Source organism: Kitasatospora sp. NPDC059599 (assembly GCF_042735125.1).
Taxonomy (GTDB): domain Bacteria; phylum Actinomycetota; class Actinomycetes; order Streptomycetales; family Streptomycetaceae; genus Kitasatospora.
In genome coordinates, this window is sequence record NZ_JBHWCL010000070.1 from 1 (window position 1) to 45,608 (window position 45,608).

Annotated in this window: 41 protein-coding genes and 2 tRNA genes; 8 read left to right on the plus strand and 35 right to left on the minus strand. The window is 72.1% G+C overall.

The features are described from left to right. Window positions 1-122: 122 nt before the first annotated feature. Genes ruvX through ACFV04_RS23640 form a run of 4 tightly spaced genes read right to left on the minus strand, consistent with a single transcriptional unit; the run spans window position 123 to window position 4,228 of the window. A complete protein-coding gene (ruvX, locus tag ACFV04_RS23625; protein ID WP_360266355.1) occupies window positions 123-602 on the minus strand; it encodes a Holliday junction resolvase RuvX in 480 nt (159 codons plus the stop codon). Further along, complete coding sequence (alaS, locus tag ACFV04_RS23630; RefSeq protein ID WP_380531905.1) at window positions 602-3,271, minus strand: alanine--tRNA ligase; 2,670 nt, start codon at window positions 3,269-3,271, stop codon at window positions 602-604. The genes ruvX and alaS overlap by 1 nt, the downstream gene beginning before the upstream one ends. Next, window positions 3,271-3,744 carry a DUF6167 family protein gene (locus tag ACFV04_RS23635; protein WP_380338413.1) on the minus strand — a complete coding sequence of 158 codons (474 nt, stop codon included), beginning with the start codon at window positions 3,742-3,744 and terminating at the stop codon, window positions 3,271-3,273. The genes alaS and ACFV04_RS23635 overlap by 1 nt, the downstream gene beginning before the upstream one ends. Before the next feature lie 4 nt (window positions 3,745-3,748). Next, a complete protein-coding gene (locus tag ACFV04_RS23640; RefSeq protein ID WP_360266349.1) occupies window positions 3,749-4,228 on the minus strand; it encodes a DUF948 domain-containing protein in 480 nt (159 codons plus the stop codon). A 220-nt stretch (window positions 4,229-4,448) separates the two neighbouring features. Here ACFV04_RS23640 and ACFV04_RS23645 point away from each other — a divergent pair, with 220 nt between their 5' ends. Together ACFV04_RS23645 and ACFV04_RS23650 are read left to right on the plus strand one after the other, a co-directional pair. Continuing rightward, window positions 4,449-6,677, plus strand: coding sequence for an ATP-binding protein (locus tag ACFV04_RS23645; RefSeq protein WP_380531910.1), 2,229 nt, complete (start codon window positions 4,449-4,451; stop codon window positions 6,675-6,677). Window positions 6,678-6,767: 90 nt separating this feature from the next. Further along, window positions 6,768-7,094, plus strand: a complete 327-nt coding sequence (locus ACFV04_RS23650; protein ID WP_380338406.1) for a tetratricopeptide repeat protein — start codon at window positions 6,768-6,770, stop codon at window positions 7,092-7,094. Between the two features lie 95 nt (window positions 7,095-7,189). Here the strand turns inward: ACFV04_RS23650 and rpsD are convergent, their stop codons facing one another. The 7 genes from rpsD to ACFV04_RS23685 form a co-directional block, all read right to left on the minus strand. Further along, window positions 7,190-7,804 carry a 30S ribosomal protein S4 gene (gene rpsD, locus ACFV04_RS23655; protein ID WP_063346792.1) on the minus strand — a complete coding sequence of 205 codons (615 nt, stop codon included), beginning with the start codon at window positions 7,802-7,804 and terminating at the stop codon, window positions 7,190-7,192. Between the two features lie 311 nt (window positions 7,805-8,115). Further along, window positions 8,116-9,573 (minus strand): AAA family ATPase, encoded by a 1,458-nt coding sequence (locus ACFV04_RS23660; protein ID WP_380531914.1) that lies wholly within the window; start codon window positions 9,571-9,573, stop codon window positions 8,116-8,118. Window positions 9,574-9,662: 89 nt separating this feature from the next. Beyond that, complete coding sequence (gene ppk2, locus ACFV04_RS23665) at window positions 9,663-10,484, minus strand: polyphosphate kinase 2 (protein ID WP_380531917.1); 822 nt, start codon at window positions 10,482-10,484, stop codon at window positions 9,663-9,665. 113 nt (window positions 10,485-10,597) lie between these two features. Continuing rightward, complete coding sequence (locus tag ACFV04_RS23670; protein WP_360266334.1) at window positions 10,598-11,104, minus strand: N-acetyltransferase; 507 nt, start codon at window positions 11,102-11,104, stop codon at window positions 10,598-10,600. A 96-nt stretch (window positions 11,105-11,200) separates the two neighbouring features. Continuing rightward, window positions 11,201-12,991: an aspartate--tRNA ligase gene (gene aspS, locus ACFV04_RS23675; protein ID WP_380531920.1), complete on the minus strand. Its 1,791-nt coding sequence runs from the start codon at window positions 12,989-12,991 to the stop codon at window positions 11,201-11,203. Continuing rightward, a complete protein-coding gene (gene hisS / locus ACFV04_RS23680) occupies window positions 12,988-14,250 on the minus strand; it encodes a histidine--tRNA ligase (protein ID WP_380531923.1) in 1,263 nt (420 codons plus the stop codon). The genes aspS and hisS overlap by 4 nt, the downstream gene beginning before the upstream one ends. Window positions 14,251-14,261: 11 nt before the next feature. Next, complete coding sequence (locus tag ACFV04_RS23685) at window positions 14,262-14,969, minus strand: MBL fold metallo-hydrolase (RefSeq protein WP_360266327.1); 708 nt, start codon at window positions 14,967-14,969, stop codon at window positions 14,262-14,264. 250 nt (window positions 14,970-15,219) lie between these two features. Between ACFV04_RS23685 and ACFV04_RS23690 the strand changes: the two genes are divergently transcribed. Continuing rightward, complete coding sequence (locus ACFV04_RS23690) at window positions 15,220-16,059, plus strand: peptidylprolyl isomerase (protein WP_380338387.1); 840 nt, start codon at window positions 15,220-15,222, stop codon at window positions 16,057-16,059. A 264-nt stretch (window positions 16,060-16,323) separates the two neighbouring features. Further along, complete coding sequence (locus ACFV04_RS23695) at window positions 16,324-17,553, plus strand: DUF349 domain-containing protein (RefSeq protein ID WP_360266322.1); 1,230 nt, start codon at window positions 16,324-16,326, stop codon at window positions 17,551-17,553. Window positions 17,554-17,669: 116 nt separating this feature from the next. Here the strand turns inward: ACFV04_RS23695 and ACFV04_RS23700 are convergent, their stop codons facing one another. From ACFV04_RS23700 to pgsA, 16 genes are all read right to left on the minus strand, one after another. Continuing rightward, complete coding sequence (locus tag ACFV04_RS23700) at window positions 17,670-20,099, minus strand: RelA/SpoT family protein (protein ID WP_380338382.1); 2,430 nt, start codon at window positions 20,097-20,099, stop codon at window positions 17,670-17,672. 178 nt (window positions 20,100-20,277) lie between these two features. Next, entirely contained in the window at window positions 20,278-20,829 is a 552-nt protein-coding gene (locus tag ACFV04_RS23705; protein ID WP_380531927.1) for an adenine phosphoribosyltransferase, read from the minus strand. Window positions 20,830-20,861: 32 nt separating this feature from the next. Then, on the minus strand, window positions 20,862-21,950 hold the full coding sequence (gene secF, locus ACFV04_RS23710; RefSeq protein ID WP_380338376.1) for a protein translocase subunit SecF: 1,089 nt from the start codon (window positions 21,948-21,950) through the stop codon (window positions 20,862-20,864). A 4-nt stretch (window positions 21,951-21,954) separates the two neighbouring features. After that, entirely contained in the window at window positions 21,955-23,772 is a 1,818-nt protein-coding gene (gene secD / locus ACFV04_RS23715; protein WP_380531930.1) for a protein translocase subunit SecD, read from the minus strand. A 147-nt stretch (window positions 23,773-23,919) separates the two neighbouring features. Next, entirely contained in the window at window positions 23,920-24,327 is a 408-nt protein-coding gene (gene yajC, locus ACFV04_RS23720) for a preprotein translocase subunit YajC (protein ID WP_380338370.1), read from the minus strand. Between the two features lie 260 nt (window positions 24,328-24,587). Further along, window positions 24,588-25,673, minus strand: a complete 1,086-nt coding sequence (gene ruvB / locus ACFV04_RS23725; protein ID WP_380531953.1) for a Holliday junction branch migration DNA helicase RuvB — start codon at window positions 25,671-25,673, stop codon at window positions 24,588-24,590. A gap of 55 nt (window positions 25,674-25,728) precedes the next feature. Continuing rightward, window positions 25,729-26,340: a Holliday junction branch migration protein RuvA gene (gene ruvA / locus ACFV04_RS23730; RefSeq protein ID WP_380338367.1), complete on the minus strand. Its 612-nt coding sequence runs from the start codon at window positions 26,338-26,340 to the stop codon at window positions 25,729-25,731. Continuing rightward, on the minus strand, window positions 26,337-26,930 hold the full coding sequence (gene ruvC / locus ACFV04_RS23735) for a crossover junction endodeoxyribonuclease RuvC (RefSeq protein WP_380338364.1): 594 nt from the start codon (window positions 26,928-26,930) through the stop codon (window positions 26,337-26,339). The genes ruvA and ruvC overlap by 4 nt, the downstream gene beginning before the upstream one ends. Before the next feature lie 157 nt (window positions 26,931-27,087). Continuing rightward, a complete protein-coding gene (locus ACFV04_RS23740; protein ID WP_360266304.1) occupies window positions 27,088-27,846 on the minus strand; it encodes a YebC/PmpR family DNA-binding transcriptional regulator in 759 nt (252 codons plus the stop codon). Window positions 27,847-27,968: 122 nt separating this feature from the next. Beyond that, complete coding sequence (gene pdxT / locus ACFV04_RS23745) at window positions 27,969-28,592, minus strand: pyridoxal 5'-phosphate synthase glutaminase subunit PdxT (RefSeq protein WP_360266301.1); 624 nt, start codon at window positions 28,590-28,592, stop codon at window positions 27,969-27,971. Window positions 28,593-28,695: 103 nt separating this feature from the next. Further along, entirely contained in the window at window positions 28,696-29,607 is a 912-nt protein-coding gene (gene pdxS / locus ACFV04_RS23750) for a pyridoxal 5'-phosphate synthase lyase subunit PdxS (protein WP_380338359.1), read from the minus strand. A gap of 128 nt (window positions 29,608-29,735) precedes the next feature. Continuing rightward, window positions 29,736-30,236: a hypothetical protein gene (locus tag ACFV04_RS23755; protein ID WP_380338747.1), complete on the minus strand. Its 501-nt coding sequence runs from the start codon at window positions 30,234-30,236 to the stop codon at window positions 29,736-29,738. 88 nt (window positions 30,237-30,324) lie between these two features. Next, complete coding sequence (locus ACFV04_RS23760) at window positions 30,325-30,693, minus strand: 5-carboxymethyl-2-hydroxymuconate Delta-isomerase (RefSeq protein ID WP_380338356.1); 369 nt, start codon at window positions 30,691-30,693, stop codon at window positions 30,325-30,327. 90 nt (window positions 30,694-30,783) lie between these two features. After that, the gene (locus ACFV04_RS23765) at window positions 30,784-31,968 is read right to left on the minus strand and encodes a glycosyltransferase family 4 protein (protein WP_380531937.1); all 1,185 of its coding nucleotides are present in this window, start codon (window positions 31,966-31,968) and stop codon (window positions 30,784-30,786) included. A 41-nt stretch (window positions 31,969-32,009) separates the two neighbouring features. Further along, window positions 32,010-32,972, minus strand: a complete 963-nt coding sequence (locus ACFV04_RS23770) for a phosphatidylinositol mannoside acyltransferase (RefSeq protein WP_380338351.1) — start codon at window positions 32,970-32,972, stop codon at window positions 32,010-32,012. Between the two features lie 16 nt (window positions 32,973-32,988). Next, on the minus strand, window positions 32,989-33,636 hold the full coding sequence (gene pgsA, locus ACFV04_RS23775; protein ID WP_380338348.1) for a phosphatidylinositol phosphate synthase: 648 nt from the start codon (window positions 33,634-33,636) through the stop codon (window positions 32,989-32,991). Between the two features lie 276 nt (window positions 33,637-33,912). On the opposite strand from pgsA, the gene ACFV04_RS23780 reads away from it, so the two are divergent. Continuing rightward, window positions 33,913-35,961: an elongation factor G-like protein EF-G2 gene (locus ACFV04_RS23780; RefSeq protein WP_360266287.1), complete on the plus strand. Its 2,049-nt coding sequence runs from the start codon at window positions 33,913-33,915 to the stop codon at window positions 35,959-35,961. A gap of 83 nt (window positions 35,962-36,044) precedes the next feature. Here ACFV04_RS23780 and ACFV04_RS23785 read toward each other — a convergent pair whose 3' ends face one another. Next, window positions 36,045-36,470 (minus strand): thiol-disulfide oxidoreductase DCC family protein, encoded by a 426-nt coding sequence (locus ACFV04_RS23785; RefSeq protein WP_380338346.1) that lies wholly within the window; start codon window positions 36,468-36,470, stop codon window positions 36,045-36,047. A 204-nt stretch (window positions 36,471-36,674) separates the two neighbouring features. Here ACFV04_RS23785 and ACFV04_RS23790 point away from each other — a divergent pair, with 204 nt between their 5' ends. Further along, window positions 36,675-38,321: a hypothetical protein gene (locus ACFV04_RS23790; RefSeq protein ID WP_360266281.1), complete on the plus strand. Its 1,647-nt coding sequence runs from the start codon at window positions 36,675-36,677 to the stop codon at window positions 38,319-38,321. Window positions 38,322-38,406: 85 nt separating this feature from the next. On the opposite strand, the gene ACFV04_RS23795 is transcribed toward ACFV04_RS23790, so the two are convergent. The 4 genes from ACFV04_RS23795 to ACFV04_RS23810 form a co-directional block, all read right to left on the minus strand. Next, window positions 38,407-38,967, minus strand: coding sequence for an HIT domain-containing protein (locus ACFV04_RS23795; RefSeq protein WP_360266278.1), 561 nt, complete (start codon window positions 38,965-38,967; stop codon window positions 38,407-38,409). A gap of 81 nt (window positions 38,968-39,048) precedes the next feature. Beyond that, the gene (gene thrS, locus ACFV04_RS23800) at window positions 39,049-41,028 is read right to left on the minus strand and encodes a threonine--tRNA ligase (RefSeq protein ID WP_380338341.1); all 1,980 of its coding nucleotides are present in this window, start codon (window positions 41,026-41,028) and stop codon (window positions 39,049-39,051) included. A gap of 122 nt (window positions 41,029-41,150) precedes the next feature. Next, the gene (locus tag ACFV04_RS23805; RefSeq protein ID WP_380531944.1) at window positions 41,151-42,314 is read right to left on the minus strand and encodes a hypothetical protein; all 1,164 of its coding nucleotides are present in this window, start codon (window positions 42,312-42,314) and stop codon (window positions 41,151-41,153) included. A gap of 32 nt (window positions 42,315-42,346) precedes the next feature. Continuing rightward, window positions 42,347-42,901 carry a DUF4365 domain-containing protein gene (locus tag ACFV04_RS23810; RefSeq protein ID WP_380338336.1) on the minus strand — a complete coding sequence of 185 codons (555 nt, stop codon included), beginning with the start codon at window positions 42,899-42,901 and terminating at the stop codon, window positions 42,347-42,349. A gap of 167 nt (window positions 42,902-43,068) precedes the next feature. Here ACFV04_RS23810 and ACFV04_RS23815 point away from each other — a divergent pair, with 167 nt between their 5' ends. Then, window positions 43,069-43,836, plus strand: coding sequence for an exonuclease domain-containing protein (locus ACFV04_RS23815; RefSeq protein WP_380531947.1), 768 nt, complete (start codon window positions 43,069-43,071; stop codon window positions 43,834-43,836). A 79-nt stretch (window positions 43,837-43,915) separates the two neighbouring features. Here the strand turns inward: ACFV04_RS23815 and ACFV04_RS23820 are convergent. From ACFV04_RS23820 to ACFV04_RS23830, 3 genes are all read right to left on the minus strand, one after another. Beyond that, window positions 43,916-43,987 (minus strand) — tRNA-Val (locus tag ACFV04_RS23820). Window positions 43,988-44,194: 207 nt separating this feature from the next. Continuing rightward, window positions 44,195-44,266 (minus strand) — tRNA-Val (locus ACFV04_RS23825). A 78-nt stretch (window positions 44,267-44,344) separates the two neighbouring features. Further along, a complete protein-coding gene (locus ACFV04_RS23830) occupies window positions 44,345-44,800 on the minus strand; it encodes a TIGR02611 family protein (protein WP_380531950.1) in 456 nt (151 codons plus the stop codon). A 195-nt stretch (window positions 44,801-44,995) separates the two neighbouring features. On the opposite strand from ACFV04_RS23830, the gene ACFV04_RS23835 reads away from it, so the two are divergent. Next, window positions 44,996-45,409, plus strand: coding sequence for an SsgA family sporulation/cell division regulator (locus ACFV04_RS23835; RefSeq protein ID WP_030056266.1), 414 nt, complete (start codon window positions 44,996-44,998; stop codon window positions 45,407-45,409). The last annotated feature ends 199 nt before the right edge of the window (window positions 45,410-45,608 follow it).

Below are 45,608 nucleotides of genomic sequence, written 5' to 3' on the forward strand. Positions count from 1 at the left end.
GGCACCCTGCACTTTCCGAACCCAACCCCAGTCCTTCTGCAACTTCATCTATACATAACTTGGGGGGGCCGGGCCCCCCGCCCCACCCCCCACCCCTCAACCGGGACGTTAGATCAGGCTCCTCAGCCGACCGCCTCGACGCTCTCACCGGGCGGGCGTCCGCTCACCCGTTCGGACTCAAGGGCGGTCTGCAGGATCACCACGGCGGCGGCCTGGTCGACCACCGAGCGGCCCTTCTTCGCCTTGACCCCGGAGGCGCGCAGCCCGTGGGTCGCCGTGACGGTCGACATCCGCTCGTCCACCAGCCGCACCGGCACCGGGTAGAGCCGGTTGGCCAGCCGCGCCGCGTACCCGCGGACCTTCTCCGCCGCCGGGCCCTCCTTGCCGCTCAGCGAGCGGGGCAACCCGACGATCACCTCCATCGCGTCGTACTCCTCGACGATGGCGGCGATCCTGGCCTGCGACTTCACGCCGGCCGGGACGGTTTCCACGGGCGTGGCGAGCACCCCGTCGGGGTCGCAGGACGCGACCCCGATCCGGGCGTCACCGACGTCGACGGCGATCCGCCGCCCACGCCGGAAGGGCCTCTCCTCCTGCTCCATCAGCTGGCGCGCTCCGCGACCAGGCCGCGCACCGCGGCGATGGCCTCGCCGACCGCGGCCGGGTTGGAGCCGCCGCCCTGGGCGACGTCGTCCTTGCCGCCACCGCCGCCGCCGAGGGTCTTGGCGGCGGTCCGGACCAGCTCGCCGGCCTTGATGCCGCGGCCGCGGGCGTCCTCGTTGGTGGCGATCACGGTCAGCGGGCGGTCGTTGGCCACGGTGAAGGCGGCGACCACGGCCGGGCGCGCGCCGAGGCGGCCGCGCACGTCCAGGACCAGCTTGCGCAGCTCGTCCGCGCCCACGCCGTCGGCGACCTGGGCCGCGACCACGGCGATGCCGTGCACGTCCTCGGCCGAGTCGGCCAGGCCGGCGGCGGCGGCCAGCACCTTCTCGGCGCGGAAGCGCTCGATCTCCTTCTCGGCGTCCTTGAGCTTGGCGAGCATGCCCGAGATCTTCTCCGGCAGCTCCTCCGGACGGCCCTTGACCAGCTCGGTGAGCTGGGAGACCACGGTGTGCTCACGGGCCAGGAACTTGTACGCGTCGACGCCGACCAGCGCCTCCACGCGGCGCACGCCGGAGCCGATCGAGGACTCGCCGAGCAGCTTCACCAGGCCCAGCTGGGCGGTGTTGCCGACGTGGGTGCCACCGCACAGCTCCTTGGAGAAGTCGCCGATGGAGACGACCCGGACCTCGTCGCCGTACTTCTCGCCGAACATGGCGATGGCACCGGCCTTGCGGGCCTGGTCCATCGTCATGACCTCGGCGGTGACGTCCAGTTCACGACCCAGCACGTCGTTGATCTTCTGCTCGACGTCGACCAGCACGCTGCCCGGGACGGCGGCGGGCGAGCCGAAGTCGAAGCGGAAACGGCCGGGGGCGTTCTCGGAGCCGGCCTGGGCGGCCGTCGGGCCGAGCGCGTCGCGCAGCGCCTGGTGGGTCAGGTGGGTCGCCGAGTGGGCGCGGGCGATCGACCGGCGGCGCTCGGTGTCGATCGTGGCGTACGCCGAGGCGCCCAGCACGACCTCGCCGAACAGCACGCCGCCCGAGTGCACGATGACGCCCGGGACGGGCTGCTGCACGTCGCGGATCTCCACCACCGCGCCGGACTCCAGCCGGATCCGGCCGTGGTCGGCGAGCTGACCGCCGCCCTCGGCGTAGAACGGGGTGCGGTCGAGGATGATCTCGACCTCGTCGCCCTCGGAGGCGGCCGGCGAGGGGACGCCGTCCACCAGCAGGCCGACCACGGTGGCCTCGCCCTCGGTGAGGGCGTAGCCGGTGAAGACGCTCGCGCCGGCCTTGTCGGCGACGTCGCGGTACGCGGCGACGTCGGCGTGGCCCATCTTCTTCGCCTTGGCGTCGGCCTTGGCGCGGTCCCGCTGCTCCTGCATCAGGCGGCGGAAGCCGGCCTCGTCGACCTGGAGGCCCTGCTCCTCGGCCATCTCCAGGGTGAGGTCGATCGGGAAGCCGTAGGTGTCGTGCAGCTTGAACGCCTGCTCGCCGGAGAGCACCACGCCACCGGACTGCTTGGTGTCGGTGACCGCGGCGTCCAGCAGGTTGGTACCCGCCTTCAGGGTCTGCAGGAAGGCGCCCTCCTCGCCGATGACGACCGTCTCGATGCGCTTGCGGTCGGTCTCCAGCTCGGGGTACTGCGGCGCCATCGCCTTGATGGCGACGTCGATGAGCTCCTTGGCCACCGGCTCGGTGGCACCCAGCAGGCGCATGTTGCGGATGGCGCGGCGCAGGATGCGGCGCAGCACGTAGCCGCGGCCCTCGTTGCCGGGGGTGACGCCGTCGCCGACCAGCATGAGCGCGGTGCGGATGTGGTCGGTGACCACGCGCAGCGAGACGTCCGACTTGTGGTCGGCGCCGTAGGTGTGGCCGGTGAGCTCGGCGGCACGGTCGAGGATCATCCGGCTGGTGTCGATCTCGAAGAGGTTGTCGACGTCCTGCAGGATGGCGGCGAGGCGCTCCAGGCCGAGGCCGGTGTCGATGTTCTTGCTCGGCAGGTCGCCGAGGATCTCGAAGCCGTCCTTCCCGTCGCCGTGGCCGCGCTCGTACTGCATGAAGACCAGGTTCCAGATCTCCAGGTAGCGCTCGCCGTTGACGGCCGGGCCGCCCTCCTCGCCGTACGCGGGGCCGCGGTCGTAGTTGATCTCCGAGCACGGGCCGCACGGGCCGGGGACGCCCATCGACCAGAAGTTGTCCTTCATGCCGAGGCGCTGGATGCGCTCGGACGGGACGCCGATGACGTCACGCCAGATCTGCTCGGCCTCGTCGTCGTCCTTGTAGACGGTGATCCAGAGCTTCTCCTTCTCCAGGCCGTAGCCACCGTCCGCGACGGGGCTGGTGAGCAGCTCCCACGCGAACTTGATGGCTCCTTCCTTGAAGTAGTCGCCGAAGGAGAAGTTGCCGCACATCTGGAAGAAGGAGCCGTGCCGGGTGGTCTTCCCGACCTCCTCGATGTCCAGGGTGCGCACGCACTTCTGGACGCTGGTGGCGCGCGAGAACTGCGGCTTGACCTCGCCCAGGAAGTAGGGCTTGAACGGCACCATGCCGGCGTTGACGAGCAGCAGGGTGGGGTCGTCGGCGACCAGGGACGCCGACGGAACGACGGTGTGGCCGCGCTCCTCGAAGAAGCGCAGCCAGCGGCGGCGGATCTCAGCCGACTCCATTAGTGGTCCTTCCGGTTCGGGGTGCCGCCCCGCGGCGGCAGGGCGCGGCGGGGCGTTTCTTCAGTGGTCCGGGGGGTGGTGCGGGCACTGCGGGCGGGGGGCAGGGCGGCGGCCGGGCTGCCGGGCGCCGCCGAGATAGCTCGGTACTGCGGCTCGCCGGAGAGGGGCAACGCGGAGCGTTTCCCAGGAAGGGCGGTGGCGGGAGACGGGCGGGCTCTGCGCGCGGTGCGGGGCTCCGCCACGGCGGTGCCCCGCAGGCCGAGGTCGTCCTTCAGCTGCTCCTCGCGCTCGGCCATGCCGGCCTTCACGTCCTGCGCGAACTGCTTGGCCAGGTCGCCCAGGTGCAGCGCACCGCGCGCGGCGGTGCCGGAGAGGCTGTCCGGGGTGAGCCGCTGGACGGCCTCGTTGGCCTTGTTCATGGCCCAGACGGTGGCGCCGGCGCCGACCGCCATCCAGAAGATGCGTCGCACCATGCCGTCAGCCCCTCACCGCTCGCCGGACCCTGGAGAGCAGACCGCCCCTGGGGGCGGTCGCGGCGCGCACCTCGGCCCGGATCAGCCGGGCCAGTTCCTCGCGCTCGCCGGTCTGCAGCGGCACGGACGGCAGGGTGCCCTGCTGCTTGGCGACGGCCTTGCGGACGCCGTAGCTGAAGGCCGCGACCTTCACCAGCGGTCCGCCCAGGGTGGCGGCCACGGTGGAGGAGAGCGCGTTGGCGTTGGCGGCGGCGTCCTGCACGTTGGCGGTGATCTCGTCGACCCGCTCCAACTGCTCGTTGGCGCTGCGCACCGCGGCGCCCGCGTCGGTCAGCAGGGGCACGGCCTGATCGGTGACCGCGGAGACCAGCACGGCGGCCTCCTTCAGCACCCGGGAGAGGCGGACCAGCACGACGGCGAGCAGGGTGACCAGGACCGCCCAGAACACGGCGACGAGCAATCCGGCCAGCTCTCCCACGGACACCTTTGCGCGCTCCCTCTCCTTGCTGTTCTCCAGACGGAACCCTATCGCGCCCACGCCCGGTTTCCGGACCGGGTCGCGGCCCCGGGCGATCCGACCGGGTGTGCGATCCGCGCGCGTAACCTACCGGCCGGTCACCTCGTTCTGCCAGGCAGGCCGTCGCGCGGACGGCCCGAGCACGTCCGGACCGCGACGGTCCGGCCTGGAACACGGGGAGCAGCGGTTGGCCGGCGACTGGACAGCACAGCCCGGGGAGCCCGCGGCGGGGCCGCGCGGGCCGGAGTGCGGCCGGCTGCCGGCCGAGGTGACGGGGTTCGTCGGGCGCCGGCGGGAGCTGGCGGACGTGGCGGACCTGCTGGCCGCCGCCCGGTTGGTGACGGTGACCGGCCCCGGCGGGGTGGGCAAGAGTCGGCTGGCGCTGCGGGCGGCGGCCCACGCGGACGCCGTCTTCCCGGACGGCACCTGGCTGGTGGACGTGGCCCCGGTGCAGGACCCGCTGCTGCTCGGCCACGCCGTCCTGGAGGCCCTGCGGCTGACCGACGGCACCGCCCGTCCGCCGCTGGACGTCCTGACCGAGCAGCTGGCCGACCGGCGCCTGCTGCTGGTGCTGGACGGGTGCGAGCACCTGGTGGAGGCCTGCGCCGAGCTGGCGGACGCGCTGCTGCGGGCGCTGCCGGGCCTGCGGCTGCTGGCCACCAGCCGCACCGCGCTGCGGGCCTACGGCGAGCACCTGCTGACCCTCGCGCCGCTGCCGGTCGGTCCGGTGCCCGCGGGTGCCCCGGAGCCCGGCGCGCTGCCGGACGCGGTGCGGCTGTTCGCCGAGCGGGCCCGGGCGGTCCTGCCGTCCTTCGAGGTGACGGAGGCGAACGCGGAGGCGGTCGGCGTGCTCTGCCGACGGCTGGACGGCATCCCGCTGGCCGTGGAGCTGGCGGCCGGACGGCTGCGCGCGCTGTCGGTGGAGCAGATCACCGCCCGTCTGGACGACCGGTTCCGGCTGCTCACCGGCGGCTCCCGGACGGCGCTGCCGCGGCACCAGACGCTGCGCACGACGATCGGCTGGAGTCATGAGCTCTGCACGGTGCAGGAACGTTTACTCTGGGCCCGCCTCTCGGCCTTCGCCGGCAGCTTCGACCTCGAAGCCGCCGAGTACGTCTGCGCCGGCGAGGGCATCGAGCCCGAGGACGTGCTGGACCTGGTCGACGAACTCGTCGCCAAGTCCGTGGTGCTGCGCGAGGACAGCGCCTTCGGCGTCCGCTTCCGCCTGCTGGACACCCTGCGCGAGTACGGCGGCCACTGGCTGCGCGCCACCGGCGAGGAGCAGCGGCTGCTCCGCCGCCACCGGGACTGGTACCTCGGCGTCGCCACCTGGGGCGAGGTCGAGTGGTTCGGCCCCCGCCAGGCGGAGACCGCCGAACGCACCGAGCTGGCCCACACCAACCTCCGCGCGGCACTGGAGTTCTGCCTCGCCGAGCCCGGCGAGGAGCAGATCGCGCTGCTGCTGGCCGGCACGCTCTGGTTCTACTGGGTCGGCTGCGGCCACCTCGGCGAGGGGCGGCACTGGCTGGACCGCGCGCTCGCCGTGGGCCGCGAACCCACCGAGGCCCGCGCCAAGGCGCTGTGGGTGACCGGCTACACGGCCACGCTGCAGGGGGACCTGGGCGCCGCCCGTCCGGCCCTGGAGGAGTGCCGCCGCCAGGCCCTGGACACCGGCGACGACCGGGCCCTCGCCTACGCCGTCCACCGCCAGGGCTGCGCCGCCCTGATCGGCGACGACCCGAACCGCGCCGCCGAGCTCTTCGAGGAGGCTCTCTGGCACTACCGGACCATCGGCGAGCTCAACAGCAACGTGGTGATGGCGATGCTGGAGCTGGGTCTGGCCTACCTCTTCCAGGGCGACCTGGACAGCGGCGAGCTCTGGTTCGGCCAGGCCCGCGAACTGTGCGAGGAGCACGGCGAGCAGTGGGCGTACGCGTACGTGCTGTACGCGATGGCGTACTCGCACTGGCTGGACGGTGCGGTCCAGGCGGCCCGTGCTCTGGCCCGCGAGTGCGTCCGGCTGAACCACCTGTTCCACGACCTGCTCGGCATCGTGCTGGGGATCGACCTGCTGGCGCTGCTGGAGACCGAGCCGAGCGGCCCGGGCGAGCCGGGCGACCTGCGCGAGGCCCGGGTGCTGCAGGGCGCCGCGCACCGGATCTGGCGCACGGTCGGCACCCCGTTCCTCGGCTCGCGGAACTTCTTCGGCACCCACCAGGAGTGCGCCGAGCGGGCCCGGGCCGGTCTGGCCGAGCAGGAGTACGAGGAGTGCTACCGGGCCGGCGCCCGGCTGGACCTGGAGGAGGCCGTCTCCCGGGCGCTCGGCGGAGGAGGTTCGGCGGAGGGTTCGGAGCCGGGCGCGGGGCCCTTCTCGGTGCCGCCGGCCCCGGCCCCCTCGCCGGCCCGGAAGGGCTGAGGCACGGGCTGGAAGGGCCGTCTCACAGGCCGGAATAGCTGAAGCTTGCCCATTGCTTGAGGAGGCAAGGATCCACCCGGAAGGAGCACCATGGCCGTCCACAACGCCGCCGACGAGTACCGCATGGCGAAGTTCTACTTCGACTCCAAGGCGTACACCGATGCCGCCCGCATGCTCGAAGGCGTGCTCGCCGAGGAGCCGGCCAACCTCTCCGTCCGGCTGCTGCTCGCCCGCAGCTACTACCACTCCGCCCGACTCGGCCGCGCCGAGGCCGAGTTGCACCGGATCCTGGAGGCGAACCCGGCCGAGGACTACGCCCGGATGATGCTCGGCCGCACCCTGGAGCGCCAGGGCCGCACCGAGGAGGCCCGCCCGCACCTGCGGCTGGCCGCCGCCATGGCCGGCGAGAGCGTCTGAGCACCGGGCACAACCGGAAAACGGCGAGCCCCCGCCGCCTCGAAAGGCGACGGGGGCTCGCTGGTGGTCACGCGAAGAGCGGAACCACTCGCGGGTCAGCGCGAGTAGTACTCGACGACGAGCTGCTCGTCACAGATCACCGGGACCTCCTTGCGCTGCGGCGCGCGGTCCAGGCGGAAGGCCAGGGCCTTCAGGTTGACCTCGAGGTACTTCGGGGTCTGGCCCTCACCCGCGTAGCCACCCTCACGGGCGACCTGGAACGGGACCTTCTCCTTGCTGCGCTCGCGGACGGTCACCACGAAGCCCGGCTTCATCTGGTACGACGGCTTGTTGACCTTGCCACCGTTGACCTCGATGTGGCCGTGGACGACCATCTGGCGGGCCTGGTAGATGGTGCGGGCAATGCCCGAACGCAGCACCAGGGAGTCCAGACGGGTCTCCAGCTCGGCGACGAGCGCCTCACCGGTCTTGCCCTCGGCCTTCTTCGCGCGGTCGAACGCGCGCGCCATCTGCTTCTCGCTCAGGTCGTACTGGGCGCGCAGACGCTGCTTCTCGAGCAGACGGACCTTGTAGTCCGAGTTCTGCTTGCGACCACGGCCGTGCTGGCCGGGCGGGTACGGGCGGGCCTCGAAGTACTTGACGGACTTCGGGGTCAGCGGCACGCCGAGCGCACGCGCGATCTTGACCTTGGGACGCTTCTGGTTCGCCATGAACCAAACCTTCCTTGCTTACGAATACGGCTTTCACCAGGTGTTGACGGAGGTCGCACGTCGCGACCCGGAGAAAACCCCGCCGCCTGCGCGATGGGATCAGCCGCTCTCCGGAGCCGGGCACGAGAGTGCTTGTCACACGGACGGTCCGGAACCCCGGGCCACCCGCGACACCGAAACGGTGCGCGACGCTCCTGTTGCGGGCCCCTCGGAAGGGGCCTACGGCCGGTGTCCCGCTGGTGCGGCCGGTCGGTGGGGTCTCCCCCGCCGCCGTCCCGGGACATGGCACTCCGATCGAGTATAGCCGCCGATCACTCGCCCTTTTGCCCGGGCTCCCGCTCGGGCGCCCGCTCCGGCGTCGGCGCCGGATCCGGGTCCGGTTTCGACGCCGGCCTCGGCTCCGGCTTCTTCTCGCTCCGCCGCTCCCCGCGCAGCCGCCCCCGGGTCCAGTCCACGACGTCCGCGTAGCGGGCCTCGCCGCCGCGCCGCGTCGGCTGGTAGTACTCCTTGCCGTGCACCGCGTCCGGAGCGTACTGCTGGCCGGCGATGCCCTCCGGCAGGTCGTGCGGGTACTGGTAGCCCTTGCCGTGGCCGAGCTTGCCCGCACCGCCGTAGTGCGCGTCCCGCAGGTGCGCCGGCACCGCGCCCGCCAGGCCCTGCCGGACGTCCGCCAGCGCCGCGTCGATCGCCAGGTAGGCCGCGTTGGACTTGGGGGCCAGGGCCAGCGCGATCGCTGCCTGGGAGAGGATGATCCGCGCCTCCGGGAAGCCGATCAGGGCCACCGCCTGCGCGGCCGCCACCGCCGTCTGCAGCGCCGTCGGGTCCGCCAGGCCGACGTCCTCGCTGGCCGAGATCATCAGCCGGCGGGCGATGAACCGCGGGTCCTCGCCGGCCTCGATCATCCGGGCCAGGTAGTGCAGGGTCGCGTCCACGTCGCTGCCGCGGATCGACTTGATCAGCGCGCTCGCCACGTCGTAGTGCTGGTCGCCGTCCTTGTCGTAGCGCACCGCCGCCTGGTTGACGGCCGTCTCCGTGGTGGCCAGCGTGATGCTCGACTCGCCCTTCTCCAACGCCGCCCCGGCCGCCGCCTCCAGCGTGGTGAGCGCCCGCCGGGCGTCGCCGCCGGCCAGCCGCACCAGGTGGTCCTCGGACTCCCCGGTGAGCTCCAGCGCGCCCTCCAGGCCGCGCTCGTCGGCCACCGCGCGGCGCAGCAGCGCGCGGATGTCCTCGTCGGTCAGCGACTCCAGGGTGAGCAGCAGCGAGCGGGACAGCAGCGGGGAGATCACCGAGAAGTACGGGTTCTCGGTCGTCGCCGCGATCAGGGTGACCCAGCGGTTCTCCACGGCGGGCAGCAGCGAGTCCTGCTGGGCCTTGGAGAAGCGGTGGATCTCGTCCAGGAAGAGCACCGTCTCCCGGCCGGACATCCCGACCGCCCGCCGGGCGCCGTCGATCACCGCCCGGACCTCCTTGACCCCGGCGGTGATCGCGGAAAGCTCGACGAAGCGCCCCTCGACGGCCTGGCTGATCACGTGCGCCAGGGTGGTCTTCCCGGTGCCGGGAGGCCCCCAGAGGATCACCGAGCTGGTGGCCGCCGGCCCGCGCGAGCCCGCGACCAGTCGCCGCAGCGGCGAACCGGGCTTCAGCAGCTGCCGCTGCCCGGCGACCTCGTCCAGGGTGCGCGGTCGCATCCGTACGGCCAGGGGCGCCCGCCCGGGCTCCTTGGCCTGGCGTTCCTCGGCGGCGGCGGTGAAGAGGTCCGGTTCGTCCACACCGGAAGCCTATGCGAGCGCTCGGACAGCGGGTCCCGCGGCGGACGGCCTCGCCCGCCGCCCGCCGCCCGGGGCGACGAGGACCCGGCCTAGCCGAGCAGCCCGGCCGCGTGGTCCGGGACGTACTTCTGCAGGTCACGCGGGGGCCGCTGGTAGCCGCGCGAGGACGGCCGCGGCGGCAGCTCGATCTGCGGCGCCTTGATCTCGTGGTACGGCACGGTGGAGAGCAGGTGGGAGATCATGTTGATCCGGGCCCGGCGCTTGTCGTCGCTCTCCACCACGTGCCAGGGCGAGTCCGGGACGTCGGTGTGGATGAACATCTCGTCCTTGGCCCGCGAGTAGTCCTCCCAGCGGGTGATCGACTCGACGTCCATCGGGGAGAGCTTCCAGCGCTTCATCGGGTCCCCCAGCCGGGCCCGGAACCGCCGCTCCTGCTCGGTGTCGCTCACCGAGAACCAGTACTTGCGCAGCAGGATGCCCGCCTCGATCAGCATCCGCTCGAAGGTCGGGCACTGGTGCAGGAACTGCCAGTACTCCTCGTCGCTGCAGAAGCCCATCACCCGCTCCACCCCGGCGCGGTTGTACCAGCTGCGGTCGAACAGCACGATCTCCCCGGCCGCCGGCAGGTGCTCGACGTACCGCTGGAAGTACCACTGGGACTTCTGCCGCTCGGTCGGCATGGGCAACGCCGCGACCCGGGCGATGCGCGGGTGCAGGTACTCCGTCACCCGTTTGATCGCCCCGCCCTTGCCCGCGGCGTCACGTCCTTCGAAGACCACCACCACGCGGGCGCCCTCGACCCGCACCCACTCCTGGAGCTTCACCAGCTCCTGCTGCAGCCGCAGCAGCTCCCGCTCGTACGGCCTCTTCGCCAGTCGCTCCGGCTTCGCGGTCCACTGCTCCTCGGCCACCCTCTGACCCTCCGTCCGACCCGTGCTGATGCACACTCACCGTAGGCGCAGCACGGCGAATTCGCAGGCCGGAACGGAACCGGGCGGCGGCGGAGCGGGAGGAGTGCGGCGGTCTAGACCGCGACGAAGGGCTCGGGGTAGCGGCAGAGCCCGCGCGGGCCGCCGTCGTACGCCGTCAGCGGCAGCGCCTGGAAGTAGGCCTCCGGCACCTCGAAGGGGCCGACGACCTCGTGCCGCCCGGCCGGCGCGAAGCCGAACCGCGCGTAGTACTCCGGATCGCCGAGGACGACCACGAGCTTCTCCCCCGCGTCCTCGGCCGCCGACAGCACGGCCCGGACGACGAGCTCGCCGACGCCCCTGCGCTGCCACTCGGGCGCCACGGCGACCGGCGCGAGCGCCACCGCGTCGCCGTCCCCGACCTGCAGCCGGGTGAGCAGCGCGTGGCCGACCACCAGCCCGGTGTCGTCCACGGCGACCACCGACAGCCCGGGCAGCCAGGCGGGATGGCGGCGCAGCGCGTCGACCAGGTCGGCCTCGTCCGGACCGGGGAACGCGGCCATGTGGACGCGTCTGGTCGCCGGGGCGTCCTGCGGACATTCGATTCTCGTTGTGACCTGCATGGGGTCGACCCTCCCTGTGTCACACACCGTTGTGGACCGGCCCCGGACGGTGGGTGGACCGTCCGGGGCCGTTGCAGGTTAGCGGATGACGCGCCGTCAGGACTTGGGCTGAGCCTCGGACTTGGCGTCGTCGCGGACCTTGGGCTGGGCGTCCACGCCGGCCTCGCGGCGCTGCGCCGGGGTGATCGGGGTCGGGGCGCCGGTCAGCGGGTCACCACCGGTGGACGTCTTCGGGAAGGCGATGACGTCGCGGATGGTGTCGTACCCGCCGAGCAGGGTGACGATCCGGTCCAGACCGAAGGCGACACCACCGTGCGGCGGCGGGCCGTAGTTGAACGCGTCCAGCAGGAAGCCGAACTGCGAGGCCGCCTCCTCCTCGGAGAGGCCGATCGCGTCGAACGCCCGCTTCTGCACGTCGCGCTGGTGGATACGGATCGAACCGCCGCCCAGCTCCGAGCCGTTGAGGACCAGGTCGTACGCGTTGGACAGCGCCGCACCGGGGTCGGTGTCGAAGGTGTCCAGCGACTCGCCGGTCGGGGCGGTGAACGGGTGGTGCACCGCGTGCCAGCCCTGGAAGGCGCCCTTGTCGTCCTCGATCGGCTCGAACATCGGGAAGTCGACGACCCAGAGGAAGGCCCACTTGGACTCGTCGATCAGCTCGCAGCGGCGGCCGATCTCCAGACGGGCGGCGCCGAGCAGCTCCTGCGAGGCGCGCTCCTTGCCGGCCGCGAAGAAGACCGCGTCGCCGTTCTTGGCGCCCGCGGCGGCGGCCAGGCCGGCCAGGTGCTCCGCGGACAGGTTCTTGGCGACCGGGCCGCGCAGCTCGCCGGTCTCGGCGTCGATGAGCACGTAGGCCAGGCCCTTGGCGCCGCGCGCCTTGGCCCAGTCCTGCCAGGCGTCCAGCTGCTTGCGCGGCTGCGAGGCACCGCCGGGCATGACCACGGCGCCGACGTACGGGGCCTGGAAGACGCGGAACTCGGTGCCCTTGAAGTACTCGGTGAGGTCGGTGAGTTCCTGGCCGAAGCGGACGTCCGGCTTGTCGGAGCCGTAGCGGCCCATGGCGTCCGCGTAGGTCATCCGCGGCAGCGGGTTGGGGACCTCGTAGCCGTGCACCTCGCGCCAGATCGCACCGATGATCTTCTCGCCGAGGGCCAGGATGTCCTCCTGGTCGACGAAGGAGGCCTCGATGTCCAGCTGGGTGAACTCCGGCTGCCGGTCGGCGCGGAAGTCCTCGTCGCGGAAGCAGCGGGCGATCTGGTAGTAGCGCTCCATGCCGGCCACCATCAGCAGCTGCTTGAACAGCTGGGGCGACTGCGGCAGCGCGTACCAGTGGCCGGGCTGCAGGCGGACCGGGACGAGGAAGTCGCGGGCGCCCTCGGGGGTGGAGCGGGTGAGGTACGGCGTCTCGATGTCGAGGAAGTCGTTCTCCTCCATCACCCGGCGGATGATGTTGCTGACCTTGGAGCGCAGCCGCAGGCCCTTGGCCGGGCCCTCACGGCGCAGGTCCAGGTAGCGGTAGCGCAGCCGGACCTCCTCGTTCACCGTGCCCGGCTCGTACTCGGCGACCGGGAAGGGCAGCGGGGCGGCCTCGGAGAGGACCTCGATCGCGCTGACGACGACCTCGACGGCGCCGGTCGGGATGTCGGGGTTCTCGTTGCCCTCGGGGCGGACGCGGACGTCGCCGACGACCTTGACGCAGTACTCGGCGCGCAGGCCGTGCACCGAGTCCAGGTCGCGGACCACGATCTGCACGGTGCCGGAGGCGTCGCGCAGATCGATGAAGGCCACGCCGCCGTGGTCGCGGCGGCGGGCGACCCAGCCGGCCAGGGTGACGGTGGTGTCTGCGTGCTCCGGGCGGAGCGTGCCCGCGTCGTGCGTGCGGATCACAGCTGCTTCTCCTTCAGGGTGATGACGAGTGCGTCGAGGGCGACGGGGGTCTGCTCGCCGGTGCTCAGGTCCTTGAGCTGGACGACGCCCTCGGCGAGGTCCCGGTCCCCGGCGATCAGGGCGAAGCGGGCGCCGGACCGGTCGGCGGACTTCATGGCGTTCTTGATGCTCTTGACGCCGAAGGCGAGGTCGGTGGCCACGCCGGCCCGGCGCAGCTCGACCACCTTGGCGAACAGGACGTTCTTGGCCTCCTCGCCGAGCGCGACCGCGTACACGGCAGTGGCGGCCGGCAGGTCGAGGGTGACGCCCTCGGCCTCCAGTGCGAGGTAGGTGCGGTCCACGCCGAGGGCCCAGCCGACGGACGGCAGCGCCGGGCCGCCGATCATCTCGGAGAGGCCGTCGTAGCGGCCGCCGCCACCGATCGCGGACTGCGCGCCGAGGCCGTTGTGCACGAACTCGAAGGTGGTGCGGGTGTAGTAGTCCAGGCCGCGGACCAGCTTCGGGTCGTCCACGAAGGCCACGCCGGCCGCGGTGAGCAGCTCGCGGACCTTCTCGTCGTACGCCTTGCAGTCCTCGCACAGGTAGTCGCGCAGCATCGGGGCGCCGACCAGCTGCTCCTGCACCGACTCGCGCTTGTCGTCCAGGACGCGCAGCGGGTTGATCCCGGCGCGGCGGCGGGTGTCCTCGTCCAGGTCCAGGCCGGAGAGGAACTCGATCAGCGCGGCGCGGTAGACCGGGCGGCACTGCTTGTCGCCGAGGCTGTTGAGCAGCAGCGAGTAGTCGGCGAGGCCCAGCGAGCGGAAGGCGTCGTCGGCCAGGATGATCAGCTCGGCGTCCAGTGCCGGGTCCTCGGCGCCGATCGCCTCGGCGCCGACCTGGGAGAACTGGCGGTAGCGGCCCTTCTGGGCGCGCTCGTAGCGGTAGTACGAGCCGGAGTACCAGAGCTTGACCGGCAGGTTGCCCTGCTTGTGCAGGTTGGCCTGGAGCGCGGCACGCAGCACCGACGCGGTGCCCTCCGGGCGCAGCGCGAGTTCGTCGCCGCCCTTGGTGGTGAGGGTGTACATCTCCTTGGTGACGATGTCGGTGGACTCGCCGACGCCGCGGGAGAACAGCTTCACGTCCTCGAAGACCGGGGTCTCGACGTAGCCGTAACCGGCCCGGCGGGCGGGCGCGGCGATGCGCTCGCGGATCGCCAGGAAGGTCGCGGAGCTGGGGGGCAGCAGGTCGTAGGTGCCCTTGGGGGCGGTGAAGGTGCTCAACTTCTCTTCCGTCACATTCCTCGTCGCGGGAAAGCCGGGGCGCCGGCCGCCCCCGCTGCCTGTCGGAGGTAGGGGTTGGTGGCGCGCTCGCGGCCGATGGTGGTCTGACCGCCGTGGCCGGAGAGGACCACGGTGGAATCGTCGAGGGGCAGGCACACCCGGGCCAGCGACGTCATGATCGCCTCGCTGTCCCCGCCCGGGAGGTCGGTACGCCCGATGGAGCCGGCGAACAGCAGGTCGCCCGAGAACAGCACCGGGGGGAGGTCCTCGGCACCGGGCGTCCGGAAGGTCACCGACCCCCCGGTATGGCCCGGGGCGTGGTCCACGGTGAGCTGCAGGCCGGCCAGCTCCAGCACGCTGCCGTCGGTGAGCTCGCGCACGTCGTCGGGCTCGCCGACGGTGAGCTCGCCCATCAACTGGGTGCCCAGGGAGCGGCCGAGCGCCTTCTCCGGGTCGGACATCATGTACCGGTCCTCGGGGTGGATCCAGGCCGGGACGCCGCGGGCGCCGCAGACCGGGACCACCGAGGCCACGTGGTCGATGTGGCCGTGCGTGAGCAGCACGGCGACGGGCTTGAGCCCGTGCTCGCGGACCATGTCCTCGACGCCGCGGGCCGCCTGGTGGCCGGGGTCGACGATGACGCACTCCTCGCCCGCCGCCGGAGCGACCAGGTAGCAGTTGGTGCCCCAGGCTCCAGCGGGGAATCCGGCGATGAACACGCGCGTCCTTCGGGTGTGCGGCGGTCGGTGAGCGAGAACCACCAGTAGTGATGCTGCCTATTGGTTACTCAGGGGCAGCCTACCGGCGGTCCGGCTCCGGTTGCGAACCAGATAGGGCTGGCGGGACGGGCCGTCTGACAGGTTCACCGCGTCCTTACGGGCCCGGTCCCTACACTTGGCCGCCGAGGGATGCGATGATCCGCTCCGGAATCCATCCACTTTTCCCGCACATCCGTAGGAGACACGGCCGGTGGTCAGTAGCGAACAGCGGCGGCGGCAGCTCGCCCGCGAGAAGTACGAGCGCCAGATGGAGCGCCGGGTCGAGATGGCGGCCGCCCGCAAGCGCCGCAACACGATCATGGGCGCGTCGCTTGCCGTCGTTGTCCTGGCCGGAGGCGGGACGCTCTTCGCCACCGGCGCGTTCAACTCGGATGACAAGGGCAAGAGCGCCGCGAACGGCGCGCAGGCCGCGCCGACCCAGGCGGCCGAGCCGACCGCCCCGACCCGCAAGCCGGTCGAGGGCTGCACCGACCCCGCGCCGGGCGCCCCCAACGGCAAGAAGTGGCAGGCCGAGCCGGCCATGTCGGTCGACGCGGCCGGCTCGTACACCATGACGATGGACACCAACTGCGGCAAGGTCACGATCGCGCTGGACGCGGCCAAGGCCCCGCACACGGTGAACTCCTTCTCGTTCCTGGCCGGTGAGAAGTACTTCGACCACACCAAGTGCCACCGCCTCACCACCAGCAACATCTTCGTGCTGCAGTGCGGCGACCCGACCGCCAGCGCGACGGTCCCGGGCGGTGCGGGCGACCCCGGCTACAAGTTCGCGGACGAGAACCTGACCGGCGCGACGTACCCGGCGGGCACGGTGGCGATGGCCAACTCCGGCCCGGGCACCAACGGCAGCCAGTTCTTCCTGGTCTACAAGGACACCCCGCTGCCGCCGAAGTACACCCCCTTCGGGAAGATCACCGGCGGCCTGGACGTGGTGCAGAAGATCGCCGCCGCCGGCACCCTGGAGGGCGGCACGGACGGCCACCCGATGGCGGACGTGACGCTCAACGCCCTTACAGTGTCGAAGGGTTGAGCAATCCCGGGACGGTCGGCGCGCGGTGTCCGCACCGCCGCCGCCCGGCCCCGGCCCGAAATCGCCCGGCCCGGATGCGGACAGCACCGGGCCTGGTCGCCTATGTTGGCGTTGTATAGGGTGCCCGGACCCGCCTAGCCGCCACCCTCGGCAGCAAGGCACGGCGGACGGGGACGGCGGACTCATCGGTCCGCCGCACATCAACTGTGGACGACGGTCGCGCGCCGCCCCGGCGCGGGCGCGACGTCATGTGGAGGACGCGCTATGAGCAGCGACCCGTGGGGCCGTGTGGACGAGCAGGGCACGGTCTACGTCAGGACGGCCGACGGCGAACGCGTCGTGGGTTCCTGGCAGGCCGGCTCGCCCGAGGAGGCCCTCGCCTACTTCGAGCGCAAGTACCAGGGCATCGAGGTGGAGATCGGCCTGCTGGAGAAGCGGGTGCGCACCACCGACCTGGCCGCCAAGGACGCCCAGACCGCACTGGAGCACCTGCGCGCGCAGGTGGTCGAGGGGCACGCGGTCGGCGACCTGGAGTCCCTGGCCAAGCGGCTGGACACGCTCGCCGGCGAGATCGAGACCCGGCGCGAGGAGCGCAAGGCCGCCCGCGCCAAGGCGCAGGACGAGGCCCGCGCGGCCAAGGAGGCCCTGGTCGCCGAGGCCGAGCAGCTCGCCGAGTCGACCCAGTGGCGGGAGGCCGGGGACCGGCTGCGCGCCCTGGTGGACACCTGGAAGGGCCTGCCCCGCCTGGACCGCAAGAGCGACGACGAGCTGTGGCACCGCTTCTCGCACGCCCGCTCGGTCTTCTCCAAGCACCGCAAGGCGCACTTCGCCACCCTGGACGCCGAGCGCGAGACCGCGCGGCAGACCAAGGAGGCCCTGGTCGCCGAGGCCGAGGCCCTGTCCTCGTCCACGGACTGGGGCAGCACCGCGGCCGCCTACCGCGACCTGATGGCGCGCTGGAAGGGCGCCGGCCGTGCCCAGCGCGACATCGAGGACGAGCTGTGGGCCCGGTTCCGCGGCGCGCAGGACGTCTTCTTCCAGGCCCGCTCCGCGGTGTTCAGCGAGCGGGACGCCGAGCAGGTGGAGAACCAGAAGCTCAAGGAGGCGCTGGCCACCGAGGCCGAGGCGATCCTGCCGATCACCGACCTGAAGGCCGCCAAGGCCGCGCTGCGCGAGGTCAACGAGCGCTGGGAGGCGATCGGGCACGTGCCGCGCGAGGTCCGTCCGAAGCTGGACGGCCGGCTGAACGCGGTCGAGCGGGCCATCCGCGAGGCCGAGGACAGCGAGTGGAAGCGCTCCAACCCGGAGGCCAAGGCCCGCGCGGCCGGCATGGTCGGCCTCTTCCAGGCCAAGGCCGACAAGATCCAGGCCGACCTGGACAGGGCCCGCGCCGCCGGCAACGCCTCCAAGGTCGCCAAGCTTGAGTCCGAGCTGGCCGGTGTGCAGACGCTGCTGGAGCAGGCGCACAAGAGCCAGGAGGAGTTCAGCGGCTGATCACCGCCGAACGGACCGGCCGGACGACGAAGGCCCCCGGGGAGCTTCCCCGGGGGCCTTCGTCATGCCGTTCCCGTCACGTCCGGCGCGACACCGCCGTCACTTCGACACCGCCGTCACTTCCGGGCGGAGGTGACGCGGTAGACGTCGTACACGCCCTCGACACCGCGCACCGCCTTGAGCACGTGGCCGAGGTGCTTCGGGTCGCCCATCTCGAAGGTGAAGCGGCTCATCGCCACCCGGTCGCGTGAGGTCTGCACCGCCGCCGACAGGATGTTGACGTGCTGGTCGGAGAGCACCCGGGTGACGTCCGAGAGCAGGCGGGAGCGGTCCAGCGCCTCGACCTGGATGGCCACCAGGAAGACCGAGGACTGGGTGGCCGCCCACTCGACGTCGATCATGCGCTCCGGCTGCTGGCTCAGCGACTCCACGTTGACGCAGTCGGCGCGGTGCACCGACACGCCGTTGCCGCGGGTCACGAAGCCGACGATCGGGTCGCCGGGCACCGGGGTGCAGCAGCGGGAGAGCTTGACCCAGACGTCCTCGACGCCCTTGACGATCACGCCCGGGTCGCCCTTGGCCCTGCGGCGCGCCGCCCGGCGGTTGTCGTGCGTCGGGGTGGCGGTCTCCGCCAGGTCCTCGGTCGCGCCCTCCTCGCCGCCGAGCGCCTGGACCAGCTTCTGGACGATGTTCTGCGCGGCGACGTGCCCCTCGCCGATCGCGGCGTAGAGCGAGGAGATGTCGGGGTAGCGCATCTCGTGGGCCAGGGTGACCAGCGAGTCGCCGGTCAGGATCCGCTGGATCGGCAGGCCCTGCTTGCGCATCGCCCGGACGATCGCCTCCTTGCCGTGCTCGATCGCCTCCTCACGGCGCTCCTTGGAGAACCAGGCGCGGATCTTGTTGCGGGCGCGCGGCGACTTGACGAAGCCCAGCCAGTCCCGGGAGGGGCCGGCGTTCTCCGCCTTGGAGGTGAACACCTCGACGGTGTCGCCGTTCTCCAGGGTCGACTCCAGCGGCACCAGCCGCCCGTTCACCCGGGCGCCTATCGTCCGGTAACCGACCTCGGTGTGCACCGCGAAGGCGAAGTCGACCGGGGTCGCGCCCGCCGGCAGGGCTATCACGTCGCCCTTGGGGGTGAAGACGAAGACCTCGTTGCTGGCCAGGTCGAAGCGCAGCGACTCCAGGAACTCTCCCGGGTCGGCGGTCTCCTTCTGCCAGTCCAGCAGCTGCCGCAGCCAGGCCATCTCGTTGACGGCGCCGGCCTTGTCGTCCTTGCGGACCTGGGTCGGGGTGTCGGTCCGCACCTTGGAGGCCCCGGCGACCGCGCGCTGCTTGTACTTCCAGTGCGCGGCGATGCCGTACTCGGCCCGCCGGTGCATGTCGAAGGTGCGGATCTGGAGCTCGACGGGCTTGCCCCCGGGACCGATCACCGTCGTGTGCAGCGACTGGTACATGTTGAACTTGGGCATCGCGATGTAGTCCTTGAACCGCCCCGGCACCGGGTTCCACCGCGCGTGGATGGTGCCCAGCGCCGCGTAGCAGTCGCGGACGGTGTCGACCAGGACCCGGATGCCCACCAGGTCGTAGATCTCGGCGAAGTCCCGGCCCCGGACGATCATCTTCTGGTAGACCGAGTAGTAGTGCTTCGGCCGGCCGGTGACGGAGGCGGTGATCCGGGCGCCGCGCAGGTCCGCCTGGACCTGGTCGATGACCGTCGCCAGGTACTCGTCCCGCTTGGGGGCGCGCTCGGCGACCAGCCGGACGATCTCGTCGTACATCTTGGGGTAGAGGATCGCGAAGGCGAGGTCCTCCAGCTCCCACTTGATGGTGTTCATGCCCAGCCGGTGCGCCAGCGGGGCGTAGATCTCCAGCGTCTCGCGGGCCTTCTTCTCCTGCTTCTCCCGCTTGAGGTAGCGCATGGTGCGCATGTTGTGCAGGCGGTCGGCCAGCTTGATCACCAGGACCCGCGGGTCCTTGGCCATCGCGACGACCATCTTGCGCACGGTCTCGGCCTGCGCGGCCTCGCCGAACTTGACCCGGTCCAGCTTGGTGACGCCGTCCACCAGCAGGGCCACCGAGTCGCCGAAGTCCTTGCGCAGGGTCTCCAGGCCGTAGTCGGTGTCCTCGACGGTGTCGTGCAGCAGCCCGGCCATCAGCGTCGGCGCGTCCATCCCGAGCTCGGCGAGGATCGTCGCGACGGCCAGCGGGTGGGTGATGTACGGGTCGCCGCTCTTGCGCTTCTGACCGCGGTGCCACCTCTCGGCGACCGCGTACGCCTTCTCGATCTCGCGCAGCAGCGCCGGGTCGGCCTTGGGGTCGTTCGCCCGGATCGAACGGAACAGCGGTTCCAGAACGGGGTTGAGCACGCTGGAACGCTGGCCGCCGAGGCGGGCCAGGCGGGCGCGCATGCCGCCGGTGGAACCGCGGCCGGACGGGGCGGGCGAACGCGGGGAGGTCGGAGCCGGGCGTGCCGGGGTGGCCCCCGAGGGCGTGGGACGGTCTTCGGGGGCGGCCGCTGCGGCCGTGGGCACAACCTCGTCGGGCAAGGACAACTCCTCGGGGCACCGGGCCGACCCCTGCCGGGGCCCGCACGAGCGGACACAACCGGGAGGGGATGAATCTTCATGGTACCGAGCCGGGCGCCCCGGTGTTCATCCGGCCGGGCCAGGAAACGGAGGGGCGGCGGTCGGATCGCTCCGGCCGCCGCCCCTTCGCACACGTCCCTCAGACCGTGACCAGCGTCTCCAGCGGAGCGCCGGCCAGGTGCCCGGCCAGCCGCGCGCGGCCGTCCAGGAAACCCAGCTCCATGAGCACCACGACGCCCACCAGTTCGGCGCCGGCCTCCTTCACGAGGTCCAGTGAGGCACCGATGGTCCCACCGGTGGCCAGCACGTCGTCCACCACCAGCACCCGCTCACCGGGTGCGAAGGCGTCGCACTGGACCTCCAGCGTCGCCGAGCCGTACTCCAGCTCGTACGAGCGCCGGAACACCTCGCCGGGCAGCTTGCCCTGCTTGCGGATCGGCACGAAGCCGAGCCCGGCCTCGACGGCCGCCGGGGCCGCCAGCACGAAGCCGCGCGCCTCCAGGCCCACCACCTTGGTCGCCCCGAGCTCCTTCGCACGGTCCGCGAGCGCCCGGGTGAGGGCGCCGAAGGCCTCGGCGTCGGCGAGCAGCGGCGCGATGTCCTTGAACAGCACGCCCGGCTTCGGGTAGTCCGGGACGTCCCGGATCCGGCTGTTCAGCAGCTCGGCCAGGGGGGTGTCGGCGGTGGTCACGGTGGTGTCGTCCTCGGGGTTCGTGGTTCGGTTCAGCGCTTGGTGGACGGACGGCCCTTGGCACGGGAGCCGGCCGCGCTGCCGCGCTGACCGACCATGCCCGCGGGCTGGCCCTCCTCGGCGACGTCGTCCGCGGGCCCCTCGTCCCCGGCCTTGGCGGCCGCGGCCCGGTGCTGCAGGACACGCTTGCGCAGCGCCTTCATCTCCGGCTGCTCCTCCTTGAGCTGCGCCAGCAGCGGGGTGGCGACGCAGATCGAGGAGTAGGCACCGGCCGCGAGGCCGATGAACAGCGCGAGCGAGATGTCGTTCAGCGTGCCGGCGCCCAGGAGGCCGCCACCGATGAACAGCAGCGCGGCGACCGGCAGCAGCGCCACCACGGTGGTGTTGAGCGAGCGCACCAGGGTCTGGTTGAGGCCCGCGTTGGCCGCGTCGCTGTAGGTGAGCTTGTTCTGCTTGGCGAGCCCCTTGGTGTTCTCCTTCACGGTGTCGAAGACGACGACCGTGTCGTAGAGCGAGTACCCGAGGATCGTCAGGAAGCCGATCACCGTACCGGGGGTGACCTCGAAGCCCACCAGGGCGTAGACCCCGATGGTGATCAGGAGGTCGTGGATGAGGGCGACCAGGGCGGCCACCGCCATCCGCCACTCGAAGGCGATCGCGAGGTAGACCGTCACCAGGATCATGAAGATGATCAGACCGGTGAGCGCCTTGTTGGAGATCTGCTTGCCCCAGCTGGGGCCGATCACCTGCGCCTCGACGGTGTCCAGCGGAACGCCGACCTTCTCGGCGAGCTGCGCGCGCACCTCGTCCGAGCTCTTCGGCTCCTCGGTGCTGACCTGGATGCGGATCTTGCCGTTGTCGGTCGACTGCACCAGCGGGTGCGAGGAGACGACCTGGTCGGCCTTCTCCTGCGCCTGCGAGACGGTCAGGCCGGGCTTGGACACGGTGTAGACCGAGCCGCCCTTGAACTCGATGCCCAGGTGCAGGCCCATGGCCAGACCGATCGCCGCGACCAGCACGATCACGCCGGAGATGGAGTACCAGAGCTTGCGGCGCCCGACGAAGTCGAAGCTGATTTCGCCCTGGTAGAGCCGGTGGCCCAGATTGGAGAAGCGCGACACGGTGTCAGGCCTCCTTCACGGCGGCAGAGGAGGAGGAGCTACGGCGACGGCTACTGCGCAGCGGCGGGCGGGCGCCCAGCCGCTTCGGGTCCAGGCCGGACCACGGGTGGCCGTCGAGGAAGAACTTGCGGCGGGCCAGCAGCGTGATCAGCGGCTTGGTGAACAGGAAGATCACCACGACGTCGAGCGCGGTGGTCAGACCCAGGGTGAACGCGAAGCCCTGGACCTTGCCGACCGAGACCACGTAGAGCACGGCGGCGCAGAGGAAGGACACGAAGTCCGAGACCAGGATCGTGCGCCGGGCGCGCGGCCAGGCCCGCTGGACCGCCGGGCGCAGCGGGGCGCCCTCGCGGACCTCGTCGCGGATGCGCTCGAAGTACACGATGAAGGAGTCGGCGGTGATGCCGATCGCGACGATCGCACCGCAGACCGCGGGCAGGTTCAGCGCGAAGCCGATCCCGCCGCCGAGCAGGCTCATGATCGAGTAGGTCATGATCGCCGAGACGATCAGACCGGCGATCGAGACCAGGCCCAGGCCGCGGTAGTAGATCAGCGAGTAGGCGACGACGAGCAGCATGCCGATCAGGCCGGCGACGAGGCCGGCCTTGAGCTGGTCGCTGCCGAGCGCCGGGGAGACGGTGGTGATGTCGCTCTTGGTGAACTCCAGCGGCAGGGCGCCGTAGCTGAGCACGTTGGACAGGTCCTGCGCCTCGGCCTGGGTGAACCGGCCGGTGATGACCGCGCTGCCACCCGGGATCGGGCCGTTGACCTGCGGGTGCGAGACGACCTGGTTGTCCAGGACGATGGCGAACTGGTTGTTCGGCGGGGTCTGGGTGGCCAGCTGGCCGGTGACCTTGGCGAAGGCGTCAGTACCGGTGCCGTTGAACTGCAGCTGGACCTGCCAGCCGGCACCGGTCTGGGTGTCGATGCTCGCCTGGGCCTTGGAGACGTCCGCGCCCTTCACGGCCGCGGGGCCGAGCGCCAGCTTCTCGTAGTAGCCGTTCTCGGCCTTCTGGGAGCAGGCGACGACGGCCTTGTCCTCGGCGCCGGTCTGGGCGGAGCGGACCTCGGGCTTGGAGCAGTCGAGGGCGGCGAACGCCGCGGACAGCTCCGGCGGCACGGTGCCCTGGGTCATCGCGGCGCTCAGGTCGGCGGCGCTCGGCGGAGTGGCCGGGGCGCTCGGGGTGCCGGTGGCGGCCGGGGCGGCGCTGCCGGTCGCGGCGGCGGACGGGGCCGCGCTCGCGCCGGTGGCGGCCGCGGACGGGGAGGAGCCGGCTGCCAGTGCCTCACCGACGGTGCGGCCCTGCTTGGTGGCGCTCGCGCTCGCGGACGGCGTGCCGGTCGCGGCGGTGGACGGGGTCGCACCGGCGGACGGGGTACCGGTGGCACCGGCGGACGGGCTGCCGGTGGGCGCCGGGGCGGTGACACCGCTCGGGGCCACGGCCAGGACCGGGCGGAAGAACAGCTTGGCGGTGGTACCGACCTGGTCCGCCGCGTTCTGCTGGTTGCCGCCCTTGGGGATGTTCACGATGATCGTGTTGTCGCCCTGGGTCTGGACCTCCGCCTCGGAGACACCCATGCCGTTGACGCGGCGCTCGATGATCCCGGTGGCGATGTCCATGTTGGACTTGCTGACCGCCTTGGGGTCGGACGACTTCGCGGTCAGCGTGATGCTGGTGCCACCGGCGAGGTCGATACCGAGCCGGGGCTTGGTGTTGCCCGTCCCGAACATGAGGGCGACCAGTCCGACGGTGACGACCAGGATGAGGGCCAGCGCCCGCCCTGGGTAGCCGTCGCGCGGGCGCGACTTGGGTGTTGCCACCTTGCTCGTTTCTCCCTGTCCATGCCACATCCCCGACCGGACCCCCGTCCGGCTGGTGGCTGAACGGGGGTGGGGAGGTTCTGCGGCCCTGAGGTCCTGTGGGCTCGCGGCACTGTGCCGCGCGGCCGTGCGGGTTGCCCGGCCGTACTACTTGCTCGCGGGAGCCCCGCCCTCGACGTCGCCCTTCTCGGCGCCGTCCTTGGTGAGCGACAGCGGCTTGTCCTCGACCGGCTCGGCGTCGGCGTCCTCGGCCTCCGGCTCGGGGAACTCGTCGTCGGCGGGGCGGCCGTTGATGATCGCGTCGTACTCCTGGGGGTCCAGGACGGCCGCGATCGCGCTCTTGGTGAAGTGGGTGACCACGCCGGGCGCGATCTCCAGCTCGACGGTCTCGTCGTTGACCGCCTTCACCTGGGCGTACAGACCGCCGATGGTGCGCACTCCCGCCCCGGGCTCCAGCGCGGTCTGCATGCTCTGCTGCTGCTGCTGGCGCTTCTTCTGCGACCGGAACATGAGCACGATCGCGATGATCGGGAGGAGAAGGATGATGAGGTTCACTGCAGCCAGGGTCCTTTACGGGCCGCCGGCCGGCGGCCTGTGTGGTATGGGTCGGCCCGTCAGGTGAGAGGGGCGGTCCGGCGGAGTCTATGCAACCCCGAACTGATCGGACAACGCCAAGCATCGCATCCTGCCGCCGAAAGTGGCGACCCTCCGCCTGCACAGTTTCCCCGGGCTTCGTTCCCGGCTCCTCCTTGCGGTGCGGTGGCCGCACCGGGCGGGAACGCACCACCGCGACTCACCCGTTCAGCCGATGGCGGTCAACTTTCGTCGGCCGGGAAGAGCTCCGGCTGGGGCGGCACACCGCCCCGGGAGGTCTGGACCGGCGGGGTCTGCACCGACGGGGTCAGGCCGAGGTGCTGCCAGGCCGCGGCGGTGGCGATCCGCCCGCGCGGGGTCCGGGCGAGCAGGCCCTCGCGGACCAGGAAGGGCTCCGCCACCTCCTCGACCGTCTCGGCCTCCTCCCCCACGGCGACCGCGAGTGTCGACAAACCGACCGGTCCGCCGCCGAACAGCCGCAGCAGCGCGTCCAGCACCGCGCGGTCCAGCCGGTCCAGGCCGCGGGCGTCCACCTCGTAGACGGCCAGCGCCTGGGCGGCGATCCCGGCGGTGACCACCCCGTCGTGCCGGACCTGCGCGTAGTCGCGGACCCGGCGCAGCAGCCGGTTGGCGATGCGGGGCGTGCCGCGCGAGCGCCCGGCGATCTCGGCCGCGCCGGCCGGGTCTATCTCGACGTCCAGCAGCGCGGCCGAGCGGTGCACCACCCGCTGGAGCTCGGCCGGGGCGTAGAACTCCATGTGCCCGGTGAAGCCGAAGCGGTCGCGCAGCGGCGGCGGCAGCAGGCCGGCCCGGGTGGTGGCGCCGACGAGCGTGAAGGGCGGCAGCTCCAGCGGGATGGCGGTGGCGCCCGGACCCTTGCCGACGATCACGTCGACCCGGAAGTCCTCCATCGCCATGTACAGCATCTCCTCGGCGGGCCGGGACATCCGGTGGATCTCGTCGAGGAAGAGCACCTCCCCCTCGGTGAGCGAGGACAGGATCGCCGCGAGGTCACCCGCGTGCTGGATCGCCGGGCCGGAGGTGATCCGGATCGGGGCGCCCAGCTCGGCCGCGATGATCATGGAGAGGGTGGTCTTGCCCAGCCCGGGCGGCCCGCTCAGCAGGACGTGGTCGGGCGCGGCGCCGCGCTTGCGGGCGGCCTGGAGCACCAGGGACAGCTGCTCGCGCACCCGCTCCTGGCCGATGAACTCGTCCAGCAGCTTGGGGCGCAGCGCCGCCTCCACCGCCTGGTCCTCACCGTCGGCGGCAGCCGTGACCAGCCGGTCGGCGGGTTCCGAGTCGTACATCGTGGCGTGCTCCAGGGTCTCCGAAGTCGACAAAGGGACAGATCGTCAGGTGGTCTCAGCGGGCCCGGTTGAGGCCCCGCAGCGCGAGCCGGAGCAGGGCGCCGACGTCCGGCGTCTGCTGGGCCTCGGCCTCCGGGGTGACGGCCGCGACCGCTTCGTCCGCCTCGCGCGGGGCGTAGCCGAGGCCGGTCAGCGCGGAGTGCAGCTGCTCGCTCCACGGCGCCGGGCCGCTCGCGATCGGCTTCTGCGCGGGCACCGCGCCGTGCGGGGCGCCCAGCTTGTCCTTGTACTCCAGCAGCAGCTTGGCCGCCTTCGCCTTGCCGATGCCCGGGACGGCGACCAGCGCCTTCTCGTCACCGTTCGCGATCGCGGCCCGCAGCGCGTCGGGGCTGTGCACCCCGAGGATCGCCTGCGCCAGCTTGGGGCCGACGCCCGGCGCGGCCTGCAGGATCTCGAAGACGGCGCGCTCGTCGTCGTCCGCGAAGCCGAACAGCGTCAGCGAGTCCTCCCGGACCACCAGCGAGGTCGCCAGCCGGGCCGACTCGCCCAGCCGCAGACCGGCCAGGGTGTTCGGGGTGCACTGCACCGCCATGCCCACCCCGCCGACCTCGACCACCGCGAGCCCCGAGGAGATGGCCGCCACGGGCCCTTGAACGAAGGCGATCACCGGCCGGTGCCTTTCACAGGAGCAGTGCCTCTCGGGTAAGCGGAACGGGCTCTCGCCGGTTCGGAGCGGGGGGCGGCGCGGGCGGCCAGGACGGCGGCCTCCAGGCGGTTGGTCGCCCCGCCGCGCCAGATGTGACAGATCGCGAGCGCCAGCGCGTCGGCGGCGTCCGCCGGCTTGGGCGGGGCGTCCAGCCGCAGCAGGCGCTGCACCATGGCCGTGACCTGGGCCTTGTCGGCCCGGCCGGAGCCGGTGACGGCCGCCTTGACCTCACTCGGGGTGTGCAGGGTGACGGGGATGCCGCGGCGCGTCGCGCAGAGCATCGCGACGGCGCTGGCCTGGGCCGTACCCATCACCGTCCGCACGTTGTGCTGGGCGAAGACCCGCTCGACGGCGACCAGGTCGGGCCGGTGCTCGTCCAGCCAGGCCTCGATGCCCTGCTCGACCAGCAGCAGCCGCTGCCCGATCTCGGCGTCGGCGGGCGTGCGCACCACCCCGACCCCGGCCATCCGCAGGGGCCGGCCCGGCGCGCCCTCGACCACGCCGACCCCGCACCTGGTCAGCCCCGGGTCCACGCCCAGTACCCGTACCACTCGCCCCGCCTCTCCCTGACTCGCCACTCGCGGCGAAGGACCTCCGCAGGCTACCGCCCGGGTCCGACAACCCGACCGACGACACCGGCCCGGCGGTCCTGGGACCACCGGGCCGGGCAGTGGGAACGATCACCCACCGACGATCACTGGGCAGTGATCACTCGGCGTCGAGCTGCGCACCGACCTCGTCGGAGATGTCGAAGTTGGCGAAGACGTTCTGCACGTCGTCGCTGTCCTCCAGGGCGTCGATCAGCTTGAGGATCTTGCGGGCGCCGTCGACGTCCAGCTCGACCTGCATGCTCGGGAGGAAGTTGGCCTCGGCCGAGTCGTAGTCGACGCCGGCGTCCACCAGCGCGGTGCGCACGGCGACCATCTTGGAGGCCTCGGAGACGATCTCGAACGACTCGCCGAGGTCGTTGATCTCCTCGGGCTCCTGGTCCAGGACGACCTCGAAGAGCTTGTCCTCGTCCACGCCGTCGGCCTTGGGCACGATGACGACGCCCTTGCGGGCGAAGAGGTACGACACCGAGCCCGGGTCGGCCATCGAGCCACCGTTGCGGGTCATCGCGACGCGGACGTCGGAGGCCGCGCGGTTGCGGTTGTCCGTGAGGCACTCGATCAGGACGGCGACGCCGTTGGGGCCGTAGCCCTCGTACATGATGGTCTGGTAGTCGGCGCCGCCGGCCTCCAGACCGCCACCGCGCTTGACGGCGCGGTTGATGTTGTCGATCGGGACCGAGCTCTTCTTCGCCTTCTGGATGGCGTCGTAGAGGGTCGGGTTGCCCTGCGGGTCGGGACCGCCCGTGCGCGCCGCCACCTCGATGTTCTTGATCATCTTGGCGAAGAGCTTGCCGCGCTTGGCGTCGATCACGGCCTTCTTGTGCTTGGTGGTAGCCCACTTAGAGTGGCCGGACATCGCCAGCTCCTTTACGTCGCCAAAGGGAAATGAACAGATGAGATCTTACCGGTGTCGTCACCGGTGAGGTGCACACGGTCAGCGCGCGGTCAACACGCGCCCGTCCCGCACCCGGCCCGCGGTCAGCCCGCGACGGCCGCGAGGTGCTCCTCGACCATCTTCACGAAGTACGCGTGCACCCGGTGGTCGCCGGTCAGCTCCGGGTGGAAGGAGGTGGCCAGCAGGTTGCCCTGGCGCACGGCCACGATCCGGCTGTCCGGACCGTCCGCGGCGGGCAGCTCGGCCAGCACCTCGACGCCCGCGCCGACCGCCTCGACCCAGGGGGCGCGGATGAAGACGCCGTGCACCGGCGCGTCGTCCAGGCCCTTGAAGGCGATCCCGGACTCGAAGGACTCGTTCTGCCGGCCGAAGGCGTTGCGGCGCACCGTCATGTCGATGCCGCCGACGCTCTCCTGGTCCTCCCGACCGTCCAGGATCTTGTCCGCGAGCATGATCATGCCCGCGCAGGTGCCGTACACCGGCATCCCCGCGGCCACCCGCTCGCGCACCGGGTCCATCACGCCGAACAGCAGCGCCAGCTTGGACATGGTGGTGGACTCCCCACCGGGGATCACCAGTGCGTCGACCTCGGCCAGCTCCTCGGCGCGGCGCACCGGACGGGCGAGCGCGTCGGCCTCGGCCAGCGCCACCAGGTGCTCGCGGACGTCGCCCTGCAGGGCGAGGACGCCGATGACTGGAGTGCTCACGGTCTTCAACCTCAATCGATCGTTACTACGGACGTACGTGGCGCGGCCCGCCGCGGCGCCGAAGCGCTGCGGCGGGCCCTGACCTTCGGAACCCGCGGGGCGACTACCAGCCGCGGTTGGCGTAGCGCTCGGTCTCCGGCAGGGTGTCGCAGTTGATGCCGACCATGGCCTCGCCCAGGTTGCGGGAGGCGTCCGCGATGATCTTCGGGTCGTCGTAGAAGGTGGTGGCCTTCACGATGGCCGCGGCGCGCTTGGCCGGGTCGCCCGACTTGAAGATGCCGGAGCCGACGAAGACGCCCTCGGCGCCCAGCTGGCGCATCAGCGCGGCGTCGGCCGGGGTGGCCACGCCACCGGCGGAGAACAGCACGACCGGCAGCTTGCCGAGCTCGGCGACCTCCTTGACCAGCTCGTACGGGGCGCGCAGCTCCTTGGCGGCGGCGTACAGCTCGTTGTTGTCCAGGGCGCGCAGCCGGCCGATCTCGTTCTTGATCTGGCGCAGGTGGCGGACGGCCTCGACGACGTTGCCGGTGCCGGCCTCGCCCTTCGAGCGGATCATGGCCGCGCCCTCGGCGATGCGGCGCAGGGCCTCGCCCAGGTTGGTGGCGCCACAGACGAACGGGGTGGTGAAGGCGAACTTGTCCGAGTGGTTGACCTCGTCGGCCGGGGTCAGCACCTCGGACTCGTCGATGTAGTCGACGCCGAGCGACTGCAGGACCTGGGCCTCGACGAAGTGGCCGATGCGGGACTTGGCCATCACCGGGATGGAGACCGCGGCGATGATCTCCTCGATCATGTTCGGGTCGGACATGCGGGCCACGCCGCCGTCCTTGCGGATGTCGGCCGGAACCCGCTCCAGGGCCATGACGGCGACCGCCCCGGCGTCCTCGGCGATCTTGGCCTGCTCGGCGTTGACCACGTCCATGATCACACCGCCCTTGAGCTGCTCGGCCATGCCGCGCTTGACCCGGGCGGTGCCGATCTGCGGCTGGTCTGCGGTGGTGGGGGTGGTGGACACGTGAGACCTCACTCGAAGATGAACCAGTGCTATCGCCCTATGGTAGGCGGAACAGGGGGCCCCTCCATGCGCCACCAAGTCCAGCCAGGGCGAAGGGATACGACAAACGGGCCGTATCCCCGGACACCCTATGCAGGCGCCCCTTCCGGCGTGAGAGCGGGCGGCGGGGCGTCGTCCATCTCGAAGGCCATCGGGAACGGCGCCTTCCCCGCCAGCCGGAAGTACCGCACCAGCCGGTGCTCGCGCACCGCCCGCGCCGCCCGCACCGCGTCGTTGTGGAACCGACGGGCCATCGGCACCCGGCGCACCGCGGCCGTCAGATCACGAACCGCGTCCTCCCCGCCCGGCTCGGCCACCAGCGCCGCCACCTGCGCCGGCTCCTCCAGCACCGCCCGCAGCGCCAGGCTCAACTGGCTCTCCGCCACCTCGCGCTGCTCGTCGTCGGCCTGCCGGGCCGCGTGCGCCGCGTCCAGCAGCAGCAGCGACGCCGCCGGGTCCAGCAGCGAGGACGTCGCCAGCTCCATCGCCACCGAGGCCCGGCGGACCAGCTGCGCGTCCAGTGCCGCCCGCGCGGCGTCGATCCGGGCGTGCAGCCGGTCCAAGCGGCCGGCCGTCCAACTCAGGTACATGCCGAAGAGCACCACGGCCACGCCGGCCCAGATCCAGGTAGTCACGGGCCGCTACGTTACCGGGTGTCACCGGGCGGCCCGACCGGCGTCAGCCGACCGCGACCGCGTTGCGGTAGCTCTCCCGGTCGATGTCCGCCACGTTGACGGCGGTGAACAGCCGGGTGCCCGGCGCCGGCCGGACGTACGCGGCCAGCAGCGCCAGGACGCCCTCGCCGAGCGCCGCCTTCGCCTCCGGCGTCCGGCCCGGGAACATCTGGACCTCGACGTACACCTGGACGTCGGCCGGGGTCCCGCTCGTACCGACCACGAGCTCCTCGCTCTGCCGGAACAGCGTCTTGCAGGACTCGGGCTTCGCGCCGACGGTGTCCTCGGCGAGGCGGTTGATCGCCAGGCCCAGCGCCCGGCGGTCGAAGCCGCCGGCCAGGCCGGCCGAGTAGTCGACGGAGATGTGCGGCATCGTCTTCCCCCATGCGGTGAAGCAGTACGGTCGGCCCGACCCTAACCCCACCGACACCCGGGCCCGACCCGGCCCCACCACCGTGCGGGCTCAGTCCCTGGCCAGCCCGAACCGGCCGCGCCGCCCGCTGCGCTCGTCCTCCTCGACGACTGCGGCGGCCCCCGCCGTCACCGTCTCGTACACGGCCAGGATGTCCGCGCCCACGGTCGACCAGTCGAACCGCCGCACGTGCCGCGAGGCCGCCTTGCGCAGCTCGTCCAGCCGCCCCGGATCGTCCAGCAGCCGCAGCGCCGTCCGGGCCAGCGCGTCCGCGTCCTCCACCGGGAACAGCTCGCCCGCGTCCCCGCCGTCCAGCACCTGCTTGAACGCGTCCAGGTCGCTCGCCAGCACCGGGGCGCCCGCCGACATCGCCTCGACCAGGATGATCCCGAAGCTCTCGCCGCCCGTGTTCGGCGCCACGTACAGGTCCACGCTGCGCAGCAGCCGGGCCTTCTCCTCGTCGCTCACCATGCCGAGGAACTCCACCTGCCGGCGCACCTCCGGCGCCAGGCCCGCGACGGCCTCCGCCTCGTCGCCCTTGCCCGCCACCAGCAGCCGCACCCCCGGCCGCTCCGCCAGGATCCGCGGCAGCGCCGCCAGCAGCGTCGGCAGGCCCTTGCGCGGCTCGTTGATCCGGCCGATGAAGCCGATCGTGCCCGGCTCCCCCTTCGCCGCGCCGCCCGTCCAGCGCTCGTCCGGCTCGGCGTCCGCGAAGAAGCCCACGTCCACGCCGTTCGGGATCACCACGGCGTCCCCGCCCAGGTGCTCCACCAGGGTCCGCCGGGCGTACTCCGACACCGCGATCCGGGCCCGCATCTTCTCCAGGCCCGGCTGCAGGATCGGCGAGGCCGCGATCATCGCCCGCGAACGCGGGTTGGAGGTGTGGAACGTCCCCACCATCGGCCCGGTCGCCGACCAGGCGGCGAGCATCGACAGGCTCGGCGAGGCCGGCTCGTGGACGTGCAGGATGTCGAAGCGCCCGTCGTGCAGCCACCGCCGCACCCGTGCCGCCGACAGGATGCCGAAGCTCAGCCGCGCCACCGACCCGTTGTACGGCACCGCCACCGCCCGCCCGGCCGAGACCACGTACGGCGGCAGCGCCTCGTCGTCCTCGGCCGGCGCCAGCACCGACACCTCGTGCCCCAGGCCGATCAGGTGCTCGGCCAGGTCCCGGATGTGGAACTGCACCCCGCCGGGGACGTCCCAGTCGTACGGGCAGACGATGCCGATCTTCACGGGTTCCTCAAGCTCCTTCGGACAGTCGTAAGGGTCGGCGGTCAGGACCCGGAGGCCTCGGCCGCGGGCTCGGGCGCCGATTCCGCGGGCACCGCGGACGGCTCCTTCACCGTCTCACGGGTCGGCAGGTCGGCCAGCCAGAACTTCTGCAGCATGTGCCAGTCCTCCGGGTGCTCGCGGACGTCGCGCTCCCACACCGCCGCCATCGCCTGGGTCATCGCCCGCGCCTGCTCCTTGCGGTCACCCTCCCCGGGCACCGCCACCTCGGGGTGGATCCGCGCCCGCAGCACCGGGCCGTCGTACCAGAGCGTCACCGGCAGCAGCGCCGCACCGGTGCGCTGGCACAGCGCCGCCGGACCGGCCGGCATCCGGGTCGCCTCACCGAAGAAGGACACCTCGATGCCAGCCTCCGACAGGTCCCGGTCCCCCACCAGACACACCAGCCGGCCCTCGCGCAGCCGCCGCGCCAGCGTGCCGATCACGTTCACCGAACCGCCGGTCAGCGCCAGGACCTCCATGCCCTGGCCCTCCCGGAACTCCACGAACCGGTCGAACAGCCGCTCCGGCTTCAACCGCTCCGCGACCGTCGTGAACGGGTAGCCCTGCTGTGCCACCCAGGTGCCCGCCAGGTCCCAGTTGCCCATGTGCGGCAGCGCTATCACCGCGCCCCGGCCGGTGTCCACCGCCGCCCGCAGGTGCTCGAATCCGTCCACCTGCACGTCCCGGGCCACCCGCTCCCGGCTCCACACCGGCAGCCGGAACGACTCCATCCAGTACCGCAGGTACGAGCGCATCCCGGCCCGCGACAACGACCGCAGCGCGGCGTCGTCCAGCTCCGGACGGACCCGGCGCAGGTTCGCCTCCAGCTGCAGCACCCGCTTGCCGCGCTTGCGCCACGCGTAGTCCGCCAGCCGCTCGAACAGCCCCCGCGCCACCGGCTCCGGGAGGTGTTTCAGCAGCCCCCACCCCAGCGCGTACGCCCAGTACACCAGTCGGTCCGTCACCGCAGGACGCCCCCCATCAGCTCCCGGCCGCCGCTCGGTCGGCCTCGAACGCCTCCCGGCGCACGGTCAGCATCCGCTGGAACACCGTCACCAGGCTGCCCACCGCCACCAGCCACAGCGCCACCGGCAGCAGCCACTCCACGTACGGCACGCCGAACGTGTGCAGACCCGCGATCCCGGCCGCCACCAGGCTGGCCACCAGCCGCTCGGCCCGCTCCACCAGCCCCGACACGTCACACGGCAGGCCCTGGCTCTCCGCCCTCGCCTTCGTGTACGACACCACCAGACCGCTCGCCAGGCAGAAGATCGCCACCGCGCACAGCAGGTTGTCGTCGCCCTTGCCGGCGTACCACATCGCCAGGCCGCCGAAGATCGCCGCGTCCGCGACCCGGTCCAGCGTGGAGTCCAGGAACGCCCCCCACTTGCTGGTCCGGCCCAGCTGACGGGCCATGTTCCCGTCCACCAGGTCCGAGAAGATGAACAGCGTGATCGTGATGGTGCCCCAGAAGAACTCCCCGCGCGGGAAGAACACCAGCGCACCGGCCACCGAACCGGCCGTCCCGACCAGCGTCACGGTGTCCGGGCTCACACCCAGACGGATCAGGAACGCGGCGAACGGGGTCAGAACACGTGTGAAGAAGGCACGCGCGTATTTGTTGAGCATGGCCTTCCCAGCCGCCCCGATCTCCCGGATACCCGCCTGGCGCAACACGCGCGGCAGACGGCCGGACGGATCAGCCCGTCCGGCGCACCCATCGTAGCCACGCCCGGGACACGCTCCACCGCACGCACCGCCGGACCGCACCCCCGCCACGGCACGCACACGTACGGTCACCGCCCGGCCGTGCGACGCCCACCCCGGCCCCGCCGCACAGGCGGCGGCTCGAAGACCGGCCCTAAACTGCGAAGGACAGCCTCGGCGCCACGGGAGGAGACCCCGATGCCCGACCGCAGCACGGCACGAGCCGGCCAGGCACCCGCCGTCACCGGCCCCCGGGACCTGCGCAACGTCGTCCTCATCGGCTCCAGCGGTGTGGGCAAGACCACCCTCGCCGAGTCCCTCGCCCACGCCGCCGGCGCCACCGGCCGCGCCGGACGCGTCACCGACGGCACCACCGTCTCCGACCACGAGGACATCGAGCACCAGCAACAGCGCTCCGTCCAGCTCTCGCTGCTGCCCCTCGAGTGGAAGGGCGTCAAGATCAACCTGCTCGACCCGCCCGGCCACCCCGACTTCACCGCGGACCTGCGCGCCGCCCTGCACGCCGCCGACGCCGCCGTCTTCGTCGTCTCCGCCACCGACCCGGTCACCGCCTCCACCCGCACGCTGTGGCGCGAGTGCGCCGCCGAAAACGTCCCGCGCGCCATCGCCGTCGCCAAACTCGATGTCGCCCGCACCGGCTTCGACGACATCCTCGCCGTCTGCCACGACGCCTTCGAACTCGGACCGGACACCCTCCGCCCGCTCTTCCTGCCCGTCCTCCACGACGGCCGGCCCGACGGCAGCGTCGACCTGCTCACCGGCGACACCTACGGCGACGCCACCCCGCTCCCCGACACCGGCCCCGCCCACGACAGCCTCGTCGAGGCCATCTCCGGCCAGGACGACACCCTCATGGAGCGCTACCTCTCCGGCGACACCCTCGACACCGACTCCCTCGAAGCCGGCCTGCGCCGCGAAGTCCTCGACTGCACCCTCCACCCCGCCGTCCCCACCAGCGAGAACGGCCTCGGCGCCGCCGAACTCCTCGACCTCATCGCGCACACCTTCCCCGACCCCACCGAACGCACCCGCCCCGGCCCCGACTGCGACCCCGACGCCCCGCTCGCCGCCCAGGTCATCCGCGTGACCGGCGACGCCTACGTCGGCCGGATCAGCCTGCTGCGCGTGTACGCCGGCACCCTGCGCCCCGACACCAAGATCCACCTCGTCGGCCCGGCCCACACCGCCGACCAGAACGGCGACGAACGCGTCACCGGCCTCACCAGCCCCTTCGGCAAGGTCCAGCGCCCCGTCCCGCACGCCGTCGCCGGCGACCTCGTCTGCGCCGCGAAACTCACCACCGCCCGTGCCGGCGACACCGTCCACGACCCCGGCCACCCCGTCGAACTCGACGGCTGGACCCTCCCCGAACCCCTGCTACCGATCGCCGTCGAGGCCCACAGCAAGGCCGACGACGACAAGCTCTCCCAGGGACTCACCCGGCTCACCGCCGAGGACCCGGCGCTCCGCCTCGAACAGAACCCCGACACCCACCAGCTCGTCCTCTGGTGCACCGGCGAGGCCCACGCCGAGGTCGTCCTCGACCGCCTGCGCACCCGCCACGGCGTCCACGTCGACACCGTCGAACCCAAGGTCGCCCTGCGCGAGACCTTCGGCACCGCCGCCGCCGGCCACGGACGCCTCGTCAAACAGTCCGGCGGGCACGGCCAGTACGCCATCTGCGACCTCGAGGTCGAACCCCTCCCGGCCGGCTCGGGCTTCGAGTTCCAGGAACACGTCGTCGGCGGCGCCGTCCCCAAGCACTTCATCCCCTCCGTCGAGAAGGGCGTCCGCGCCCAGCTCGCCAAGGGCGTCTCCACCGGCCACCCACTCGTCGACGTCCGGGTCACCCTCACCGACGGCAAGGCCCACTCCGTGGACTCCTCCGACGCGTCCTTCCAGAACGCCGCCGCCCTCGCCCTGCGCGACGCCGCCGAACACGCCGTCATCCGCCTGCTCGAACCCGTCGCCGCCGTCAGCGTCCTGCTGCCCGACGACTACCTCGGCGCCGTCCTCGGCGACCTCTCCGCCCGCCGCGGCCGCGTCCTCGGCACCGAAACCGCCGGCCCCGGCGTCACCCTGCTGCGGGCCGAGGTCCCCGAACTCGAACTCGTCCGCTACCCGATCGACCTGCGCTCCCTCACCCACGGCACCGCCGAGTTCTCCCGCGCCTACCTGCGCCACGAACCCATGCCCGCCGCCCTGGCCGAGCGCCAGACCGACTGAGCGCCCAGGCCGTACGGACCGCACCGACCCACCGCCGACAGCCGACAGCCGCCCGGGCGGCTGTCGGCGTCACCCGGACGGGCTCAGGGCCGGACGGGCCCGCGGTTCGGCAGCGCGCACGCGGCCGTGCCCCCCGGCATCCGGTGCCGGTTGCGCGCCACCCAGCGGTAGACCACACCCGCCACCGGCCGCACCGGCGCCGCCGTCAACACCGCGCCCAGGTACGCCCACGCCCCACCGGAGCGCATCAGCAACCGCGCGACCGCCTGTGCGCCCCCGTGCACCCGCCCGGTCGGCGTCACCCACAGCACCTCGCGCTCGGCCCGCTCGGCCGACACCTCGCCCCGACCGCCCGCGAGCCCGTCCAGCGCCCCGAGGTCCGCGAACTGGAAGGCCACCGCCTCCCAGCCCCCCGAGGCCAGCGTCTGGCGCAGGTACCGCTCCGCCCACCGCACGCAGGACGAACAGAACGCGCAGTCCCCGTCGAAGACCAGCACCGGATCCTTCACAGCGGCTCCCCTTTCCTCGCTCCCCCACCATCCTCCTCCACCCCACCGCGCCCCGCCCCGGCGGGTATCGACCGGCCCGAACCTGGGCATCATGCCTCTCGGGTCCGGCACGGCTCGAACGTGACGGTACTTCAGACGATCATCCGCGCCGGGGTGCCGCAGCACGGTAACCTGCCGCTGACAAGGGGAGGAGGGGACGCCACCGTGACCACACTCGACATGACCCCGGGTGCGCAGATACCCCGGACCGACGCCGGCCCGCAGACCGCCGTCACCCAGGCGCTCTCCTCGGCCGCGTACCGCGACGGCGAGATCGGCGACTTCGTCACGGCCGTCGCCGACGCCAAGGAGAAGAAGGGCCGCTTCGCCCTCTTCCGTCCCAACCTCGGCGAGGCCTTCAGCAAGGCCCTGGTCTCCCGGGCCCTCGGCGGCGACCGCAAACCCATCGTCCCCGCCTTCGGCGTCGACACCCGCCAGGTCGTCGAACACTGCCTGGCCGCCGAGGAGTTGCGCAACACCCGAGACCGGCAGCTGACCACCGTCACCCTGGTCACCGGCGCGCTCTTCCTCCCCGGCACCCTGCTCTGGCTCGCCGCCTTCCAGGTGCGCGCCTGGCTGAAACGGGACAACCCGAAGAACGCCGGCGTCTACGGCGGCATCGTCCTCGCGCTCGCCGCCGCACTCGCCGTCTTCCTCGTGCTGCGCCCGCCGGCCGCCGGCGCCCTCGGCGTCTACCTGCGCGTCACGATGCTCGCCCCGGTCATCGGCTGGTACCTCGCCCGGCGGATCGTCGAACGCTCCGCCAAGGACCTGCGCGCCCGCTGGCAGGCGCTGGTCGAGGGCTCCGCCGTCGCCGCCACCGTCGCCAAGGCCGTCCCCCGTGACGACCTCGACAAGAAGGCCACCACCCTGCGCGACAAGCTCGGCCGCCTCGACGCCGAGCAGGAGACCAACGTCCACCACTACGCCGGCCCCAAGGGCATCCTCGGCGCCGGGCGCCGCTGGGGCGAGTGGCGCCTCGCCGACACCCTCCACCCCGCCGACGGCCACGCCGACTTCCGTGCCTTCCACCCCTGGGACCTCGTCCGCCGGATCTCCTCCCACCTCAAGGGCCTCGGCATCAGCCACGTCGCCAACAGCGGCATGCCCAACGTCACCATCAAGCAGTGGGTGGTCTTCGACATCGGCGAGGGCGCCGACGAGATCAGCCGCCCCGGCAACGCCGACATGGACGGCGACCGGATGCGCGACTTCGCCGTGCAGAGCATCGCCGACAAGCAGACCTTCTCCGGCGGCCCCCGGCACTACCTCGCCACCCAGTTCATCACCCACGACGGCAAGCTGGTCCTCACCTTCACCGTCACGGTGACCCTGCTCGCCAACGTCCTCAACATCACGGTGTCCGGCTACGCCCTCGGGCCGGTCAAGGGCGTCTTCTTCGACAAGCCGAAGGACAAGGAGAAGTCGGTCTCCAAGACCGTGAAGTTCTGGGAGGAGCGCACCGTCAAGCTCCCCCTGATCGACAACGACGAGGTCGTCCGCCAGGCCGTCCGCGCCCCCTTCTACCGGATGCCGGGCCTGCTCGGCTGGCTCGGCGGCGGGCTCGGCCTGCCCGAGCCGTTCGGCCTGCGGCACATCTGGGCCGGCCGCGCCTGGGACAACCGCTCCATGGTCGACAACGCCATGAACGCCTCCGTCCCGGTGCTCAACGCGGTCCACAGCGCCACCCTGGAGTTCCTGCAGGAGCACGACCTCGACGCCGACCGCTTCTTCAAGACCCGCACCTCGATCATCAAGTCCGAGGCGCAGAGCCCCCGGCCGTACGACGTCGACACCTTCAACGCAGGCTGAGCCGGCCCCGCACGGCGGAGGGGCCCGCCACCGATCTCGTCGGTGACGGGCCCCTCCGCGTTCCGGCGTCCGCGTCCGGTCCGGGTCAGCCCTGCGGCCAGACCTCGGCCAGCATCTTCCGGGTGTCCGCCAGCAGCTGCGGCAGCACCTTGGTGTGGCCGACCACCGGCATGAAGTTGGTGTCCCCGCCCCAGCGCGGCACCACGTGCTGGTGCAGGTGCGCCGCGATCCCGGCGCCGGCCGCCGCGCCCTGGTTCATCCCGATGTTGAAACCGTGCGCCCCGGAAGCCGCCCGCAGCGCGGTCATCGCCTTCTTGGTGAAGTCCGCCAGCTCGGCCGTCTCCGCCCCGTCCAGGTCGGTGTAGTCGGCCACGTGCCGGTACGGGACCACCATCAGGTGCCCGCCGTTGTACGGGTACAGGTTCAGCACCGCGAAGACGGCGCTCCCCCGGGCGATGACCAGCCCGTCCTCGTCGCTCAGCGACGGGATCGAGCAGAACGGACAACCGTCGTCCGGAGCCGGGCCGGTGGGCTTGTTCTCACCCTGGATGTACGCCATCCGATGGGGGGTCCACAGGCGGCGGAAGCCGTCCGGCTCCCCGACGCCCCGCTGCAGTTCCGGCTCAGTCGTCATGCTGATCAGCATATTCGCCCGACGGTGGATGCAAAGCCGCGCGGGGCAGACTCATCGAGAGCCTGCCCCGCGCGTGACGGTCGTGCTACCGGATCACACCTGGATCCGGTTCTTGACCGCGTCCACGATCTCGGCGACGGCGTCCGCGACCGGAACGCCGTTCTTCTGCTCGCCGTTGCGGTAGCGGAAGGACACCGCGCCCGCCTCGACGTCGTCGTTGCCCGCGATCAGCATGAACGGCACCTTGCTGCGCTGCGCGTTCCTGATCTTCTTCTGCATGCGGTCGTCCGAGGTGTCCACCTCGACCCGGATCCCGTGCTTCTTCAGCTCCGCCGCGACCTCCAGCAGGTACGGCACGTGCTCGTCGGTGATCGGGATGCCGGTCACGGTGACCGGGGCCAGCCACGGCGGCATGGCGCCGGCGTAGTGCTCCAGCAGCACCGCGAAGAAGCGCTCGATCGAGCCGAACAGGGCACGGTGGATCATGACCGGACGCTGACGCGAACCGTCCGCCGCGGTGTACTCCAGGTCGAAGCGCTCCGGCAGGTTGAAGTCGAGCTGGATGGTCGACATCTGCCAGGTCCGGCCGATGGCATCCTTCGCCTGCACCGAGATCTTCGGGCCGTAGAAGGCCGCGCCACCCGGGTCCGGCACCAGCGGCAGGCCCTGCTTCTCGGCCACGCTCGCCAGGACGGCGGTGGCCTCCTCCCAGGTCTCGTCGCTGCCGACGTACTTGACCGGGTCCTTGGTCGACAGCTCCAGGTAGAAGTCGGTCAGACCGTAGTCGCGGAGCAGGTTGAGCACGAAGGTCAGCGTGGAGTCGAGCTCCTCCGCCATCTGCTCACGGGTGCAGTAGATGTGGGCGTCGTCCTGCGTGAAGCCGCGGGCACGGGTCAGGCCGTGCACGACGCCGGACTTCTCGTAGCGGTACACCGTCCCGAACTCGAAGAGGCGCAGCGGCAGTTCACGGTACGAGCGGCCGCGCGCGTCGAAGATCAGGTTGTGCATCGGGCAGTTCATCGGCTTGAGGTAGTAGTCCACGCCCTCGTCGAGCTGCATGGGCGGGTACATGCCGTCCGCGTACCAGTCGAGGTGGCCGCTCTTCTCGAAGAGCTTCCCCTTGGTGGCGTGCGGGGTGTAGACGAACTCGTAGCCCTCTTCCTCGTGCCGCTTGCGCGAGTAGTCCTCCATCGCCCGGCGGATGATGCCGCCCTTGGGGTGGAAGACGGCGAGGCCGGAGCCGATCTCCTCGGGGATGGAGAAGAGGTCCAGCTCGTTGCCGAGCTTGCGGTGGTCGCGCTTCTCGGCCTCGACCAGGAAGTCGAGGTGGGCCTTCAGCTCGTCCTTGGACGGCCAGGCGGTGCCGTAGATGCGCTGGAGCATCGGGTTCTTCTCGCTGCCGCGCCAGTAGGCGGCCGCGTTGCGCATCAGCTTGAACGCCGGGATGTGCCGGGTGCTGGGCAGGTGCGGGCCGCGGCAGAGGTCGCCCCAGCAGTGCTCGCCGCTCTTGGCGTCCAGGTTGTCGTAGATGGTGAGTTCGCCGGCGCCGACCTCGACGTCGGCGCCCTCGCCGGCGGTGGCGGCGGAACCCTTCAGGCCGATCAGTTCGAGCTTGTACGGCTCGGCGGCCAGCTCCTCGCGGGCGGACTCGTCGGTGACCACGCGGCGGGAGAACTTCTGCCCGCGCTTGATGATCTCCTGCATCTTCTTCTCGATGGCCTTGAGGTCATCGGGGTGGAAGGGCTTCTCGACGTCGAAGTCGTAGTAGAAGCCGTCCTTGACCGGCGGACCGATGCCGAGCTTGGCCTCGGGGTAGAGCTGCTGAACGGCCTGGGCCATGACGTGCGCGGTGGAGTGGCGCAGGATGTCGAGGCCGTCCTTGCTGCCGATCTCGACCGGCTCGACCTCGTCGCCGTCCTGGACGGCGTAGGCGAGGTCCTTGAGCTGGCCCGCGACGCGGGCGGCGATGATCGAGCGGTCGTCGGCGAAGAGCTCGGCGGCCGTGGTGCCCGTCGTCACCACGCGCTCTTCCCGATCGGGTTCGCGGCTGATGATTACCCGGACGTCCGTCACCGGTCTCTCCTGACGTGCTGGATTTCAGAGGACGCAACACTGCGCTGCGCGTGACGATGGTACCGAGAGCGCCGCCCCCGCCGTCCACCTGCCGCCCGCCTCCGCCCCTGCGGCCCGCCCCGCTACGCGCCCTCGTTGCTCTCCCCCGGGCCCTCCGCCAGGCCTTTCAGCAACCGCTCGCGGTCCTCGTCCTCCCAGCCGCACAGTTCGAAGCCTTCGGGGCGGGTCAGCCGGCGGAAGCCGCTGCGGCTCTCCAGCCGGCCGGAGACCCGGACCGGGAGGCCTGCGAGGTGGGCCTCCGCGGCGAGCCGGTAGTCGGGGTCGGGCAGCCGGAGCTTGAGTTCGCGGACCTCGGCGCCGGCGAGGACGCGCAGCCGTACCGCGCCCTGTCCGGCGGGGTCGGCGCGCTTGAGCCGGGTGACCACGCCGACGACGGTGACGGCGACGGCGGGCTCGATCCGCTCCAGCAGGTCGGCGGCCTCGGTGAGGGCGGGGAGGTCCCCGGGCGAGAAGTCGAGGACGATCCGGCGGTCCCCGAAGCCGCCCGGCGTCCCCGCGGCGGCCGACCAGGCGACGGTGAGCCGGGCGGCCGTCGCGCCGCGGACGAGTTCCTCGACGGACCGCACGAGTTCCCGGCTGACTCCGGCCCGGACGGCGTTCTCGAAGGCCTCGGGCCCGCCGCTGACCCGGCGGTAGTCGACCGCGTCGCGCAGCGCCTCCAGGGCGCGGACGAGGGTGGTGACGGCGGCCCGGCCCTCGGGGGCGGGGGTGTGCGCGGTGAGGGCGGCGCCCTGTTCGACCACCAGGACGCGGTCCAGGAAGTCCCCGGCGGGGCCGTCCAGCCGGGCGCCGAAGTGGGCGGCCCTGGTCCGGGCGGCCTTGGCCCCGGCGGCGAGCATCCCGCGCGCCGCCCGCCGGAGGCACTCGGCCTCGTCCCAGGGGGTGGCCTCGGCGGGGCCGGGCGGTTCCCGGCGCCAGCACAGTTCGTCGCCGGGGACGGCCAGGGCCAGCAGGATCGACCGGGCGGAGGGGGTGCGGGAGCGGGAGAGCGCGGTGACGGCGTCGGCGAGGAGGTCGACGGCGTCGTCGAAGCCGTCGCCGGCCGGGACGAGGAGGCTGGTGCCGGGTTCGTCGTCGGGCGGGGTCCAGCGGCCGTAGCGGGCGGCCGGTCCGCCGCGGCGGACCCAGCCGTGCCGGGCGAGCAGGGTGGCCAGCACCGCGGGGTCGACGGTGGCGGGGTCGGGCAGTGTCGGGGCCGGCTCGCCCGGTCCGTGGGGCGGTGTCATGGGTTCGGCTCCTCGCTGCCGGGGCCGGGCGGTCACGGGCTGCCGCCCGCGCCGACCCGGGCCATGATGTCGCAGAGCGCGCGGTCGTCGAAGACCTTGTCGGTGGGCACCCGGACGTTGGTCCGCCGCTGTCCGGTGACCGGGTGGCCGGCCAGGTTGACCCAGTAGCAGCAGTGCCGCAGTTCCAGGGCGTCCGGGCGGGCCCGCAGCCAGTGGTCGACCCGGCTCGGCAGCAGCATCACGACCAGGATCCGGGGCACGGCGACCCTGGCTCGGGCGAGCTTGCGCAGGTGGTCGTTGTCCAGGGTGAAGCTGAAGAACCGTCCGGCCGGGTCGGGCGCGATCTGCTGGGTGGCCTTGAGCTGGATCTTGAGGGTGACCTCGTCGTCCACCCGGTGCGCCCGGGAGCCGTGGTTGACCTGCCAGTCGATGCCGTTGTCCGGGAACGGCTGGGAGAGCGAGCAGCCGGCCGCGGCGGCGACCGCGTGCAGGTAGCCGACCTGCAGCGTCTCCATGCAGGCGGTCACCGCGAGGTTCCCCCGCAGGACGGCCGATGCCTCCTCGGGCTGCGGCTGTGTCAGTGCCATCGCCCCGTGGCCTCCCCCGGGTCCGGGCCCGTCCGGTTCGAACGGGGCAGTCGATTCGAACGGGACGGTCATGGGCAGGATCCCCGGTCGAGCCTGGGCCAAACGGGTTGAAGCACCGTCAGAACCGGGTATCAACCGGGCGCGGAACGCACGCCTGAGGGGCAGTCATGCAGCAGCACTGGTACACCGGCCCACTCGCTTCCTTCGACACCGAGACCACCGGCGTGGACGTGGAGAACGACCGGATCGTCTCGGCCGCCCTGGTCGTCCAACCCGCCCCGGGCGCACCGGTGCGGACCACCACGTGGCTCGCCGATCCGGGCGTCCCGATCCCGGACGGCGCCCGCGCGGTGCACGGCATCACCGACGAGCACGTCCGGCTGCACGGCCGGTCGGCCCGTACGGTGGTGGCGGAGGTCGTCCGCGCGCTCGCGGCCGAGGCCCGGGCCGGGCACCCGGTGGTGGTGATGAACGCGCCGTACGACCTGACGCTGCTGGACCGGGAGTTGCGCCGCCATCACGGGCTGACGCTGATCGGCGACCTGGACGCGGCGGGGCTGCTGGTGCTGGACCCGCGGGTGCTGGACAAGCACGTGGACCGCTACCGCAAGGGCCGCCGGACGCTCACGGACCTGTGCGCCCACTACGGCGTGGAGCTGGCCGGGGCGCACGACGCGGCGGCGGACGCGACGGCGGCGCTGGCGCTGACCCGTCGAATAGGTGCCCGTTACCCGGCGGCGCTCGGCGGGCTGACGGCGGCCGAACTGCACCTGCGGCAGACGGTCTGGCACGCGGCGCAGGCGCGCGGGCTGCAGAGCTGGTTCGACCGCTCGGGGGTGGCGGAACGGGTGGACCCGTCCTGGCCGCTGCGGCCGGCCCGGTGCGGCTGCGGGCGCCGGATGGAGCCGGAGCACGGCTGCGAGGCGGCGGCGTAGCGGACGGTCCGGCAATCGGCCCCGGAACGCACCGCAGGCCCTGACCGGTTTCCTGGTCAGGGCCTGCGTGCTGTCCGGGTGGGCGATACTGGGATCGAACCAGTGACCCCTTCGGTGTGAACGAAGTGCTCTCCCGCTGAGCTAATCGCCCGGGCAACGAGATGAACTGTAGCACCATTCGGAGGTCGTCGTACAACTCGTCCTTCCGGAGTCCCCCGACGCATCCGCAGAACTCGCGCTCCGCGCGGAAGGTGACTGCGCCTCAGCGGATTAGTGACGACTCTTCGGCGCTTTCCGGAAATACACGTGAGGCCCAGCCGATAATCGGCTGGGCCTCACGTATCACAATGCATTCCGGTGGGCGATACTGGGATCGAACCAGTGACCCCTTCGGTGTGAACGAAGTGCTCTCCCGCTGAGCTAATCGCCCGGGTGCAGGGAAAACATTACCGCATCCCGGAGGGTGCTCCGAACACGCTCCCCGTCCGCGACCCCGGGGCCGGCCCGCTCAGCTCTCGTCCGGTTGCCAGGGGAGGGTCAGGCCGTAGCGGGCGAGGTACCAGCCGCCCGCCCCGACGACGACGGCCAGCCCGAGCGCGGTGACCGTCAGGTTGCGACGGCGCACCCGGGGGTCCATCGCCCGCCGGGCCGCCTCGGCGACCTTGCGGCGGGTCCAGCGCAGGGCCCGCCGGGCCCAGACGAACTCGGTCGCCCAGATCCCCATGCCCAGGAAGATCACCACCCAGCCCGGACCGGGCATCGGCAGCATCACCACGCCGAGCCCGACCACCGCGAGGCCGGCCACGAAGACCACCGCCTGCCAGACCCGGTGCAGCCCGCGGGAGCGGCGCACGAAGGCCGGCGCCCGCGAGCCGACCTCCCGGCCGCCGTCGACGACGTCATCCGGGGTGATCGCTTCACCCGTTCTCGTGTTCCCGGCCGTCTTGTCGTTTCGCACAGTCATGCCAGGAAACTAACCAAGAAGCGCCTCGGTAATGCCCGGCCCACCCGCTCCGGGACGAATCCGCAATGCGCCGTCAGGGGTACGACTCGCGCCCGAATCGGGACAGAGGGGTTTACATCGGTCTTGGGGGTGGGATGGTCCGTTCGCCGACGTGCGATTCCCCGAGCGCACACTGAGCGAAAGGCCATGGCGCTTATGAACACCACGGTCAGCTGCGAGCTGCACCTGCGCCTCATCGTGTCCAGCGAGTCCTCACTGCCCGTTCCCGCGGGCCTGCGCTACGACACCGCCGACCCCTACGCCGTGCACGCCACGTTCCACACGGGCGCCGACGAGACAGTGGAGTGGGTGTTCGCCCGAGATCTCCTCGCGGAGGGGCTGCACCGACCCACCGGTACCGGCGACGTCCGGGTGTGGCCGTCGCGCAGCCACGGGCAAGGGGTGGTCTGCATCGCGCTGAGCTCTCCGGAAGGAGAAGCCCTGCTGGAGGCCCCGGCCCGGGCGCTTGAGTCGTTCCTCAAGCGGACCGACGCCGCGGTGCCGCCCGGCACCGAACACCGTCACTTCGACCTCGACCGGGAGCTGTCCCACATCCTCGCCGAAAGCTGACCCCCGACCGGAGACGGTCACGCCCCGCTGTCGGCGGGGCAGCACCGCCTGCCGTCATCGCTGCCGTCCTACTCGGGGGCACGGCAGCGGACTCAGCCGCGCACGACGCGGCCTCGGGGCCGGTGGAACGGCCCGCTCCCACCGGAGCGGGCCCGCAGCACCACAGGCGCCCGGCACCGAGGCCGGCCACCCGTTCGGG

Bases quoted from the DNA above. Each gene is read 5' to 3' on its own strand.
- ACFV04_RS23740 (WP_360266304.1), bottom strand. From the start codon at position 27,846: ATGTCCGGCCACTCTAAGTGGGCTACCACCAAGCACAAGAAGGCCGTG.
- ACFV04_RS23780 (WP_360266287.1), top strand. From the start codon at position 33,913: ATGCCCGACCGCAGCACGGCACGAGCCGGCCAGGCACCCGCCGTCACC.
- ACFV04_RS23670 (WP_360266334.1), bottom strand. From the start codon at position 11,104: ATGCAGGTCACAACGAGAATCGAATGTCCGCAGGACGCCCCGGCGACC.
- ACFV04_RS23830 (WP_380531950.1), bottom strand. From the start codon at position 44,800: ATGACTGTGCGAAACGACAAGACGGCCGGGAACACGAGAACGGGTGAA.
- ACFV04_RS23695 (WP_360266322.1), top strand. From the start codon at position 16,324: ATGAGCAGCGACCCGTGGGGCCGTGTGGACGAGCAGGGCACGGTCTAC.
- pgsA (WP_380338348.1), bottom strand. From the start codon at position 33,636: ATGCTCAACAAATACGCGCGTGCCTTCTTCACACGTGTTCTGACCCCG.
- alaS (WP_380531905.1), bottom strand. From the start codon at position 3,271: ATGGAGTCGGCTGAGATCCGCCGCCGCTGGCTGCGCTTCTTCGAGGAG.
- ACFV04_RS23810 (WP_380338336.1), bottom strand. From the start codon at position 42,901: ATGGCACTGACACAGCCGCAGCCCGAGGAGGCATCGGCCGTCCTGCGG.
- ruvX (WP_360266355.1), bottom strand. From the start codon at position 602: ATGGAGCAGGAGGAGAGGCCCTTCCGGCGTGGGCGGCGGATCGCCGTC.
- ACFV04_RS23805 (WP_380531944.1), bottom strand. From the start codon at position 42,314: ATGACACCGCCCCACGGACCGGGCGAGCCGGCCCCGACACTGCCCGAC.
- rpsD (WP_063346792.1), bottom strand. From the start codon at position 7,804: ATGGCGAACCAGAAGCGTCCCAAGGTCAAGATCGCGCGTGCGCTCGGC.
- ACFV04_RS23755 (WP_380338747.1), bottom strand. From the start codon at position 30,236: ATGTACCTGAGTTGGACGGCCGGCCGCTTGGACCGGCTGCACGCCCGG.
- ACFV04_RS23835 (WP_030056266.1), top strand. From the start codon at position 44,996: ATGAACACCACGGTCAGCTGCGAGCTGCACCTGCGCCTCATCGTGTCC.
- ACFV04_RS23650 (WP_380338406.1), top strand. From the start codon at position 6,768: ATGGCCGTCCACAACGCCGCCGACGAGTACCGCATGGCGAAGTTCTAC.
- ACFV04_RS23815 (WP_380531947.1), top strand. From the start codon at position 43,069: ATGCAGCAGCACTGGTACACCGGCCCACTCGCTTCCTTCGACACCGAG.
- ACFV04_RS23635 (WP_380338413.1), bottom strand. From the start codon at position 3,744: ATGGTGCGACGCATCTTCTGGATGGCGGTCGGCGCCGGCGCCACCGTC.
- ACFV04_RS23795 (WP_360266278.1), bottom strand. From the start codon at position 38,967: ATGCTGATCAGCATGACGACTGAGCCGGAACTGCAGCGGGGCGTCGGG.
- ruvB (WP_380531953.1), bottom strand. From the start codon at position 25,673: ATGTACGACTCGGAACCCGCCGACCGGCTGGTCACGGCTGCCGCCGAC.
- ACFV04_RS23760 (WP_380338356.1), bottom strand. From the start codon at position 30,693: ATGCCGCACATCTCCGTCGACTACTCGGCCGGCCTGGCCGGCGGCTTC.